Source organism: Ensifer soli, from assembly GCF_041928815.1.
GTDB lineage: Bacteria > Pseudomonadota > Alphaproteobacteria > Rhizobiales > Rhizobiaceae > JBHFEI01.
Window position 1 is genome coordinate 225,750 of the sequence record NZ_JBHFEI010000008.1, and the last position, 56,691, is coordinate 282,440.

At 66.0% G+C, this 56,691-nt stretch carries 53 protein-coding genes and 1 tRNA gene (2 of these 54 running past the window's edge); 16 read left to right on the forward strand and 38 right to left on the reverse strand.

Features of this window, described 5'->3' with window-relative positions; genetic code table 11:
- The 11 genes from ACEVQ6_RS14265 to ACEVQ6_RS14315 form a co-directional block, all read right to left on the reverse strand.
- On the reverse strand, positions 1-193 hold the start of the coding sequence (locus tag ACEVQ6_RS14265) for a DUF2155 domain-containing protein (RefSeq protein ID WP_374889668.1). It extends 269 nt beyond the left edge of the window; only the first 193 of its 462 coding nucleotides appear in the window; the start codon lies at positions 191-193; the stop codon falls past the left edge of the window.
- Between the two features lie 112 nt (positions 194-305).
- Complete coding sequence (locus tag ACEVQ6_RS14270) at positions 306-701, reverse strand: NADH:ubiquinone oxidoreductase subunit NDUFA12 (RefSeq protein ID WP_374889669.1); 396 nt, start codon at positions 699-701, stop codon at positions 306-308.
- Positions 702-810: 109 nt separating this feature from the next.
- Positions 811-1,278 carry a GNAT family N-acetyltransferase gene (locus tag ACEVQ6_RS14275; protein ID WP_374889735.1) on the reverse strand — a complete coding sequence of 156 codons (468 nt, stop codon included), beginning with the start codon at positions 1,276-1,278 and terminating at the stop codon, positions 811-813.
- 76 nt (positions 1,279-1,354) lie between these two features.
- Positions 1,355-1,777: a GNAT family N-acetyltransferase gene (locus ACEVQ6_RS14280; RefSeq protein ID WP_374889670.1), complete on the reverse strand. Its 423-nt coding sequence runs from the start codon at positions 1,775-1,777 to the stop codon at positions 1,355-1,357.
- A gap of 4 nt (positions 1,778-1,781) precedes the next feature.
- Positions 1,782-3,284 carry an Asp-tRNA(Asn)/Glu-tRNA(Gln) amidotransferase subunit GatB gene (gatB, locus tag ACEVQ6_RS14285; RefSeq protein ID WP_374889671.1) on the reverse strand — a complete coding sequence of 501 codons (1,503 nt, stop codon included), beginning with the start codon at positions 3,282-3,284 and terminating at the stop codon, positions 1,782-1,784.
- Between the two features lie 138 nt (positions 3,285-3,422).
- The gene (locus tag ACEVQ6_RS14290; RefSeq protein ID WP_374889672.1) at positions 3,423-3,935 is read right to left on the reverse strand and encodes a GNAT family N-acetyltransferase; all 513 of its coding nucleotides are present in this window, start codon (positions 3,933-3,935) and stop codon (positions 3,423-3,425) included.
- A 90-nt stretch (positions 3,936-4,025) separates the two neighbouring features.
- Positions 4,026-5,174, reverse strand: coding sequence for a slipin family protein (locus ACEVQ6_RS14295; protein WP_374889674.1), 1,149 nt, complete (start codon positions 5,172-5,174; stop codon positions 4,026-4,028).
- A gap of 448 nt (positions 5,175-5,622) precedes the next feature.
- Positions 5,623-5,696: transfer RNA gene (locus tag ACEVQ6_RS14300), tRNA-OTHER, on the reverse strand.
- Positions 5,697-5,905: 209 nt separating this feature from the next.
- Positions 5,906-7,387, reverse strand: a complete 1,482-nt coding sequence (gene gatA / locus ACEVQ6_RS14305) for an Asp-tRNA(Asn)/Glu-tRNA(Gln) amidotransferase subunit GatA (protein ID WP_374889675.1) — start codon at positions 7,385-7,387, stop codon at positions 5,906-5,908.
- Between the two features lie 57 nt (positions 7,388-7,444).
- Positions 7,445-7,732, reverse strand: a complete 288-nt coding sequence (gene gatC / locus ACEVQ6_RS14310) for an Asp-tRNA(Asn)/Glu-tRNA(Gln) amidotransferase subunit GatC (protein ID WP_374889676.1) — start codon at positions 7,730-7,732, stop codon at positions 7,445-7,447.
- 107 nt (positions 7,733-7,839) lie between these two features.
- Positions 7,840-8,544: a metal-dependent hydrolase gene (locus ACEVQ6_RS14315; protein ID WP_374889677.1), complete on the reverse strand. Its 705-nt coding sequence runs from the start codon at positions 8,542-8,544 to the stop codon at positions 7,840-7,842.
- A gap of 74 nt (positions 8,545-8,618) precedes the next feature.
- Between ACEVQ6_RS14315 and ruvX the strand changes: the two genes are divergently transcribed.
- Complete coding sequence (ruvX, locus tag ACEVQ6_RS14320) at positions 8,619-9,095, forward strand: Holliday junction resolvase RuvX (protein ID WP_374889678.1); 477 nt, start codon at positions 8,619-8,621, stop codon at positions 9,093-9,095.
- On the opposite strand, the gene ACEVQ6_RS14325 is transcribed toward ruvX, so the two are convergent.
- Positions 9,050-9,385 (reverse strand): DUF6105 family protein, encoded by a 336-nt coding sequence (locus ACEVQ6_RS14325; protein WP_374889679.1) that lies wholly within the window; start codon positions 9,383-9,385, stop codon positions 9,050-9,052. The two genes, ruvX and ACEVQ6_RS14325, sit on opposite strands and share 46 nt — an antisense overlap.
- Positions 9,382-9,510 (reverse strand): hypothetical protein, encoded by a 129-nt coding sequence (locus tag ACEVQ6_RS14330; RefSeq protein ID WP_374889680.1) that lies wholly within the window; start codon positions 9,508-9,510, stop codon positions 9,382-9,384. The genes ACEVQ6_RS14325 and ACEVQ6_RS14330 overlap by 4 nt, the downstream gene beginning before the upstream one ends.
- 405 nt (positions 9,511-9,915) lie before the next feature.
- Here ACEVQ6_RS14330 and ACEVQ6_RS14335 point away from each other — a divergent pair, with 405 nt between their 5' ends.
- Positions 9,916-10,851 (forward strand): AEC family transporter, encoded by a 936-nt coding sequence (locus ACEVQ6_RS14335; RefSeq protein ID WP_374889681.1) that lies wholly within the window; start codon positions 9,916-9,918, stop codon positions 10,849-10,851.
- Here ACEVQ6_RS14335 and ACEVQ6_RS14340 read toward each other — a convergent pair.
- Positions 10,833-12,485 (reverse strand): acyl-CoA dehydrogenase family protein, encoded by a 1,653-nt coding sequence (locus ACEVQ6_RS14340; RefSeq protein ID WP_374889682.1) that lies wholly within the window; start codon positions 12,483-12,485, stop codon positions 10,833-10,835. The genes ACEVQ6_RS14335 and ACEVQ6_RS14340 overlap by 19 nt on opposite strands.
- 160 nt (positions 12,486-12,645) lie before the next feature.
- On the opposite strand from ACEVQ6_RS14340, the gene ACEVQ6_RS14345 reads away from it, so the two are divergent.
- The 4 genes from ACEVQ6_RS14345 to dprA are packed head-to-tail and all read left to right on the forward strand — an operon-like array spanning position 12,646 to position 16,667.
- Positions 12,646-13,578, forward strand: coding sequence for an aspartate carbamoyltransferase catalytic subunit (locus ACEVQ6_RS14345; RefSeq protein WP_374889683.1), 933 nt, complete (start codon positions 12,646-12,648; stop codon positions 13,576-13,578).
- A gap of 4 nt (positions 13,579-13,582) precedes the next feature.
- Entirely contained in the window at positions 13,583-14,872 is a 1,290-nt protein-coding gene (locus ACEVQ6_RS14350) for a dihydroorotase (RefSeq protein WP_374889684.1), read from the forward strand.
- Positions 14,873-14,899: 27 nt separating this feature from the next.
- Positions 14,900-15,511 (forward strand): glycerol-3-phosphate 1-O-acyltransferase PlsY, encoded by a 612-nt coding sequence (plsY, locus tag ACEVQ6_RS14355; protein ID WP_374889685.1) that lies wholly within the window; start codon positions 14,900-14,902, stop codon positions 15,509-15,511.
- Between the two features lie 4 nt (positions 15,512-15,515).
- Positions 15,516-16,667 (forward strand): DNA-processing protein DprA, encoded by a 1,152-nt coding sequence (gene dprA / locus ACEVQ6_RS14360; RefSeq protein WP_374889686.1) that lies wholly within the window; start codon positions 15,516-15,518, stop codon positions 16,665-16,667.
- Here dprA and ACEVQ6_RS14365 read toward each other — a convergent pair.
- Entirely contained in the window at positions 16,632-16,853 is a 222-nt protein-coding gene (locus ACEVQ6_RS14365) for a hypothetical protein (RefSeq protein WP_374889687.1), read from the reverse strand. The two genes, dprA and ACEVQ6_RS14365, sit on opposite strands and share 36 nt — an antisense overlap.
- Positions 16,854-17,149: 296 nt before the next feature.
- Here ACEVQ6_RS14365 and topA point away from each other — a divergent pair, with 296 nt between their 5' ends.
- The 6 genes from topA to rpmG all read left to right on the forward strand — a co-directional run bounded on the left by topA (position 17,150) and on the right by rpmG (position 24,840).
- Entirely contained in the window at positions 17,150-19,864 is a 2,715-nt protein-coding gene (topA, locus tag ACEVQ6_RS14370) for a type I DNA topoisomerase (RefSeq protein WP_374889688.1), read from the forward strand.
- Positions 19,865-19,923: 59 nt separating this feature from the next.
- Positions 19,924-22,206, forward strand: a complete 2,283-nt coding sequence (gene rnr, locus ACEVQ6_RS14375; protein WP_374889736.1) for a ribonuclease R — start codon at positions 19,924-19,926, stop codon at positions 22,204-22,206.
- Between the two features lie 25 nt (positions 22,207-22,231).
- Positions 22,232-22,693 carry a DUF983 domain-containing protein gene (locus ACEVQ6_RS14380; protein ID WP_374889689.1) on the forward strand — a complete coding sequence of 154 codons (462 nt, stop codon included), beginning with the start codon at positions 22,232-22,234 and terminating at the stop codon, positions 22,691-22,693.
- Between the two features lie 4 nt (positions 22,694-22,697).
- A complete protein-coding gene (locus ACEVQ6_RS14385) occupies positions 22,698-23,387 on the forward strand; it encodes an NUDIX hydrolase (RefSeq protein ID WP_374889690.1) in 690 nt (229 codons plus the stop codon).
- A gap of 12 nt (positions 23,388-23,399) precedes the next feature.
- Complete coding sequence (locus tag ACEVQ6_RS14390) at positions 23,400-24,584, forward strand: MFS transporter (RefSeq protein WP_374889691.1); 1,185 nt, start codon at positions 23,400-23,402, stop codon at positions 24,582-24,584.
- Between the two features lie 88 nt (positions 24,585-24,672).
- A complete protein-coding gene (gene rpmG, locus ACEVQ6_RS14395) occupies positions 24,673-24,840 on the forward strand; it encodes a 50S ribosomal protein L33 (RefSeq protein ID WP_374889692.1) in 168 nt (55 codons plus the stop codon).
- Between the two features lie 1,006 nt (positions 24,841-25,846).
- On the opposite strand, the gene ACEVQ6_RS14400 is transcribed toward rpmG, so the two are convergent.
- Positions 25,847-27,214, reverse strand: a complete 1,368-nt coding sequence (locus ACEVQ6_RS14400) for a PleD family two-component system response regulator (protein ID WP_374889693.1) — start codon at positions 27,212-27,214, stop codon at positions 25,847-25,849.
- A gap of 17 nt (positions 27,215-27,231) precedes the next feature.
- Complete coding sequence (locus ACEVQ6_RS14405) at positions 27,232-27,603, reverse strand: response regulator (protein ID WP_003537642.1); 372 nt, start codon at positions 27,601-27,603, stop codon at positions 27,232-27,234.
- A 161-nt stretch (positions 27,604-27,764) separates the two neighbouring features.
- Between ACEVQ6_RS14405 and ACEVQ6_RS14410 the strand changes: the two genes are divergently transcribed.
- The 4 genes from ACEVQ6_RS14410 (at position 27,765) to ACEVQ6_RS14425 (ending at position 31,481) form a co-directional block, all read left to right on the forward strand.
- Positions 27,765-28,097, forward strand: coding sequence for a DUF3572 domain-containing protein (locus tag ACEVQ6_RS14410; protein ID WP_374889694.1), 333 nt, complete (start codon positions 27,765-27,767; stop codon positions 28,095-28,097).
- The gene (locus ACEVQ6_RS14415; protein WP_374889695.1) at positions 28,094-28,756 is read left to right on the forward strand and encodes a hypothetical protein; all 663 of its coding nucleotides are present in this window, start codon (positions 28,094-28,096) and stop codon (positions 28,754-28,756) included. The genes ACEVQ6_RS14410 and ACEVQ6_RS14415 overlap by 4 nt, the downstream gene beginning before the upstream one ends.
- Positions 28,757-28,795: 39 nt before the next feature.
- A complete protein-coding gene (locus ACEVQ6_RS14420) occupies positions 28,796-30,085 on the forward strand; it encodes a DNA polymerase IV (protein ID WP_374889696.1) in 1,290 nt (429 codons plus the stop codon).
- Positions 30,086-30,251: 166 nt separating this feature from the next.
- The gene (locus ACEVQ6_RS14425; RefSeq protein ID WP_374889697.1) at positions 30,252-31,481 is read left to right on the forward strand and encodes a L,D-transpeptidase family protein; all 1,230 of its coding nucleotides are present in this window, start codon (positions 30,252-30,254) and stop codon (positions 31,479-31,481) included.
- Positions 31,482-31,865: 384 nt separating this feature from the next.
- On the opposite strand, the gene dnaE is transcribed toward ACEVQ6_RS14425, so the two are convergent.
- From dnaE to ACEVQ6_RS14530, 21 genes are all read right to left on the reverse strand, one after another.
- On the reverse strand, positions 31,866-35,363 hold the full coding sequence (gene dnaE, locus ACEVQ6_RS14430) for a DNA polymerase III subunit alpha (protein WP_374889698.1): 3,498 nt from the start codon (positions 35,361-35,363) through the stop codon (positions 31,866-31,868).
- 372 nt (positions 35,364-35,735) lie between these two features.
- Complete coding sequence (locus ACEVQ6_RS14435; protein WP_374889699.1) at positions 35,736-36,419, reverse strand: ABC transporter ATP-binding protein; 684 nt, start codon at positions 36,417-36,419, stop codon at positions 35,736-35,738.
- Between the two features lie 17 nt (positions 36,420-36,436).
- Positions 36,437-37,738: a lipoprotein-releasing ABC transporter permease subunit gene (locus ACEVQ6_RS14440; RefSeq protein ID WP_374889700.1), complete on the reverse strand. Its 1,302-nt coding sequence runs from the start codon at positions 37,736-37,738 to the stop codon at positions 36,437-36,439.
- A 10-nt stretch (positions 37,739-37,748) separates the two neighbouring features.
- Complete coding sequence (gene proS / locus ACEVQ6_RS14445) at positions 37,749-39,077, reverse strand: proline--tRNA ligase (RefSeq protein ID WP_374889701.1); 1,329 nt, start codon at positions 39,075-39,077, stop codon at positions 37,749-37,751.
- A 603-nt stretch (positions 39,078-39,680) separates the two neighbouring features.
- Positions 39,681-39,950: a DUF1467 family protein gene (locus ACEVQ6_RS14450; RefSeq protein WP_374889702.1), complete on the reverse strand. Its 270-nt coding sequence runs from the start codon at positions 39,948-39,950 to the stop codon at positions 39,681-39,683.
- A 153-nt stretch (positions 39,951-40,103) separates the two neighbouring features.
- Entirely contained in the window at positions 40,104-40,508 is a 405-nt protein-coding gene (gene mce / locus ACEVQ6_RS14455; protein WP_374889703.1) for a methylmalonyl-CoA epimerase, read from the reverse strand.
- 119 nt (positions 40,509-40,627) lie between these two features.
- A complete protein-coding gene (locus ACEVQ6_RS14460; protein WP_374889704.1) occupies positions 40,628-42,295 on the reverse strand; it encodes a ribonuclease J in 1,668 nt (555 codons plus the stop codon).
- 162 nt (positions 42,296-42,457) lie between these two features.
- Positions 42,458-43,225: a biotin--[acetyl-CoA-carboxylase] ligase gene (locus ACEVQ6_RS14465; RefSeq protein WP_374889706.1), complete on the reverse strand. Its 768-nt coding sequence runs from the start codon at positions 43,223-43,225 to the stop codon at positions 42,458-42,460.
- Positions 43,222-44,664: an NADH-quinone oxidoreductase subunit NuoN gene (nuoN, locus tag ACEVQ6_RS14470; RefSeq protein ID WP_374889708.1), complete on the reverse strand. Its 1,443-nt coding sequence runs from the start codon at positions 44,662-44,664 to the stop codon at positions 43,222-43,224. Before nuoN ends, ACEVQ6_RS14465 begins: the two co-directional genes overlap by 4 nt.
- Positions 44,665-44,683: 19 nt before the next feature.
- Positions 44,684-46,195, reverse strand: a complete 1,512-nt coding sequence (locus tag ACEVQ6_RS14475) for an NADH-quinone oxidoreductase subunit M (RefSeq protein ID WP_374889710.1) — start codon at positions 46,193-46,195, stop codon at positions 44,684-44,686.
- Positions 46,195-48,192 (reverse strand): NADH-quinone oxidoreductase subunit L, encoded by a 1,998-nt coding sequence (gene nuoL, locus ACEVQ6_RS14480; RefSeq protein WP_374889712.1) that lies wholly within the window; start codon positions 48,190-48,192, stop codon positions 46,195-46,197. The genes ACEVQ6_RS14475 and nuoL overlap by 1 nt, the downstream gene beginning before the upstream one ends.
- A 7-nt stretch (positions 48,193-48,199) precedes the next feature.
- Positions 48,200-48,508: an NADH-quinone oxidoreductase subunit NuoK gene (gene nuoK / locus ACEVQ6_RS14485; RefSeq protein ID WP_374889713.1), complete on the reverse strand. Its 309-nt coding sequence runs from the start codon at positions 48,506-48,508 to the stop codon at positions 48,200-48,202.
- A 28-nt stretch (positions 48,509-48,536) separates the two neighbouring features.
- Complete coding sequence (locus ACEVQ6_RS14490) at positions 48,537-49,151, reverse strand: NADH-quinone oxidoreductase subunit J (protein ID WP_374889714.1); 615 nt, start codon at positions 49,149-49,151, stop codon at positions 48,537-48,539.
- Positions 49,152-49,288: 137 nt separating this feature from the next.
- Complete coding sequence (nuoI, locus tag ACEVQ6_RS14495) at positions 49,289-49,780, reverse strand: NADH-quinone oxidoreductase subunit NuoI (RefSeq protein ID WP_374889715.1); 492 nt, start codon at positions 49,778-49,780, stop codon at positions 49,289-49,291.
- Between the two features lie 49 nt (positions 49,781-49,829).
- Positions 49,830-50,873, reverse strand: coding sequence for an NADH-quinone oxidoreductase subunit NuoH (gene nuoH / locus ACEVQ6_RS14500; RefSeq protein WP_374889716.1), 1,044 nt, complete (start codon positions 50,871-50,873; stop codon positions 49,830-49,832).
- A 20-nt stretch (positions 50,874-50,893) separates the two neighbouring features.
- Positions 50,894-52,969: an NADH-quinone oxidoreductase subunit NuoG gene (gene nuoG, locus ACEVQ6_RS14505; protein WP_374889717.1), complete on the reverse strand. Its 2,076-nt coding sequence runs from the start codon at positions 52,967-52,969 to the stop codon at positions 50,894-50,896.
- A gap of 118 nt (positions 52,970-53,087) precedes the next feature.
- The gene (locus ACEVQ6_RS14510) at positions 53,088-53,777 is read right to left on the reverse strand and encodes an NADH:ubiquinone oxidoreductase (RefSeq protein WP_454952164.1); all 690 of its coding nucleotides are present in this window, start codon (positions 53,775-53,777) and stop codon (positions 53,088-53,090) included.
- On the reverse strand, positions 53,774-55,078 hold the full coding sequence (gene nuoF, locus ACEVQ6_RS14515) for an NADH-quinone oxidoreductase subunit NuoF (protein WP_374889719.1): 1,305 nt from the start codon (positions 55,076-55,078) through the stop codon (positions 53,774-53,776). The genes ACEVQ6_RS14510 and nuoF overlap by 4 nt, the downstream gene beginning before the upstream one ends.
- Before the next feature lie 77 nt (positions 55,079-55,155).
- The gene (locus ACEVQ6_RS14520; protein WP_374889720.1) at positions 55,156-56,283 is read right to left on the reverse strand and encodes an NADH-quinone oxidoreductase subunit E; all 1,128 of its coding nucleotides are present in this window, start codon (positions 56,281-56,283) and stop codon (positions 55,156-55,158) included.
- Between the two features lie 14 nt (positions 56,284-56,297).
- A complete protein-coding gene (locus tag ACEVQ6_RS14525) occupies positions 56,298-56,546 on the reverse strand; it encodes a hypothetical protein (RefSeq protein WP_374889721.1) in 249 nt (82 codons plus the stop codon).
- On the reverse strand, positions 56,543-56,691 hold the 3' portion of the coding sequence (locus tag ACEVQ6_RS14530) for an NADH-quinone oxidoreductase subunit D (protein WP_374889722.1). It continues 1,042 nt past the right edge of the window; 149 of the gene's 1,191 nt are visible here — the last part of the coding sequence; the start codon falls outside the window, past its right edge; the stop codon is at positions 56,543-56,545. The genes ACEVQ6_RS14525 and ACEVQ6_RS14530 overlap by 4 nt, the downstream gene beginning before the upstream one ends.

Below are 56,691 nucleotides of genomic sequence, written 5' to 3' on the forward strand. Positions count from 1 at the left end.
AGACGTCGAAGGTTGTGATGCGGCCGGTGATCTTGTCGATGCCGGAGAAGACGGCGACGGGATTGGCGATCCGCGCGGCCGAAACCGGTTGCGCCAGCACGCCCGCACCGGCGGCGAGGAGACACGCCAGAACGCGTCCGCAGGCCCGCTTCTGGAACTGGAAAAGGCCCTTCGGGGCCCTGAAGAAGGTCATGCGTCACCCGTCATCTGCGGTGCGCTGCCGCCTGCCGGCCGCAGTCTTTTGCAATCCGGCGCAGCCATGCGCGCCCGCCTGCTTGCTATCGGCCGATTGTGGCGATTCCGGTTCAGGAGCGCGGCGTCCAGGCGTCATAGTCGCCGGTCACGCGCGGGCGCTCGCCGGCGCGGGCGATCGAGCCCTTGGGGCGATAGGCGCCGGCGGTTCCGGTCCGGTTCGGCTGGTGCGGCGCCTGCCATTCGCGCGGCGTATAGCTCTCGTCCGCCGGAGAAATGTCGGTGCGGTGATGCATCCAGCCGTGCCAGCCGGCCGGAATGGCCGAGGCATCGGCATAGCCGTTATAGATCACCCAGCGGCGGGTGCGCCCCTCGGAATCGGTGCCGCCCTGATAATAGACATTGCCGAACTCGTCCTCGCCGACACGGGTTCCAAAGCGCCAGGTGTGGAAGCGCGTTCCGATCGTCTGTCCGTTCCACCAGGTGAAAATCTGCGCCAGCAAAGACATGAAGCACTCGCTTTCGGCCGGTGCGCCCCAAGGCGTCCGGAGGGGTTGGCTTTCCGTCGCTTATGCCGCGCAAGGCCCGGGTTGTCCAGCGGTTCTGCGGTCGCAGGTTCTATTTCAACGCAAGCTTGAAGCCGCGATGGGAGGGGGCGAAACCGAGGCGTTGGTAGAATCGGTGCGCGTCCGCCCGCTTCACGTTCGACGTCAGCCGGATCGACGCCATCCCTTGCGCCCTCGCCGCATTAATCGCGACGCGGACCATGGCCTCGCCGATTCCCCGGCCACGCCGGTCGGCCCGGACCTGCACGGCTTCGAGGATCATATGGGCGGCTCCCCTGTCCGTCAGCGACACCGTCACCAGCGTCTGGAACGTGCCGACCACGGCCCCGTCCAGTTCGGCGACGTAGAGCGTCTCGCTCGAGGACGCGGCGATGCGGTCGAAGGCGGCGCGATAGGCGGGAAAGGCCGCCGGATCGGTCGTGTCTCCATGGCCGCCGATCGTATCGTCGGCGAAAAGCGCGATCAGCGCCGGCAGGTCGTCAGGCGTCGCCTGCCGGATGATCAGGGAAGCGTTCGGCATCATGCGTCAGGGTCCGGAAGAAAGACTCGGTCCCACAGCATGTCGGGCACCGACGACGAACGCATGACGGCAGCGGTCAGGCGAGCGCTTTTTCGAAGAGGACGGTCGCCGTGCCGGCATGCTCGACGATCTTGGCGAAGCCATGCGCATCGAAGAAGGCGATCGCAGCCGCATTGCCCGGCGCCACCTCGACCCGCATGCGCCGTGCGTCGGGAAAACACGTTTCGAGCTCGGCGAAGAGATCGCGCGCGATCCCCCGACGCCGGAAGCGGGCATCGACGCAGAGCATGTGGAGCTGCACCGTTTCCTTCAGCGCCATCGCGGCATAGCCGAAGCCGGCGATCGTCTTTCCGTCATCGGCGACGACGCATTCGGCGTCCGGGCGCGCGAGCCACGCCGTCAGTGTCGCGGAAGGAACCGGCGGCACCGGGCCCACCGCCGACAGGAGCGCCGCGACCTTCTCGATATCGCGCGCGGACGCGCTGCGCACGAAGAACAAGGGATCAGTCCTCGAGGCCGAGCTTCGCCTTGACCAGCGCCTGCACGGCCTGCGGATTGGCCTTGCCGCCGGTCGCCTTCATCACCTGGCCGACGAACCAGCCGGCAAGCGACGGCTTCGCCTTGACCTTGGCGACCTGGTCGGGATTGGCGGCGATGATGTCGTCGACGGCCTTTTCGATCGCGCCCGTGTCCGTCACCTGCTTCAGGCCGCGCGCCTCGACGATATCGGCCGGCTCGCCGCCCTCGGTCCAGACGATCTCGAAAAGGTCCTTGGCGATCTTGCCGGAGATGGTGCCGTCCTTGATGAGATCGATGATGCCGCCGAGCTGGAGGGGCGAAACCGGAGTCTCCTCAATGGCTTTGCCGGCCTTGTTCAAGGCGCCGAGCAGGTCGTTGATCACCCAGTTCGCTGCGATCTTGCCGTCGCGCCCGGCGGCCACCGCCTCGTAATAATCGGCGATCGCCTTCTCCGAGACGAGCACCGAGGCGTCATAGACCGAGAGGCCGAGATCGCGGACGAAGCGCTCCTTTTTGTCGTCGGGAAGCTCCGGAAGGTCGGCGAGGAGCGCGCCGACGAAGGCGTTGTCGAATTCCAGCGGCAGGAGGTCGGGATCGGGGAAATAGCGGTAGTCGTGCGCGTCTTCCTTCGAGCGCATCGAGCGCGTCTCGCCCTTGTTCGGGTCGAAAAGACGGGTCTCCTGGTCGATGACGCCGCCATCCTCGAGGATGCCGATCTGGCGGCGTGCCTCGTATTCGATCGCCTGGCCGATGAAGCGGATCGAGTTGACGTTCTTGATCTCGCAGCGCGTGCCGAACCCCTCGCCCGGACGGCGGACGGAGACGTTGACGTCGGCGCGCATCGAGCCCTCGTCCATGTTGCCGTCGCAGGTACCGAGATAGCGCACGATCGAGCGCAGCTTCGTCATGTAGGCTTTGGCCTCGTCGGAGGAGCGCATGTCCGGCTTGGAGACGATCTCCATCAGCGCCACGCCCGAACGGTTGAGGTCGACATAGGACATGGTCGGATGCTGGTCATGCATCGACTTGCCGGCGTCCTGCTCCAGGTGCAGGCGTTCGATGCCGATCTCGATATCCTCGAAATTGCCCTGCCGGTCGGGTCCGAGCGAGATGACGATCCTTCCCTCGCCGACGATCGGATCCTTGTACTGGGAGATCTGGTAGCCCTGCGGCAGGTCGGGGTAGAAATAGTTCTTCCTGTCGAAGACGGAGCGATGGTTGATCGTGGCCTTCAGCCCGAGCCCGGTGCGCACGGCCTGGCGCACGCATTCCTCGTTGATGACGGGCAGCATGCCGGGCATGGCGGCGTCGACCAGCGAGACGTTCGCATTGGGCGCATTGCCGAAGGTGGTCGAGGCGCCGGAGAAAAGCTTCGACTCGCTTGAGACCTGCGCATGCACCTCCATGCCGATGATCACCTCCCAGTCGCCCGTGGCGCCCGGGATATAACGTTTCGGGTCGGATTCGCGCATGTCGACGATCGTCATGGTCTGCCCTTGGAACTCATAGATTTGAACCGTCTCGGTAGAACATATGGTGAGGCGGCGCAAGGCATCGGGACCGGCGGCGGACCGATCGGGATCACCGCCTCGGTGTCCAGGGCGTAGGCGGAACAGTGCGGAGGGTCAGAACCCGTCCGGCCCATAGCCCGATGCGACATCCTCGACGAGCATGCGCCTGAGGCCGACCGATTCGACGTCGCGGTCGAGCTTGGTCGAATGGGCGATGGAGAGCCAGGAGACCGCATAGCCGCGATTGGTGAAGAAGGAGATCGCGGCCCTGTTGCGGGCATGGGTTTGCAGGCACACCTGCGGCTGGCCGGCAGCGGCGACCTCCGCCTCCATCGCCGCGAGCAGCGCCGAGCCGGCACCGCGCTTCTGCGCCGCCGGCCGCACCCAGAGGTCGGTGATCTCGTCGTCCCCTCGCTCGCGGGCGGCCCAGCCGAGCGGTTCGCCGCCCTCCTCCGCGACGCGCACGACAGGCCATGAGGCCGCGAGGAACCGAATGAAAGCCTCGGCCGCATTGTCCCGCAGCCGCTCCAGATCCGCCACGCCGGCGATCGCCTGTCCCCAGGCCGCAAGCCCAATCGCGGCCAGCGCGGGCACATCCTCTTTCCGGGCGTGGCGGATGGCGATCATGGGCTCTCCGTGACGAAAACGCCATCAAACCATCGCAACCGCCGTCTGGCGAGGGGTGAGCCGCCGCTTCCTGCGAAGCGGCGGCTCCTGTCACGTGCCGTGGTCGCGCAACTGCACCAGCTCGTTCATCAGGCCGGAGGTTCCGTTGTGGATCGTCAGGCGCTCGACCTTGCCGGCGATCGCCTCCAAGGCCTCCAGTTCCTTCAACCGCAGCATGACCGGGTTCTCGGCCATCACCTTCGCCGTGTTGAGCAGCGCGCGCGTGGCGTTGGTTTCCTCGCGGCGGCGGATGACGTTGGCTTCCGCCTGCTTCTCCGCCGCGACGACCTGGTTGAGGATGTCGCGCATCTCACCCGGAAGGATCACGTCCTTCAGCACGATGGTGCCGACCTCCAGCCCGACCGCCGCCATGTCGGCGCGCACGCGCTCCGCCACCTCCAGATCGACCGTTCCCTTGCGTTCGAGGATCTGGTCGAGCGTCAGCGCGCCGAGCGCCCGGCGGAAGGCGACCTGCAGCGCGCGGTACAGCGTGTCGGAAAAATCCTTCACCACCGTTACCGCGCTCAGCGGATCGACGACGCGGAACTCGGCCGAGACGTTGACGCGGATCGTCACCCGGTCGCGGGTCAGCAGTTCCTGTCCGGTAACGTCGAGCGACTGCCGCTTGAGGTCGACCACGCGCACCTGCACCGTCTTGCCGACGTTCCAGAAGGCGTGCTGGCCCGGCGGCAACGTGCGCTCGTGGACGCCGTCGACGAAAAGCAGGCCGACCTGGCCTTCGTTGACGACAAAGGCTGTGACGAGCTCGGTGCGCCGCGCCCGCGTCAGCCGGCGCATCAGGTCCGGCGCGATGTCGAGCGAGGCGGACACGTCGATCCGCGTTTCCGACCATGGCCCCGCATCCTGCCAGACCACGAGCTTCTGGTTCGGCGCGAAGACGCTGTAGATCAACTGGTCGCGCTCCAGCACCAGCACCTCGCTGGCATGGGTGCGGAACACCTTCAGGTGCCGCTCGGCGATTGCCGGGAGCCTGTCGAACAACGCCTTCTCGTAGACCGACGAGAAGGCCGGCGCGCTGAGGTCGAAACGCACGGTCTCCAGCATGCCCTGCCGGTTCGGCAGCATGTGCACGCCCGGCCCGAACAGACCGAGGATCTCTCCTCTGTAGAGGGCGAGCAACCGTTCGTTTTCCTTCACCAGGACGCGCGAGCGCCCCAGAATCGCTTCGAGAAATGTCATCGTTTCCACTCCTTCGGCATGGCTACGGCATGAACCGATCGTCCTTTCGTCTGGACCCTTGCCGGTCCGGCGGCTGTTCCCGGGGAAACCCTGTTGGCCGTCGGGGAACGTTCGAGGCCGGGCAGGAGAAAAGTCCGGGGACCGCTGGCAGTCCGGCGAGACGGGCCCATGGGAGAGGGTGTTGCGGCGGGACGGCGGGCGCCGGGAAAACCCTTTGCCGGCCGTCCCGCGGCGTGACCTTCACCAAAGGCCGGGCCTTGCCCGACCGGCCTCGGAAGGCGCCGCCGACACCTTTCGGCCCGGCATCGTCACCCTCGGCATTGCAGTCTCCGGACCCATCGTTTTTCAACACCTTAACAGGGTGCTGCTGGGGGGATCCAGCATGGAGAAGGATTCGAACCTTCGACTTCAGACCTTAATCTGACGCTCTAAACCGCAGAGCTATCCTTGGAGCAGACAACGGGACTCGAACCCGCGACCTCCGGACGGCCGTCCGGCGCTCTTCCGCTGAGCTAGGTCCGCGATAGATGGTGCACATGCCCGTACACGGTGGCGGCAGGGCCGCCCCGCGCGGGAGGAGTTTGGACCTCCGTCCTTGCGACATCCGCAGCGCATATACGCTGCGGAACGGCAGAATATTCAAGGCGTCTTGGAAAAATTTCGCGAATATGAAAACGGCGGCCCGCAAGAGCCGCCGTTTGGATGGAAAAACCGGTTCGGCCGTGCCGCCGCTACCACCACTTCGCCGGCGCGAAGCGGCCGGCGGCCTGCTCGATTACATGGGCGGTGCGGAACAGCGTCTCCTCCTCGAAGGGGCGGCCGATAAGTTGCAGGCCGAGCGGCAGGCCCTTGTGGTCGAGGCCGGCGGGAACGGAGAGACCGGGCAGGCCCGCCATGTTCACCGTCACGGTGAAGATATCGTTCAGATACATCTTCACCGGATCGGCGGCCAGATCCTCGTCGGCGATGCCGAAGGCGGAGGACGGTGTCGCCGGCGTCAGGATGGCGTCGACGCCGGCGTCGAAGGCCAGTTCGAAATCGCGCTTGATCAGCGTGCGCACCTTCTGCGCCCGGAGATAATAGGCATCGTAATAGCCGGCCGAGAGCACATAGGTGCCGATCATGATGCGGCGCTTGACCTCGGAGCCGAAGCCGGCGGCGCGCGTCTTCTCGTAGAGATCGACGATGTCGCGGCCGTCGACGCGCAGGCCGTAGCGCACGCCGTCATAGCGGGCGAGGTTCGAGGACGCCTCGGCGGGCGCGACGATATAATAGGCCGGCAGCGCGTATTTCGTGTGCGGCAGGGAGATGTCGACGATCTCGGCGCCGGCATCCTTCAGCCAGGCGATGCCCTGCTGCCACAGCGCCTCGATCTCGTCAGGCATGCCGTCGACGCGGTACTCCTTCGGGATGCCGATGCGCATGCCCTTGACGGAGCCGCCGATCGCGGCCTCGTAGTCCGGCACAGGGATATCGACCGAGGTCGTATCCTTCGCATCCGTGCTCGCCATCGAGCCGAGCAGGATCGCGGCATCGCGCACGTCGCGGGCGATCGGCCCGGCCTGGTCCAGCGAGGAGGCGAAGGCGACGATGCCCCACCGCGAGCAGCGCCCATAGGTCGGCTTGATGCCGACCGTGCCGGTGAAGGCCGCGGGCTGGCGGATCGAGCCGCCGGTGTCGGTCGCCGTCGCCCCGGCACAGAGGAAGGCGGCGACGGCCGCGGCCGAGCCGCCCGACGAGCCACCCGGCACGAGGTCGAGGTTGGAGCCCTGCGCCCGCCACGGGTTCTTCACCGGCCCGTACCAGGAGCTTTCATTCGACGAGCCCATGGCGAATTCGTCCATGTTGAGCTTGCCGAGCATGACGGCGCCGTCGTTCCACAGGTTCTGCGTCACGGTCGATTCGTAGCGCGGCTCGAAACCGTCGAGAATGTGGCTGCAGGCCTGGGTGTGGACGCCTTCGGTCGCGAAGAGGTCCTTGATGCCGAGCGGAATGCCTTCGAGCGCCCCCGCGTTTCCACCGGCGATGCGGCCGTCCGAGGCCTTCGCCATGGCGCGCGCCTTCTCCGGCGTCACCGCGACATAGGCATTCAGCGCGCCGTTGGCGGCCTCGATCGCGGCGAGGTAGGCATCGGTGAGTTCGACGGCCGTGATCTCCTTCGCCGTGAGCTTGGCGCGGGCTTCGGCGATGGTCAGGCGGGTGAGGTCGGTCATGGTCGGCAGTCTTTCGCGGGACGGGAGAAGGAGCGCGGCGGATCGGAGGCCGGCGGCCTATTCGACGACTTTCGGCACGAGGAAGAAGTTGCGGTCCGACAGCGGCGCGTTGGCGACGATATCGTCCGCCTTGTTGCCGTCGGTGACGACGTCCTCGCGCTTCTTCATCGCCATCGGCGTCACCGAGGTCATCGGCTCGACGCCGGAGACGTCCACCTCGGAAAGCTGTTCGACGAAGCCGAGGATGCCGTTCAGCTGACCCGTCATCGTTTCGGCCTCCTCCGCGCTCACGGCGATGCGGGCAAGGCGCGCGACGCGCTTGACGGTGGCGAGGTCGACGGACATGGGCGGCTCCGGAAGGTCAGAAGGTCTGGCTTCGCTATACTGGCCCGCAACTGCGCGCGCAACCCGCGCGAAGGGGCGATCGGCCGAGAGGATCGCCCCTTCGACGGTCAGAACGAGACCGTGCCGCCGATCTCCGGCACGGCGACCCGCGTCTTCACGCCCTCCATGCCGGCGATGAAGGTCTCGGCGGTCGGCGCGACGAGGGGGAAGGTGGCGTAATGGCAGGGGATCGCCGTTTCGAACTTGAAGTAGCGCTGGCAGGCGAGCGCCGCGACCGCGCCGCCCATGGTGAAGCGGTCCCCGACCGGAACGAGGCCGATATCGGGCTGGTGCAGCTCGTGGATCAGCGCCATGTCGGAGAAGATGTCGGTATCGCCCATGTGGTAGAGCGTCGGCTCGGCGTCGAAATGCAGGACGAGGCCGTTGGCGTTGCCGAGCGAATGGGAGACGCCGTCCTCGGTGATCTGGGCCGAGGAATGCAGTGCGTTGACGAAGGTGGCGCTGAAGCCGGACAGCTGGATCGTGCCGCCGGTATTGCCCATTTCCAGCGCGCTCACACCCTTGGAGCCGAGCCAGGCGGCGAGATCGGCATTGGCGACGACGGTGGCGCCGGTCTCCTTCGCCAGCGCCACCGTGTCACCGACATGGTCGCCATGGCCGTGGCTGAGCAGGATGTGGGTGAGCCCCTTCGCCGCGTCCTTGCGGCCCTCCTCGCGGAAGACCGGATTGCCGGTGAAGAAGGGGTCGACGAGGATCGTCGCCGTGCCGGTCTCGATGCGGAAAGCGGAATGGCCGAGCCAGGTGATCTTCATGATAGGTTTCCTCGCGGTTTGCGTCTAAGGATCTCGAACGGCGTTTACGGAAGGCGGGGCAGCGCGGTTCATCGATGACGGTATTGACGATAGAAGACCTCGCGGCGACGCTTCAACCCCGCCACGCCATAGCCGGGATCGATCTCGGCACCAAGACGATCGGCCTGTCGATGTCCGATCTCGGCCGGCGTTTCGCCTCGCCGCGGCCGGTCCTGAAGCGGGTGAAATTCGCCGCCGATGCGCAGGCGCTCCTCGCATTCGCGCAAAAGGAAGCCGTCGCGGCCTTCGTCATCGGCCTGCCGCTCAACATGGACGGCTCGCAGGGCCCGCGCGCCCAGGCGACGCGCGCCTTCGTTCGCAACATGGAGGGAAAAACGGAGATTCCCTTCGTCTACTGGGACGAGCGGCTGTCGACGGTGGCGGCCGAGCGGGTGCTGATCGAGATGGACGTGTCCCGCGGCAAGCGCAAGGAGCGGATCGATTCGGCCGCGGCCGCCTTCATCCTTCAGGGCGCGCTCGACAGGCTCGTGTCCTTGGAAAGGGCGGCCTGAGCCGCCTCGCGCGCGGCCTTGCGCCGCAGCCACCAGGCGCGGATCTCGCGGCGCTTGCGGAAGAGCACGATGCCGAAAACGATCAGCGTATCGAAGGCGATCGCCCGCGCGACCAGCGGCGGGATCGTCTCCGGCGGAATGCCGAGGATCTTGCCGTAGATGGCAAAGACCAGGTCATGGGCCTGGCGCGTCAGCATGAAGATGCCGAAGCTCATGTCGTTCAGCGACAGGTAGTACCAGCCGCCGAGCAGAAGGACGGGGCAAGCCCAGAGTATGAGGAACCACTTCATGTCGCCCTCCGCGCGCCGAGCCCCGGCCCGATCAGCGGAAAGGCGATGCGGTCGAGGAAGACGACGCCGGTCAGCACCAGCGCCGGAACGGCAATATCGACCGCCACTCCGGAAAAGAACGTCATCATCATTACCAACATGCCTGTCCGCATGGGCCCTGCCCTGTCCCTGCGGACCTCATGCCCGCATGCTTATTCATGTGGCGCGTTAACCCTCTTCGGGCAACGTAAACCTTTCATTAAGGTTAATATCCACCGTCGGGGACCGTGCCGACGCGCGCATCCCGAGTCCGGAAATCGCTCCAAGAAACTGTTTTTTATCGTCTTTTCATCATTCTCACAGTTTGAATCAGGAAGACCGCGACGTTTCACCCCGAAAGTGAGACATCGGCCATGCGGCAGCGATGGTAAACGGGACGCGCCGGATTCTCGCCGCAAAACGCCCGCACGCATTGCGGCACAGGCGGCGCGCCTGTAACCGGACGGCGCCAGCCCTCGCGCCATGCCGCCAGACACACGACGAGATCCGCCTTGACCGCCATTTTCGAAAGCATCCTGCCGGTCTTTCTCCTCGTCGCGCTCGGCTGCGGCCTCAAGCGCTCGACCCGCATCGACGGCACGCTCTGGAACGGGCTCGAGCAGTTCGGCTACTTCGTGCTCTTCCCGGCGCTGCTGTTTTCCACCCTCGCCCAGGCGGATTTTTCCGGCATGCGGGCGGATGCGACCGGCATCGCCACCATCGGCAGCATCACCCTGATGGCGCTCGCCGTGCTCTGCCTCTGGCCGCCGATGCGCCGTCGCGGCGTCTCTCCAGCCGCCTTCACCTCGGTCTTCCAGACCGCGACGCGCTGGAACGGCTTCATGGCGCTGGCGATCGCCGCCAAGCTCTATGGCAGCCTCGGCCTCAGCCTGACGGCGCTGACGATGACGCTGGTGATCGTGCCGATCAATTTCTACAATATCGGCGTGCTCGTCTGGTTCGGCGGCGGCACGCGCAGCCTCCGCTTCTTCGCCGTGAAGATCCTCACCAATCCGCTGATCGTCGCCTCGCTCGCCGGCATCGTGCTGAACGTCGCCGGCATCACCGTCTACGCGCCGGTGATGACGGCGATCGAGATGCTCGGCAACGCCTCGCTCAGCCTCGGCCTGGTGATGGTCGGCGCCGGGCTGAAAATCGCCGACGCGCTCAAGCCCCGGCCGGTTGCGCTTCTCTCGGTGGCGCTGAAACTTCTGCTGATGCCCGTCTTCATGGTGGCGGCCAGCCATCTCCTCGGCATCCGCGGCGATGCGCTGCTCGTCATCGCGCTGGGGGCCGCCGTCCCGACGGCGATGAACGGCTATCTGCTGGCCAAGCAGATGGGCGGCGACGCGCCCCTCTACGCCGCGGTCGCGACGCTGCAGACCGTCGCCTCCTTCTTCACGATCCCGCTGGTGCTGTGGCTGACCGGCTATCTCGCCGCCGGATAGAGCAGGTCGACGATCTGCGCCGAATCGAAGCGCGAATCGAGCATGCCGTAGGTCGCGCGCCAGCCGCCGGCGAGGCGCGATTCGAGGAAGGCGTCGGCGAGCCGCCCGGCGCCGAGACGGTAGAGTTCGGCGGCGGCACCGGCGAGCGCCAGCTGCTCGACGAGAAGCCGCGTCGAGCCCTCGTCGCGCTCGCAGAGCGACATGGCGGCGCGCAGCACGTCGAAGGTCTTGCGACCGGCAGGGCCGAGATCGCGGCCGATCACGGCGAAGAGCTGCTCGAACAGGTCCTTGCCGCGCGCGACCACCTTCAGCACGTCGAGCGCCAGGACGTTGCCGCCGCCTTCCCCGAGGGCGGCGGCGGGTGCTGCGCGATAGTGCCGGGCGATCGCCCAGTCCTCGACATAAGAATTGCCACCCATCGCCTCCATCGCCTCGGCGATCAGCATCGGGGCGATCTTGGCGCACCAGTATTTCGCCACCGGCGTCATCAGCCGGGCATAGGCGGCGTCCTCGGCACTCTCGCCGGCCCGGTCGAAGGCGGCGGCGACACGCAGCGCCAGTGCCGTCGCGGCGGCGACGTCGAGCGCCATGTCGGCGACGACCCGCGTCATCAGCGGCTGGGCGATCAGGGCGCGGCCGCCGACCTGGCGCCCGCGCAGGTGGTGCACGGTCTCGGCCAGAGCCGCGCGCATCGTGCCTGCTGCGGCGAGCGCACCATCGAGCCGCGTGAGCGTCACCATGTCGAGGATGGTGCGCTGACCGGCATCGGGCGCGCCGAGCGCGAAGCCGAAGGTCTCGGAGAACTCCACCTCGGCCGTCGCGTTCGAGCGATTGCCGAGCGTGTCCTTCAGCCGCTGGAAGCGCAGCCCGTTCGCCGAACCATCCTCCAGAAGGCGCGGCACGAGGAAGCAGCCGAGCCCCTCGCGTGTCTGGGCGAGCATGATGAAGGCGTCGCTCATCGGCGCGGAGAGATACCATTTGTGGCCGCCGAGCCGGTAGATCCCCTCGCCGACGCGTTCCGCGCGCGTGACCGTCGCGCGCAGGTCCGATCCGGCCTGCTTTTCGGTCAGTCCCATGCCGATGGTGACGGCGGATTTCTGCATCCAGGGGCGATTGGTCGAATCATACTTGCGGGCAAGGATCTTCGCCGCCCACTCCTTCTGCACGACGGGCGCCGCCGCCATGGCGGCGACGGAGGCGCTCGTCATCGTCATCGGCGCGAGGTGACCAGCCTCGAGCTGCGCCGTCAGGTAATAGCGCACCGCCCGGGCCCGATGCGACTGGCCGCGTTCGCCCTCGATCGTTTCCCAGGCGGAAGAATGCAGGCCGGCGCCCATCGACCGCCGCATCAGCGCATGCCAGGCCGGATGGAACTCGACGACGTCGAGCCTTTCGCCGCGAGGCCCGTGCGAGCGCAGCTGCGGCGCGCCGTGGTCGGCCATGCGCGCCAGCTCCTGCGCCTCGGCCGAGGTGACGAAGCGCCCGATCGCCTCGAAATCCTCCTTCAGCGCCCGCGGCAGCCCCGCCGTCGCATCGACCACCAGCGGATCGGACCGGTAGGCGTTGATGCCGGAATAGGGCGCCGGCTGGTTGAGCTCGGCCTGGATCTTGTCGGTGCGCGGCGCTTGGGTCATGGCCCGCTTCTAGCCGATGTTTGCCCCCCGTGAAACGGGTCCTCCGCGCCGCCGCTTGCGGTTCCTCAACTTTTCTCGCGGCCCTGCCCCCGCCAACTTGCCGCAGGCCCGGCAAGGCACTAAGAGAACGCGACATTCACAAGGACAGCAGGCGGCGCTCATGGCATCGTTTCCGCACCGGCATCTCCTCGGCATCAAGGATCTGAGCGAACAGGACATCACCCTGCTCCTCGACCGCGCCGACGAGGCCGTGAAGATCTCCCGCCAGCGCGAGAAGAAAACCTCGACATTGCGCGGCCTGACGCAGATCAACCTCTTCTTCGAGGCCTCCACCCGCACCCAGGCCTCCTTCGAGCTTGCCGGCAAACGGCTCGGCGCCGACGTGATGAACATGTCGGTCGGCAACTCCTCGGTGAAGAAGGGCGAGACGCTGATCGACACGGCGATGACGCTGAACGCGATGCATCCGGACGTGCTCATCGTGCGCCATTCCTCCGCCGGGGCCGCCGCGCTTCTGGCGCAGAAGGTCTCCTGCGCCGTCGTCAATGCCGGCGACGGGCAGCACGAGCACCCGACGCAGGCGCTGCTCGACGCGCTGACCATCCGCCGCGCGCGCGGCAAGCTCGCCCGCATCATCGTGGCGATCTGCGGCGACGTGCTGCATTCGCGCGTCGCCCGCTCCAATATCATTCTCCTGAACCGCATGGGCGCGCGGGTGCGCGTCGTCGCGCCGGCAACGCTGCTTCCCTCGGGGATCGCCGAGATGGGCGCCGAGGTCTACCATTCGATGGAGGAGGGACTGAAGGGCGCCGACGTGGTCATGATGCTGCGGCTGCAGCGCGAGCGCATGTCGGGCGCCTTCGTGCCGTCGGTGCGCGAGTATTTCCGTTATTTCGGCCTCGACGCCGAGAAGCTGAAGGCGGCGAAGGACGATGCGCTCGTGATGCATCCCGGCCCCATGAACCGGGGCGTCGAGATCGCCTCCGAGATCGCCGACGGTCCGCAGAGCGTGATCGAGGCACAGGTGGAAATGGGGGTCGCGGTGCGCATGGCCGTGATGGAAACGCTGCTCCTGTCGCAGTCGGAGGCATGACGCGATGACGAAGCCGCTTGTCCTCACCCATCTGCGCATCCTCGACCCCTCGCGCGACCTCGACGAGACCGGCGCGATCATCGTCGTCGACGGGCGCATCGCCGCCGCCGGCGCCGGAGCGATGAACCAGGGCGTGCCCGACGGGGCGGAGGTGCGCGACTGCCGCGACCTCGTCGCCGTGCCCGGCCTCGTCGACGCGCGCGTCCACACCGGCGAGCCGGGCGCGGAACACCGCGAGACGATCGAATCGGCGGCGAGGGCGGCGGCGGCCGGCGGCGTCACCTCGATCATCACCATGCCGGACAGCGAACCGGTCATCGACGACATCGCCCTTGTCGAGTTCGTGCTCAAATCCGCCCGCGACCGCGCCGTCGTCAACGTCCATCCGGCAGCGGCGCTGACCAAGGGGCTGGCCGGCACGGAGATGACCGAGTTCGGTCTCCTGCTCGAGGCCGGCGCCGTCTGCCTGACGAACGGCCGCCAGCCGCTGCACGACACGCAGGTGCTGCGCCGGGCGATGACCTATGCGCGGGAATTCGGCGCGGTCATTTCGCTGGAGACCCGCGACCGCTATCTCGGCGCGAACGGCGTGATGAACGAGGGGCTGCTCGCAAGCTGGCTCGGGCTTTCCGGCATTCCGCGCGAGGCGGAACTGATCCCGCTCGAACGCGACCTGCGCATCGCGGCGCTGACGCGTGGCGCCTATCATGCGGCAAAGCTCTCCGTTCCCGAATCGGTCGCGGCCGTCACCGACGCACGCAGCCGCGGCGTCAACGCCACCTGCGCCGCCTCGATCAACAATCTGACGCTGAACGAGAACGACATCGGCGAATACCGCACCTTCTTCAAGCTGTCGCCGCCGCTGCGCGGCGAGGACGATCGCAGCGCGATGGCCGACGCACTGGCGAAGGGCGAGATCGACATCATCGTCTCCTCGCACGATCCGCAGGACGTCGACACCAAGCGCCTGCCCTTCGCCGATGCCGCCGACGGCGCCGTCGGCCTCGAAACCCTGCTCCCGTCGGCGCTGCGCCTGCACCACAGCGGCTCTGTGCCGTTGATGCGGCTGATCGATGCGCTCTCCACCCGGCCGGCGCGGATCTTCGGTCTCGATGCGGGAACGCTGGCGCCCGGCGCGCGCGCCGACATCACCCTCATCGACCTCGACGAGCCGTGGATCCTGTCGCGCGACGCGCTCTTGTCGCGCTCGAAAAACACGCCCTTCGAAAATGCCCGCTTTACCGGCCGCGCCGTTCGCACCTATGTTTCGGGACGCTGCGTCCATTCCGTCTGACGGCGGCCGATCGGGGGAGGATCTCTGGTGAACGACGTCTTCTGGGAACCCGGCCTGCTGCCGACGCTCGCGAGCCTCGTCTTCGGCTACCTGCTCGGCACCATCCCCTTCGGCTTGATCCTGACGCGGGCGGCGGGCCTCGGGGACGTGCGCAAGATCGGCTCCGGCAATATCGGCGCCACCAACGTGCTGCGCACCGGCAACAAGAAGCTGGCGGCCGCGACCCTTCTGCTCGACGCGCTGAAGGGAACGGCGGCGGCGGCGCTGGCCGGCCTCGTCTCGCCGGATCTGGCGCTTTCTGCCGGTTTTGCCGCCTTTCTCGGCCATCTCTTCCCGGTCTGGCTCGGCTTCAAGGGCGGCAAGGGTGTCGCGACCTATATCGGCGTTCTGCTCGGCGTGGCGCCGCCGATGATGCTCGTCTTCGCCGTGGTCTGGCTCGCCTCGGCGAAGATCACCCGCTATTCCTCGCTTTCGGCGCTGATCGCGACGCTGGTCGTGCCCGTCGTCACCTATGCGTTCGACCACGAGAAGATGGCGATCCTCTTCGCGGTGATGACCGCCATCACCTGGATCAAGCACCGCGCCAACATCGCAAGGCTCCTGAACGGAACGGAAAGCAGGATCGGTTCGAAGGGTTAGGCCCATGCCGGCATACGGGGCGGAGCGGAAAGGCACGGCGCTGACCGACCGGCAGCGCCTCGCCTGGCTGCGGCTGATCCGCAGCGACAATGTCGGTCCCGTCACCTTCCGCCACCTGATCAATCATTTCGGCACGGCGCAGGCGGCGATCGAGGCGCTGCCGGAGCTCTCCCGCCGCGGCGGCTCGCCCCGGCCGATCCGCATCGCGAGTCTGAGCGAGGCCGAGCGCGAAATGGAGACGGCCGCGCGGGCCGGCGCCCGCTTCATCGGGCTCGGCGAGCCGGATTATCCGCCGGCGCTGCGCCAGATCGACGGCGCGCCGCCGCTCCTTGCCGCGAAAGGACGGCTCGACGCCGCGACGACGCCCTCGCTCGGCATCGTCGGCGCCCGCAATGCGTCTGCGAACGGCATGAAGTTCGCGGCGATGATCGCCCGCGAGGCGGGCCGCGCCGGCTATGTCGTGACCTCCGGCCTGGCCCGCGGCATCGACACGGCCGCCCACCGCGCCACGCTTGCAACCGGCACCATCGCCGCGATGGCCGGCGGCCTGGACAAGCCCTATCCACCGGAAAACATCGGCCTTCTCGACGAGATCACCGAGGGCCAGGGCCTCGCGATCAGCGAGATGCCCTTCGGCTGGGAGCCACGCGCGCGTGACTTCCCGCGGCGCAACCGGCTGATCGCCGGTATCGCGCTCGGCGTCGTCGTGGTCGAGGCGGCGGTCCGGTCCGGATCGCTGATCACCGCGCGGCTCGCCGCCGATTTCGGCCGGCTGGTCTTCGCGACGCCCGGCTCCCCCTTCGACCCGCGCTCGGAGGGCACCAACAACCTCCTGAAACAGGGCGCCACGGTGACGACGGCCGCCTCCGACGTGCTCGATGCGCTGGCGCCGCTCAGCCGCTTCGATCTCTTTTCACCGCACGAGATCGACGAACCGCCGCGCGAACAGGCGGAGACCCGCCCCGATGCACCCTCGGACCGGGACCGCGCGACGCTGATCGAGGCCCTGTCCTTCTCGCCGACGGATGTCGACGACATCGTCCGCCATACCGGCCTTTCCGCCGCCGCCGTCCATCTCGCCCTTCTGGAACTGGACCTGGCGGGCCGGCTGCAGCGCCACTCAGGCGGACGGGTCTCGCTTGTTGAGCGGACGTGACAGCGGCCGGTGGCCGGCAAGGATGTCGGAGGCCTCGACATAGGCCATTTCGATCAGGTAGGCGAGCATGTCCGCCCCCTGCCCCTCGGTCACGGTGCGCAACTCGCCGAGGATCTGCCGCACATACTGGATGGTAGAATGGGAATCATTTCCTTTTAAACTGTTTCTCGCTGAATTCGCTACCATATCAGACTCCCATAAATTACTACAGCCACAACCCGGCCCGGAAAAGCGCACAATCTGGCGGAAAAAATAGGTTGTATTCTCTGATTTCATGCTATTTCAACGATAGTTGATGCTACCATAGATTACAATAGGAATTTAGTCTTTATCACCTTTCGAAGGCGTTTTAGACCGGCCGGCACCGAAAGCCCCTTGACCCGGCCGGATTCGCCCTCCATGTCGGGAGGTGACGAATATGCGGGCGTGCCGCGTCAGCGAGGCCGGGCACGCGATCCGCTGACTGCCTCTGAGTATGACGCATGAATCTGGTCGTCGTGGAATCGCCCGCGAAAGCAAAGACAATCAACAAGTATCTCGGCTCCGGCTACAAGGTGCTCGCCTCCTTCGGCCATGTGCGCGACCTGCCGGCGAAGGACGGCTCCGTGCTGCCGGACCAGGACTTCGAGATGCTGTGGGAGGTGGATGCCGCCTCCGCCAAGAGGGTCAAGGACATCGCCGACGCGGTGAAGACCTCGGATGCCGTCTATCTCGCGACCGACCCCGACCGCGAGGGCGAGGCGATCTCCTGGCATGTGCTCGACCTCCTGAAGAAGAAGAAGGTGATCGGCGCCAAGCCGGTGAAGCGCGTCGTCTTCAACGCCATCACCAAGAAGGCCGTGCTCGATGCCATGGCCCATCCCCGCGACATCGACGAGCCGCTGGTCGATGCCTATCTCGCCCGCCGCGCCCTCGACTATCTCGTCGGCTTCAACCTCTCGCCGGTGCTCTGGCGCAAGCTGCCGGGCGCGCGCTCGGCCGGGCGCGTGCAGTCGGTCGCCCTCCGGCTCGTCTGCGACCGGGAGTCCGAGATCGAGCGTTTCGTCTCGGAGGAGTACTGGAACATCTCGGCGCTCCTGAAGACGCCGCGCGGCGATGTCTTCGAGGCACGGCTTGCGTCTGCCGACGGCAAGCGGCTGGCGGCACGCGCCATCGGCGACGGGGACAGGGCGGGCCGGCTGAAGGACCTGCTCGAGGGCGCTTCCTATGTCGTCGACAGCGTCGAGGCCAAGCCGACAAAACGCAACCCGTCGCCCCCCTTCACCACCTCGACCCTGCAGCAGGCCGCCTCGTCCAAGCTCGGCTTCTCCGCCTCGCGCACGATGCAGGTGGCGCAGAAGCTCTACGAGGGCATCGATCTCGGCGGAGAGACGGTCGGCCTGATCACCTATATGCGAACCGACGGCGTGCAGATGGCCGGAGAGGCGATCGACGCGGCGCGGCGCGCCATCGGCCACCAGTTCGGCGAGCGCTACGTGCCGGAAAAGCCGCGCTTCTATGCGACCAAGGCGAAGAACGCCCAGGAAGCGCATGAGGCGATCCGCCCTACGGACTTCACCCGCACGCCCGAACAGATGCGCCGCTTCCTCGACGGCGACATGCTGAAGCTCTACGACCTCGTCTGGAAGCGCGGCATCGCCAGCCAGATGGCCTCGGCGGAGCTCGAACGCACCACGGTCGAGATCACCGCGAAGAACGGCGGCGAGACGGCGGGCCTGCGCGCCACCGGTTCCGTCATCCGCTTCGACGGCTTCATCGCCGCCTACACCGACCAGAAGGAGGATGGCGACGCCCCGGACGAGGATGACGAGGACGGCCGGCTGCCGGAGATCAATGCTCGCGAAAGCCTCGGCAAGGAGAAGGTGAACGCGACCCAGCACTTCACCGAGCCGCCGCCGCGCTATTCCGAAGCCTCGCTGATCAAGAAGATGGAGGAGCTCGGCATCGGCCGGCCCTCGACCTATGCCGCGACGCTCGCGACGCTGCGCGACCGCGAATACGTGGTGATCGACAAGCGCAAGCTGATCCCGGAGCCGAAGGGCCGGCTGGTGACGGCCTTCCTGGAAAGCTTCTTCACCCGCTACGTCGAGTACGACTTCACGGCCTCGCTCGAGGAGAAGCTCGACCAGATCTCGGCCGGCGATCTCAACTGGAAGGACGTGCTGCGCGAGTTCTGGACGAATTTCTTCGCCCAGATCGAGGACACGAAGGAACTGCGCGTCACCAACGTGCTCGACGCGCTGAACGAGATCCTGGCGCCGCTCGTCTTCCCGAAGCGCGAGGACGGCAGCGATCCGCGGATCTGCCAGGTCTGCGGCACGGGAAAACTGTCGCTGAAGCTCGGCAAGTACGGCGCCTTCGTCGGCTGCTCGAACTATCCGGACTGCAATTTCACCCGGCAATTGTCGAGCGACGGCAACGATGCCGAGGCGGCCGCCTCGAACGAACCGCAATCGCTCGGCCGCGATCCGATGACGGGCGAGGAGATTACGCTGCGTTCCGGCCGTTTCGGTCCTTACGTCCAGCGTGGCGACGGCAAGGAGGCGAAGCGCTCCAGCCTGCCGAAGGGCTGGACGCCGGCGACGATCGATCACGAGAAGGCGGTGGCGCTTCTCTCCCTGCCGCGCGACATCGGCCAGCATCCGGAAACCGGCAAGATGATCTCGTCCGGCCTCGGCCGCTACGGGCCGTTCCTGCTGCATGACGGGAAATACGCCAATCTCGAATCGATCGAGGACGTGTTCTCGGTCGGCCTCAACCGCGCCGTGGCCGTGCTCGCCGACAAGGCGGCCGGCGGCGGCAAGGGACGCGGCCGCACCGCGGCGGCGGCGCTGAAGGAACTCGGCAACCATCCTGAAGGCGGTGCCGTGACCGTGCGCGACGGGCGTTACGGACCCTATGTCAACTGGGGCAAGGTGAACGCCACCCTCCCCAAGGGCAAGGATCCGCAGGCGATCACCCTCGAGGAGGCGATCCCGCTGCTTGCCGAACGCGCCGGCAAGGTCTCGACCAAGCCCGCCAAGGCGGCGCCGAAGGCCAAGGCGAAGGCGGCAGCCGCCGACGGCGAGGCCGACGCCGCGCCCGCGGCCCGCCGCAAGGCGGCGGCGAAGCCCGCCGGCGCCAAGGCGACAGCCGCCAAGACAGCAGGGGCCAAGGCGAAACCGGCGGCGAAAGCGAAGAAGAAGGACGCATCTTGAGCAAGGCGCCCCGCGATTCCGCCGCCGGAAAGCCGCCGCGCAAGGGCGGGCGCGGCGGGTTGCCCGACCTTCAGGCGCATCCGCCGATCATCCAGGGCGTGGTGCCGCCGCGCGACGTGCTGCTGCGCTTCATCAGCGAGAACCCCGACCGGGCCTCCAAGCGCGAGATTTCCAAGGCTTTCGGCCTCAAGGGTGACACCCGCGTCGAGCTGAAGACGCTGCTGCGCGACCTTGAGGCCGACGGCATGGTCGAGAAGAAGCGCAAGTCGCTGGTCCGGCCCGGCGCGCTGCCGCCGATGACCGTGCTCGACATCACGTCCCGCGACAAGGACGGCGAGCTGATCGGCCGGCCGGCCGAGTGGCCGGACGACGGCTCGGTCGCGCCCGCCGTACTGATCCGCCAGTCGGCGTCGGGCGCCTCGAAGACGAAGGCGCCGGTCGGCGGCCTCGGCGACCGGGTGCTGGCGAAGATCTTCCCGGCGAAGGAACGCGGCGGACCGGCCTACACGGCCAGGATCGTCAAGGTGCTCGACCGGCGCCAGAACGCCGCCCTCGGCGTGCTGCGCCTCAATCCGGACGGCAGCGGCCGGATCATGCCGATCGAAAGGCGCGGCGAGGAACTGGTCGTCGAGGCCGAGGATCGCGGCGCGGCCGCCGACGGCGACCTCGTCTCGGCCGAGGTGATCCGCAGCGGCCGCTTCGGCCTGCCGCGCGCGCGCGTCGCCTCGGTCATCGGTTCCGTCGCCTCGGAAAAGGCGATCTCGATGATCGCCATCCATGCCCATGGCATCCCCTATATCTTCCCGGATGCGGTGCTGAAGGAGGCCGAAGACGCCGGCCCGGCGACGGTGGCGAAGCGCGAGGACTGGCGTTCCCTGCCGCTCGTCACCATCGACCCGGCCGATGCCAAGGATCACGACGACGCCGTCCACGCCGAGCCCGACCCCTCGCCCGACAATCCCGACGGCGTGATCGTCACGGTCGCCATCGCCGACGTCTCCTGGTATGTCCGGCCGAGATCGGCGCTCGACCGCGAGGCGCTGAAGCGCGGCAACTCCGTCTATTTCCCCGATCGCGTCGTGCCGATGCTGCCCGAGCGCATCTCCAACGACCTCTGCTCGCTGAAGGAAGGCGTCGACCGCCCGGCGCTCGCCGTGCGCATGCGCTTCTCGAAGGAGGGCCGCAAGGCGGGCCACACCTTCCACCGGATCATGATGCGCAGCGCGGCGAAGCTCTCCTACCAGCAGGCTCAGGCCGCGATCGACGGAAGCCCGGACGACAAAACCGGCCCGATCCTCGAGGCGATCCTGAAGCCGCTCTGGCACGCCTATGGTCTCCTGTCGCGCGGCCGCGAACGGCGCCAGCCGCTCGAGCTCAACATGCCGGAGCGCAAGATCCTGCTGAAGCCGGACGGCACCGTCGACCGGGTCCTGGTGCCCGACCGCCTCGACGCCCACCGGCTGATCGAGGAGATGATGATCCAGGCAAACGTCGCCGCCGCCGAGACGCTGGAGCAGAAGCGCCAGCCGCTGATCTACCGCGTGCACGATACGCCGTCGCTCGCCAAGCAGGAGACGCTGCGCGAATTCCTCGCGACACTCGACATTTCGCTGGTGAAGGGCGGCAACCTGCGCTCGAACCATTTCAACGGGATCCTGTCGAAGGCCGAGGGCAAGCCCTACGAGACCATGGTCAACGAGATGGTGCTGCGCTCGCAGAGCCAGGCCGTCTACGCGCCGGAGAATATCGGCCATTTCGGCCTCAACCTGATGAAATACGCCCATTTTACCTCGCCGATCCGCCGTTATGCCGATCTCATCGTGCACCGGGCGCTGGTCGGCAGCCTCGGGCTCGGCGAGGGCGGCATCACGCCGGACGAGGAGAAGGATCTCGAGGATATCGCCGCCGAGATTTCCGCCTTCGAACGCCGCGCCATGGTGGCCGAGCGGGAGACCGTGGACCGCCTGATCGCCCACCATCTCGCCGGCCGTGTCAACGAGGAGTTCGAGGGCCGGGTCTCGGGTGTCACCAAGGCAGGCCTCTTCGTCGTGCTGCCCGCCTATGGCGCCGACGGCTTCGTGCCGATCTCGACGCTCGGGCGCGACTATTTCATCTTCGACGAGGCGCGCCAGGCCCTCGTCGGCGAGAAGACCGGGCTCGGCTACCGGCTCGGCGACACGGTCCGGGTCAAACTGGCCGAGGCGATACCGCTCGCGGGTGCGCTGCGCTTCGAGATGGAAAGCGAAGGGCGCAAGATGCCGGTGGCGACGCGCTCGTTCCACAAGAGCGGACGGCGTGCGCAGCGGCAGCCGGGTATCCGGCCGCCGCGTGGCCGGCGCTGACCGGAAGGAAAGGGAGAGAACCGCCATGACGGGCCAGAGCGGCGAACACGAGACACTGCGGCTTTCCGGCGACGCGCAGGAAGAGCGCCCAACCGGGCTGGCGATCCGTCGCGGCCTGTCGAACCGCTGCCCGGCCTGCGGAGAGGGCCGGCTCTTCCGTGCCTTCCTCAAGACGGTCGAGCGTTGCGACCGCTGCGGCGAGCGCATGGACCATCACCGCGCCGATGACTTTCCGCCCTATATCACCGTCACCATCATGGGCCATCTCGTGCTTGCCGGCTACATGGCGACCGATCTCGTCAGCTCGCTGAACAGCTGGCAGCATCTCGCCATCTGGGTGCCGGTGACGATCGTCGGCTCGCTGCTGCTGATGCAGCCGGTGAAGGGCGGCGTCGTCGGGCTGCAATGGGCGCTTCGCATGCACGGCTTCAGCGGCGAGGAGGACGGACCGGCGGACGCGTTGCGCCCGGACGGATCGGCGCGCTGACGCCGTGAGCGCCCGCGTGCCGGCGACCGGGCCGCACCCGACCGAACGCCGACCTGCCATCGCCGCGAGCCTCGTGCTGCTCGACCGGTCGCAGCGTCATATCCGCGTGCTGCTCGGGCGGCGCAGCCAGGCTCATGCGTTCATGCCGGGATACCATGTCTTTCCCGGCGGGCGGCGGGATCCCGGTGATCACCGCCTCCCGCATGAGGGCGCATTGCCGCCGGCGGATGCCGCGCGGCTGAAGCGGGCGTTGCGGACCGCCTCGCCTCTCGCGGCGGCCGCGGTGGCGATCGCGGCCTGGCGCGAACTCCACGAGGAAACCGGCCTCTGCCCCGTCGGCGAAAACATCACACCCGGTCCCCGCCTTCCCTTTCTTCCCGATCTCACAAACATGCGGTATATGGCGCGGGCCATCACGCCGCCCGGCCATGTGCGGCGCTACGACACGCATTTCTTCGTCCTGTTCGCCGACGCCGCGAACATCGACATCACCCGCGCGAGGAGCGGACCGGAGCTTGAGGACATCGGCTGGCATGCGCTCGATACATTGTCCGGCCTCAGCCTCGCCGGTATCACGCAGTGCATTCTCGAGGAGGTGCGCGCCCGCCTGCGCGCCGATCCGTCCCTCACCGCGAACCTGCCCGTTCCCGTCTACCGAAGCGTCCGGCAAAGCCTCGTCCGCGACCTTCTTTGAGGAATCACCTGCATGAACCAGCCCGCGCCTTGCGCGCCGAGCGCGGACGAACGCATCCGCTGGCCGTCCTTGATCGCCGCCGTCGCGGCCATCAGTGCCGTCGGCATCGCCATCGGCCTCGGCCTGCCGCTTCTCAGCATCATCATGGAGAAGCGCGGCATCTCCTCGACGATGATCGGGCTCAATTCGGCGATGGCCGGCCTCGCCTCGATGGCGGCGGCGCCCTTCACCACCAAGCTCGCCCACCGCTTCGGCACGGCCAACACCATGCTCTGGGCCGTGATGTTCGCGGCGATCAGCGCCATGGGCTTCTACTACATAGAAAACTTCCTCCTCTGGTTTCCGCTGCGGGTCGTCTTCCACGGCGCCATCACCGTGCTGTTCATCCTGTCGGAATTCTGGATCAACGCCACCGCGCCGCCCGGCAAGCGCGGTCTCGTGCTCGGCATCTACGGGACGGTGCTCTCGCTCGGCTTCGCGACCGGCCCCCTGCTCTTCTCGCTACTCGGCAGCGAGGGCGTGGCGCCCTTTGCCGTCGGCGCCGGCGTCATCCTGCTCGCCGCCATTCCCGTCTTTCTGGCACGGGCGGAAAGCCCGATCCTCGACGAGAAGCCGGAACTGCATTTCTTGCGCTACATCTTCCTCGTGCCGACGGCGACGGCGGCGGTCTTCGTCTTCGGCGCGGTCGAATCGGGCGGCCTGTCGCTGTTTCCGATCTTCGGCACACGAACCGGGTTCACCGAATCGCAGGCCGCCCTGCTTCTCACCGTGATGGGAATCGGCAACGTCATCTTCCAGATCCCGCTCGGCCTCCTCTCCGACCGCATCTCCGACCGGCGCAACCTTCTCGCCGGCATGACGATCATCGGCATGGTCGGCGCCATCTGCCTGCCGGTTCTCGCGGAAAACTGGATGCTGATGGCCGTCGTCCTCCTGTTCTGGGGCGGCTGCGTCTCCGGCCTCTACACGGTCGGCCTCAGCCATCTCGGCTCGCGGCTGAGCGGCGCCGATCTCGCAGCGGCGAATGCCGCCTTCATCTTCTGCTATGCGGTCGGCACGGTCGCAGGCCCCCAGGCGATCGGCGCGGCGATGGATCTGACGGGCAACAACGGCTTTGCCTGGGCGATCGCCGGCTTCTTCGGGCTTTATGTGCTGCTTTCGGTCGTCCGCATCATCGTCAAACCAAAACGGGCTTGACTTTTCAGGCGCGATTTGTAGTTTCGCGCCAGTTCAACCGTGGCGATTCCGGCTGTCCACGGCATCATTTTTTAAAGGCAAGACGACCATGGCAAAAGCAACCACCATCAAGATCAAGCTGTTGTCGACGGCCGACACGGGTTTCTTCTACGTGACGACGAAGAACAGCCGCACGATGACCGACAAGATGAAGAAGACCAAGTACGATCCGATCGCGCGCAAGCACGTCGAATTCAAGGAAACGAAGATCAAGTAAGCCGCACGTTACGGCAGAACCTTCTGTTCGAAGACAGGGCGCCCGCAGAGATGCGAGGCGCCCTTTTGTTGTCGGGATCATTTCAGGCGTGGAGGATGGATGCGCTCAGGCGCGCTTGCTTGAGGGAAAACAGAGGATCACACCCCAAAGCCTGTCGCGATCTTTCAGTTTCGCTGGTCCGCTTTAGGCTTTTGCTTTTACGCATGTTTTTCGCAAAACCGCTGCACACTTTTGCGAAACATGTTTAGGGACGGAGAGCCGCTGTTCCGTTCCCCGGCAGCGACAAGGCCGGTCCCGGCGCGTGCCGCGATCGTTGAGAGTCGCGCATATGCTTTCGATCTTGTTTTCACGCGCGACGCCGTTGCGGCGCCCGCCTCTTCACCAACGAAAAAAGCCACCTCAAGGAGGTGGCTTTTTGAATTGGGGGCCGGTCAGGACAGGAAGACGGCACGAGGAACCGCAAACAACCCGCTGACCGGCCAACCCCACGACCCAGGAGATGCGGCGGACCTGAGCATCATGGGGTAAGCAAAATTGTTGTCCCACAGGGTGGGCTGTTTTTCGTCTGAAGCGACAATCGCGCAATCTGTGTAAAAAATCAACGTAATCTTAAGAAGGAACCGATTTTTCGTTCAACCGTGGTTAATTTTGGAGCACCGGAGAAGGAATTGACCTCCGGCAGACTCCGCTCCGGCTCCGGTCGACTCGAAACGGATCAGGTGGAAAAGCAACGCGTCATTTGCCGGACATCCCTGGCAATTTCCCGCAGTCACGGCGCTCCAGATTCAACCCATTGAAAACAATTATCTATTTTTAATCTTCCGCAACCGATGACGGATGTGTGCCACGCCGGAGCACCCAAAGAATCCGGTGCATTGTTTTAGGCAATACTCAAAATGTGCTTGCGAGTCGTTCGATGCCCGCGCGGGCGTCGGTCGGGCGCTGAACCGCGCCGCCTGTGGAAAAAGACGCGGACCGGCCTTCCCTACCCGCCCCTCACGGCGAATCAGGCGGCGATCGCCACCACCTGGTTGCGGCCGTTGCGCTTGGCCTGGTAGAGCGCCGTGTCGGCGCGCTTCAGCACCGCCTCCGGCGTGTCTTCCGCCAGATTGAACGAAGCGATGCCGAGCGAGGCGGTGATCGAGAGCGACGGCGCGTCGCCGGGCAGCGCGAAGGGTTTCGTCTCGACGGACAGGCGCAGCCGTTCGGCGACCACGGCCGCGACCTCTGCGGTCGTATCCGGCATCACGACGACGAACTCCTCGCCGCCGAACCGGCAGGCGAGATCCGCGCCCCGCACCGCCGAACGGACGCGATGGGCGAACTCGCGCAAAACCTCGTCGCCGGCATCGTGGCCATAGGTATCGTTGACCGACTTGAACCGGTCGATGTCGGTGATGAAGAGAGACAGCGGCTTGCCCCGCGCCGCCGCGCGGTCTGCGAGAAGCTTCAGATGGCTGTCGAGATAACGGCGGTTGTGCAGGCCGGTCAGCGGATCGGTCACGGCGAGCTCGATCGTGTGCTGGACGCTGGCGCGCAGGCGATCGTTGAAATGCTTGCGGCGGATCTGCGTCAGGCTGCGCGCCAGGAGTTCGTTCGGATCGACGGGGCGGACGATGTAGTCTGTGACGCCGAGTTCCAGCGCGCGCACCACCATGTCGTCCTGGCCCTGTTCGATGACGAGCAGGATCGGGATGAAGCGCGTCCGCTCCAGCGAGCGGAGCTGCGAGCAGAGGCGCAGCGGATCGTAGTCGGGGAAGTTCGAATTGACGATGACGAGGTCGAACGGGTTTTCCGCCGCCTCGAAGAGCGCCGCCTGCGGGTCGGAAATGCCGGTCACCTGCGCGACCGGCTTCAGTGCCCGCGCGATTCGCTCCTGCGAACTGGCGCGGCCGTCGACGATCAGCACGTTGCCCGGTTCCGTCAGCGTGTCGTAGCGCCCGAGATCCTGGAGTCCGATCGAATGGGCGGTCTCGGCGCGCAGACGCAGCTCGTCGCTGACATTCTTCAGCCGGACGAGGCTCTTCACCCGCGAGATGAGCTGGAGATCGTTGACCGGCTTGGTCAGGAAATCGTCGGCGCCGGCCTTCAGGCCGCGGACGCGGTCGGAGGGCTGGTCGAGCGCCGTCACCATGACCACGGGGATATGGGCGGTGCGCGGATTGGCCTTCAGCCGCTCGCAAACCTCGAACCCGTCGATGCCCGGCATCATGATGTCGAGCAGGATGAGATCGACCTGGGTACGGTCGCAGATGTCGAGCGCGGTGTGACCGTCCGGCGCGGTCAGCACGTCGAAATACTCGGCGAGAAGCCGCGCCTCGAGCAGTTTGACGTTGGCTGGAATATCGTCGACGACAAGGATACGCGCGGTCATTCGAACTGTCCTGCCATTCAGGCATCGCCCAGATAGGTTTTGATCGTCTCGATGAATTTCGGCACCGAGATCGGCTTGGAGACATAGGCCTCGCAACCGCCCTGACGGATGCGCTCCTCGTCGCCCTTCATCGCGAAGGCGGTGACGGCGATCACGGGGATCACATGCAGTTCATCGTCTTCCTTCAGCCATTTCGTCACCTCGAGGCCGGAGACCTCGGGCAACTGGATGTCCATCAGGATGAGGTCCGGCCGGTGCTTGCGGGCAAGTTCCAGCGCCTCCATGCCGTTGCGGGTCTGGATCGTCGCATAGCCCGACGCCTCGATCAGGTCGCGGAAGAGCTTCATGTTCAGCTCGTTGTCTTCGACGATCATGACCTGCTTGGGCATTGCGATACCTTCATCTTTCCCTGCCGTCCGTCAGCCGGTATAAACGATCGAGCACAGGCGAAGGGTCTTGTCCGTTCCCGTGTCCACACGCCGTCGTAAACGCATGGCCAACCCTCGGCCCGAGGGCGTTGCGGCCGCTCCGGTATTGAGGCTAGACCGATTTGGTTGAAAAAGACGTAACTTACCGGGGAAAAACGAAGCCGGCGGCGAAATCCGCGCGGGCGGGCACGGATCCCTCGACGATCGCCGCCGCCCTGCTGGTCTGGCTCGCCTCGGAACCGGATCTGCTTGGCCGCTTTCTTGCGCTCTCCGGGCTCGACGCGCAGTCGCTGCGCGCGGCCGCCACCGAAGACGGATTCCAGGCGGGACTGATCGACTTCGTCATGGGCAACGAGGCCGATCTCCTCGCCTTCTGCCAGGCAAGCGGCATCGCGCCGGAAGATGTCGTCCACGCCCATGCCGCCCTTTCGGGCGCGGGGGAGAGCTGGCCATGAGCGAGGAGCTCTGCTTCGACCACATCCGCCTTTCGGACCGCCCCCTCCTCGTCTGCGACATCGACGAGGTGGTGCTCGAATTCCTGACGCCTTTCGAGAACTTTCTCGGTGCGCGCGGCCTTCAGCTGCTGCCCCGCTCGTTCCGTCTCCACGGCAACATCCTGCCCGTGGCGGGCGGCGAACCCGCGGGGAAGGACGAGGTCGACCGGCTGCTCGAGGGCTTCTTCTGCGAGCAGGAGCAATGGCAGGGGCCGGCGGCGTGCGCGGTGGAGACGCTCGCGGCACTGTCGCGGGAAGCCGATCTCGTCTTCCTCACCGCCATGCCGCCGCGCCATGCGCTTGCCCGCCGCCGGCTGCTCGACCGTTTCGGGCTCGATTATCCGCTGCTCGCCACCGAGGACGCCAAGGGGCCGGTCGTGCGCCGGCTGCATGCGGGGCGGCCGCTGCCCGTCGCCTTTCTCGACGACATCGACCGGAACCTCCTGTCGGTGTTCGACCATGTGCCGGACTGCCTCCTGATCCGCATCATGGCCCATGAAGGCTTCCGCAAGCTCGCCCCCGCCCCCGGCCGTGGCGTGCTGGTCGCCGAGGACTGGCCGTCCGCCGCCGGCCATATCCGCCAGCATTTCGGGCTTGAGGCGGAGGCGCATCCGGCCTAATCTCCTAAACGTTCAAGTTTTGTTCCCGTCGGTGTCCCCATGGATCAGGAAGCGCATGCCGGTGCGGGTTTCTGCCGGGACTGTCTGACGCCGGACGTCCGGACGATGCCGCGTTGCGCGGCCTGCGGCAGCCCGCGCGTTCTCCGCCATCCCGAACTTCATCGGCTGACCATCGCCCATATCGATTGCGACGCCTTCTACGCCTCCGTCGAGAAGCGCGACAGGCCGGAGCTTGCCGATGTTCCCGTGATCATCGGCGGCGGCAAACGCGGCGTCGTCTCGACCGCGTGCTACATCGCCCGCATCCACGGGGTGCGCTCCGCCATGCCGATGTTCAAGGCGCTGGAGGCCTGCCCGCAGGCCGTCGTCATCAAGCCCGACATGGAGAAATATGTCGCCGTCGGTCGGCAGATTCGCGCGATGATGCGCGCGCTGACGCCGCTGGTGCAGCCGCTCTCGATCGACGAGGCCTTTCTCGACCTCGGCGGGACCGAGCGCCTGCATCGCGACAGCGCGGCGCGAACACTGGCGAAACTCGCGCGGCAGGTCGAGCGCGAGATCGGCGTCACCGTCTCCGTCGGCCTCTCCTACTGCAAGTTCCTGGCGAAGGTCGCCTCCGACCTGCAGAAACCGCGCGGCTTTTCCGTGATCGGCGAGGCCGAGGCGCTCGCCTTTCTTCGCGACCGGCCGGTGACGCTGATCTGGGGGGTCGGCAAGGCCTTCGCCGAGACGCTCGCGCGCGACGGCATCCGCACCATCGGCCAGTTGCAGCAGATGGACGAGAGCGACCTGATGCGCCGCTACGGCACGATGGGCAAGCGGCTCTCCCAGTTGTCGCGCGGGAGGGACAGCCGCGCTGTGGATCCGGAGGGCGAGGCCAAAAGCGTATCCTCCGAAACCACTTTTCACGACGACATCCACGACCGCGACGCGCTTGCCGCGCACCTGCGGCGCCTGTCGGAGAAGGTGGCGCTCCGGCTGCGTAGTTCCGGCATCGCCGGCCAGACGGTGGTGCTGAAGCTGAAGACGGCGGATTTCCGCAGCCGCACCCGCAACCGCCGGCTGGACAGTCCGACGCGGCTTGCCGACCGGATCTTTCGCACCGGGCTTTCGCTTCTCGACCGGGAAGCCGACGGAACGGCCTTCCGCCTCATCGGCATCGGCGTCAGCGATCTTTCCGGCGACGCCCCTTCCGATCCGCCCGATCTCCTCGATCCGCAGGCCGAGCGGCGCGCCCGGGCCGAGGCGGCGATGGACAGCGTCCGCGATCGTTTCGGCCGCGGGAGCGTCGAGACCGGCTACACCTTCAGCCTCGACCGCAAGCGCTGAGGCCTTCGACCGGGGATGCGCACATGTCGCATCCCCGGTCGGAGGGCCTCACGGATCACGATGGCGTGAAGATCGGACGGCGCGCCGCCCTGGGCTGCGTGGTCAAAGTTTCCTTAAGCCTCGATGGCTATCCTGTCCGGGTTTTGTATTGCGTCGGATGTTTGTCATGCGTTTGTATCGGGTCCTTGCCACAGCCTCCGCCACGCTCCTGCTCGCCGCCGCTCCGGGGCTTGCAGCGGATGCGCCCTACCAGATCGTCGTCTCGCGCGACCAGCAGTCGCTCGTCGTCTATGACGGCGACACCGTTGTCGCGACCTCGCGCGTCTCGACGGGAAAGAAGGGGCACACGACGCCGACCGGGATCTTCTCGATCCTGGAAAAGCGCCGGCACCACCGCTCCAACATCTATTCCAACGCGCCGATGCCGTTCATGCAGCGCCTGACCTGGTCGGGGATCGCGCTGCATGCCTCGAACCATGTGCCGAACCATCCGGCCTCCCATGGCTGCATCCGCATGCCGAACAGCTTCGCCGAGACGCTCTACAGGATGACCGATCGCGGCCTGCATGTCATCGTCTCCGGCCGGCAGGTGACGCCGCAGGAGGTGGTGCATCCGCTGCTGTTCCAGCCGCATGTCGCGCCGCCGCCGCTCCTGTCCGACGCGCAGCTGCGTCCGGCCATGTCGAGCGGCGCCGCGGGCCTCGTCGAGGTGGCGATGACCGAGCCCGCTCCCGGCACCAGCGCAAATCCGCGTGCCGACGCACCGCCGATCCGGATCCTGATCACCCGCAGGGATGCCGCCGACGGCATCCGCGACCTGCAAGGCGCGCTGGCCGGCCTCGGCTACCTTCCCGGTCCGATCGACGGCCATGCCGGCCCACAGACGATCGACGCGGTGAAGGCGTTCCAGACAGCAGACGGACAGGAGGCCGACGGGCGTATCTCACCCGAGCTGGTGGCCGCAGTTTACGCGAAGGCCGGAAAGGGATTGCCGCCGAACGGAAGGCTGCTCGTGCGCCGGAATTTCAAACCGCTTTTCGAAGCCGACGTCACCATCGACCGGCCGGACATGGCGCTCGGCACCCTTTTCCTGCAATTCCAGGATGTCGATACGGCCGGCACGCGCGGCAAATGGTTTGCGGTCGCGCTCGAGAACACGCTGTCGGCCGCGACGAAGGCGAGGCTCGGCATCACCACCGACAGCGACCCGACTGCTTTCAACGCCGTGCAGAGGACGCTCGGCCGCATCACCATCGCCGAGGACGTGCGAAGGAAGGTCGAGGAGGCGCTGGTCGAGGGCTCGTCGCTGACCGTTTCCGACGCCGGCACGACGGCGGAAACCGGACTCGGGACGGATTTCATCACCGTGACCCAGGTCGCGCCGCGCGGCAGGTAAGGGGTGTCGGAGACCCCTCACAGAGTGAGTCGAGGGACGGCCACAAACCGTTGCCTTCGTTTGACAATCCTCCCCGAACCCCGCCGCGCCGGCGTGCACCGCACCAGGATGCGCCTGTTCCGGGATGCTGGAGTCTTTTCAGGCTCTTGCGTCGCGCCGCGCAGAAAACGATTCATGCGGGTGGCTGGCGCTGAAAGCGTGTCCCAGGAGAGCCTGCCGCGTCCTTGCGAAAGACATCTGTAAAAACAGCGGCCTGAAGCGCAGGACCGTCTCCGATGAAACGCGATGCGCTTCAGACGATGAATCCGCCGGCCCGGCCAAGCCTTTGACATTCCTGCCCTGCCAGGGTCGCACGGCAGGTGCGCCCATCCCTCCCTCTTCCGCTCAGACGAGCTCGACGTCGATGACGCCCGGAGCGCTGCGCAGCGCAGCGGCGATCTCCGGCGAGATCCGGTAGCGATCGTTCAGTTCGACCTCGATTTCCCGCTGGCCGTTCTCCTTGATCACGACGAAGGAGACGATGCCCTCACCCTTGGCGTTCAGATGGGCGGCGATCGAGCGGAGCGGACCGGAATCGCGCACATAGACCCGAAGCGCCTTCTGCATCGCCAGCGAGCGTTCCTCCAGCGACTGCACAGTCTGGATCCGCATGCCGATGCCCTCCGGCCGTTCTTCCGCCTGTACGGTCAGGACAACGGAGGTCGCCGGCTCGAGCAGATCGCGATACTGCGCCAGCATTTCCGAAAACAGCACTGCCTCGTATTGTCCCGACGCATCGGAAAAGGCGACGATGCCCATCTTGTTGCCGGTGCGGGTCTTGCGCTCCTGCCGCGAGATGACGGTGCCGGCAAGGCGGCCCGCCGTCGCCCCCTGCTTCACGGCGGCGGCGAAATCGCCATAGTTCTGCACGCGCATCTTGCCGAGAAGATCCGCATAGGCATCGAGCGGGTGGGCGGAAAGGTAGAAGCCGAGGACCTGGAATTCGCGGTGAAGCTTTTCCGACGGCAGCCAGGGCGGCGTGTCGGGCAGGCCGATCCGCTCGGGCCCGGTCGCCGCGCCGAGGCCGAACATGTCGCTCTGGCCGCTGACCTTGTTTTCCTGCGCCCGGCCGGCGAAGCCGATGATGCGGTCGAGGCCGGCGACCAGCGCCGCCCGGTCGTGACCGAAACCATCAAAGGCCCCGGCCGCAATCAGGCTTTCGAAGACGCGGCGGTTGAGCAGCTTCGGATCGATCCGCAGGCAGAAATCCTCAAGGCTGGCAAAGGGCCTGTCGCCCCGCATCGCGACAACATGCTCTACCGCCGCCTCGCCCACCCCTTTCAGCGCGCAGAGCGAATAAAGGATCTTTCCCTCGCCCGGCTCGAAGTGGCGGAACGAGGTCTGCACCGAGGGCGGTACGATGGCGATGCCGTGCCGCATCGCGTCGAGGCGGAAATCGTTGATCTTGTCGGAATTCGCCATGTCGAGCGTCATCGACGCGGCGAGGAACTCGACCGGGAAATGCGCCTTCACATAGGCGGTCTGGTAGGAGACGATCGCATAGGCGGCGGCGTGGGACTTGTTGAAGCCGTAATTGGCGAATTTCGCCAGGAGGTCGAAGATCATGTCGGCCTGCGCCTTTGCGACGCCGTTCTTCACCGCGCCGTCGACGAAGCGCTCGCGCTGCTTGTCCATCTCGGCCTTGATCTTCTTGCCCATGGCGCGGCGCAACAGATCCGCCTCGCCGAGCGAATAGCCGGACAGGACCTGGGCGATCTGCATCACCTGTTCCTGGTAGACGATGACGCCCTGGGTCTCCTTCAGGAGATGATCGATCATCGGATGGATCGATTCGATCTCCTCCTCGCCATGCTTGCGGGCATTGTAGACGGGGATGTTCTCCATCGGGCCGGGGCGGTAGAGGGCGACCAGCGCGATGATGTCCTCGATACAGTCCGGCCGCATGCCGATCAGCGCCTTGCGCATGCCGGCACTTTCCACCTGGAACACGCCGACCGTGTCGCCGGCGGAAAGCATGTCGTAGGTCTTCTTGTCGTCGAGCGGGAGGGCCTCCAGATTGAGGGAGATGCCGCGCCGGGCGATGAAGTCGACGGCGGTCTTCAGCACCGTCAGCGTCTTCAGCCCGAGAAAGTCGAACTTGACGAGGCCCGCCTGCTCCACCCACTTCATGTTGAACTGGGTGACCGGCATGTCCGAGCGCGGATCGCGATACATCGGCAGCAGTTCGGCGAGCGGCCGGTCGCCGATGACGATGCCGGCGGCATGGGTCGAGGCGTGGCGGTAAAGGCCCTCGATCTTCTGGGCGATGTCGAGCAGGCGGGCGACGACCGGCTCCTTCTCCGCCTCCTCGCGCAGCCGCGGCTCCTCCTCGATCGCCTTCGACAGAGGTGTCGGATTGGCGGGGTTGTTCGGGACCAGCTTGCAGATCTTGTCGACCTGGCCATAGGGCATTTCGAGCACGCGGCCGACGTCGCGCAGCGCCGCCCGCGCCTGCAGCGAGCCGAAGGTGATGATCTGCGCCACTTGGTCGCGGCCATACTTCTCCTGGACGTAGCGGATCACTTCCTCGCGCCGGTCCTGGCAGAAGTCGATGTCGAAGTCCGGCATCGACACGCGCTCGGGATTGAGGAAGCGCTCGAAGAGCAGCGAGAAGCGCAGAGGATCGACATCGGTGATCGTCAGGGCGTAGGCGACGAGCGATCCCGCGCCCGAACCGCGGCCAGGACCGACCGGGATCGCGTGCTGCTTCGCCCACTTGATGAAGTCGGAAACGATCAGGAAATAGCCTGGAAACTTCATCCGCTCGATGACGCCGAGCTCGAATTCCAGTCTCTCGCGATAGTCGGCCTCGCTGTAGCCCGGCGTCATGCCGAGCGTCGCCAGCCGCTCGGTCAGCCCTTCGTTCGCCTGGTCGCGCAGTTCCCGCGCCTCCGCCGCATCGGCTGCGGCCGGATCGTTCGACGCGCCGGTGAAGCGCGGCAGGATCGGCGCGCGCGTTTCCAGAACGAAGGCGCATCGCCGCGCGATCTCGACGCTGTTTTCCAGCGCCTCCGGCAGATCGGCAAAGAGCGCGGCCATCTCCTTGCGCGACTTCAGGTAGTGGTCGGGGGTAAGCCGGAAACGGCGGTCATCCGAAACCATCGCATTATGGGCCACCGCCATCAGCGCGTCATGGGCATCATAGTCGGCCGGCGTCGGAAAGAAGGCCTCGTTGGTCGCGACGATCGGCAGGCGCGCGCGATAGGCAAGGTCGAGCATGCGCCCCTCGTGCCGTCGGTCGAACTGGCCCTGGCGCTGCAGTTCGACATACAGCCGGTCGCCGAAAAGGGCGGAGAGGACCGTCAGCCGCGCCGTCGCCTGCGGCCCCTGACCGGCGCGCAACGCCATATCGACCGGCCCGCCGCCTGCTCCCGTCAGGCAGATCAGGCCTTCCGTGCCGATGTCGCGCAGCATCGTCGGCGAGATGCGGGTCGCCTGGCTGCCCTCGCCGCCGAGATAGGCCCGGCTGATCAGCGCGACGAGCCGGCGATAGCCCTCGCCCGTCGCCGCAATCAGCACGATCGCCGGCAGTTTGACGAGATGCTGTGCCCCGCGGCGCTCCCCCTCGCCCTCGTCCTCCATGTCGATCGAGAGCTGGCAGCCGATGATCGGCTGCAAACCGTCACCGATGGCCTTCTGGGCGAATTCCAGTGCGGCGAACAGGTTGTTCGTGTCGGCGATGCCGATCGCCGGCTGCGCGTCGGCGACCGCCTTCGAAATGATCTTCTTGACCGGCAGCGCCCCTTCGAGGAGCGAGAAGGCGGAATGCACGCGCAGGTGCACGAACTGCGGCAGGGTACCCTCGATCGCCGGTCCATCCCCCTGTCCTGCTGCCCCAGCCATGCGCGCGCCTCCGATTCCAGACCGACACAGGGTAGCGCGTCACGGCCAGGCTGTATGCGGGTTCGCGCGTCTGCACACAGGGAAATCGGCAGTCGCCGCAAGGGCTCCGTCAAAAAGCGAGGGCGACGAGGGAGATGCTGCAGACAAAGAGGGCAATGCTGGCAAGCGCGGCGACGTCGCGGATGAAACCCGTCATGACCTGATCCTCTCCTGATATGTTTTTATTTTGTTCTATTTTTGTTCTATCGTCAAGCACAAAACGCGAGACGTGCAAGAACAGCCTCGCCGCATGGTGGCGCAGGTTGCCGGAGAGGAAAGAGGGGACATCAGGGATGCCCGGCGTCCTCCGGGCTCAAATCTGCCGGCGACAGGTCAGAGTTCGACGACCTTGCCGTCCTCGATCGTCACGCGCCGGTCCATCAGGTTGGCCAGATGAAGATTGTGGGTGGCGATGAGCGCGGCGAGGCCCGACTGCCGCACCAGCGCCTTCAAGGCCTCGAAGACGTAGCCGGCCGTGTCCGGGTCGAGGTTTCCGGTCGGCTCGTCCGCCAGCAGCGCGAGCGGCGCATTGGCCACCGCGCGGGCGATGGCGACACGCTGCTGCTCGCCGCCGGAAAGTTCGGAGGGGCGGTGATCGGCGCGATGGGCGATGCGCATATAGTCGAGCAGCGCCGCCGCCCGCTCGCGCGCCTCCGCCTTGCCGAGGCCGGCGATGAGCTGCGGCATCATCACATTCTCCAGCGCGCTGAACTCCGGCAGGAGATGGTGGAACTGGTAGACGAAGCCGATCTCGCTGCGGCGGATCGCCGTGCGGCGATCGTCGGAGAGATCGGCGCAGGAGACGCCATTGACCTTGACGTCGCCGCCATCCGGCCGTTCCAGGAGGCCGGCAATGTGCAGAAGCGTCGACTTGCCCGTGCCGGACGGCGCAACCAGCGCAACGGTCTCGCCGCCATGCAGGCTGAAGTCGGCGCCCGTCAGGATCTTCAGGGCACTGTCGCCCTGGCTGTAATGCCGCTCGACGCCGATGAGCTCTAATGCAACGCGCGCAATCATGGGGAGGTCGTTCCTGGCTATTCGTAACGGAGGGCCTGGACCGGATCGAGCCGCGAAGCGCGCCAGGCCGGGAAGATGGTGGCGAGGAAGGACAGAGCCAGCGCCATGACGACGACGGCGACGGTCTCGCCGGCATTCATGTCGGCCGGGAGTTGGCTGAGAAAGTAGAGCTCTGGATTGAACAGCGTCGTTCCCGAAATATAGGAAAAGAACTGCCGGATCGATTCGACGTTGAGACAGACGATCACGCCGAGGATGACGCCGGCGAAGGTGCCGACGATGCCGATCGCCGCTCCCGTCATGAAGAAGATGCGCATCACCGCGCCCGATGTCGCCCCCATCGTCCTCAGGATGGCGATGTCGCTGCCCTTGTCCTTGACCAGCATGATCAGGCCGGAGACGATGTTCAGCGCCGCGACCAGCACGATCAGCGTCAGGATCATGAACATCACGTTGCGCTCGACCTGAAGGGCGGAGAAGAACGTCTTGTTGCGGTCGCGCCAGTCGGTGATCAGCACCTGCCGGCCGGCAGCATCCTCCACCGGCTTGCGCAGCGCATCGACGGCGTCGGGATCCGACACGAAGAGCTCGATCGACTGCGCGATCCCCTCGGCATTGAAATAGAGCTGCGCCTCCTCGAGCGGCATGAAGATAATCGAGGCGTCGTATTCCGACATGCCGATCTCGAAGATGGCCGAGACGGTGTAGGATTTGACCCGGGGATTGACGCCGAGCGGGGTCACGTCGCCTTCGGGCGCGACGAGCGTGATCGTCGCGCCAGCCGTCAGGCCGAGCTGGTCGGCCATGCGCGAGCCGATGGCGACGCCGGTGCCGGCGGCATAGCCGACGAGATCGCCGGAGGTGATGTGGTCGGAGATCGACTTCATCTTCGACAGGTCGTCGGCGCGAACCCCGCGCACCAGCGCCCCAGTGCCGGCGCCGCCCGGACCGGAGGCGAGCGTCTGCCCCTCGATCATCGGGATCGCCATGGTGACGCCCGAAACGCCGGCGATCCGGCCGGCGAGATCGGAATAGTCGTTCATCGGTCCGTCGAGCGTCTGCACGATCATGTGGCCGTTGATGCCGAGGATGCGCGAGATGAGTTCCGTGCGAAAGCCGTTCATCACCGCCATGACGATGATCAGCGTCGCGACGCCGAGCATGATGCCGATGAAGGAGAAGCCGGCGATGATGGAGATGAACGCCTCCTTCCGGCGCGAACGCAGGTAGCGCCAGGCCACCATGCGTTCGAATGTCGAGAAGGGCCGGCTCTTCGGCGCCACGGGCGCCGCCGTTTGGTCTTCCGTCGCGGCGCTCATCGGCGGCCCCTTATCGTGCCGAGGTCAGCTTGTTGATCGCCGCCTCCAGCGTCAGCGTTTCACGCGCACCGGTCCTGCGGTCCTTGAGCTCGACCTCGCCATTGGCGGCCGAACGCGGGCCGGCGATCACCTGGACCGGCACGCCGATCAGGTCGGCGGTGGCGAATTTCGCACCGGCGCGGTCGTCGGTATCGTCGAGAAGCGGGTCGAGGCCGGCCGCGCGCAGCGCCGCGTAAAGGCGGTCGCAGGTGGAATCGCAGGCCGCGTCACCCGGCTTCATGTTGATCAGCACGGCATCGAACGGCGCGACCGAGGCCGGCCAGATGATGCCCGTCTCGTCATGGGAGGCCTCGATGATCGCCGGCACGAGGCGCGTCGGGCCGATGCCGTAGGAACCCATGTGGACGATGTGTTCCTTGCCGTCGGGACCGAGCACCTTGGCGCCCATCGGCTCGGAATATTTGGTGCCGAAATAGAAGATATGGCCGACCTCGATGCCGCGGGCAGAGAGGCGGTCGCCTTCGGGAATCGCGTCGAAGGCGGCCGCGTCGTGCATTTCGGAGGTCGCGGCATAGACCGAGGTCCATCGGTCGAAGATCGACTGCAGGCCGGCGACGTCGTCGAAATCGGTATCGGCGGCGGGGATGTCGAAATGGACGAAATCCTTGTGGCAGAACACTTCCGATTCGCCGGTGTCGGCGAAGATGATGAATTCGTGGCTGTGGTTGCCGCCGATCGGGCCGGTATCGGCGCGCATCGGGATGGCGCGCAGGCCGAGGCGGTGGAAGGTGCGCAGATAGGCGGCGAACATCTTGTTGTAGGAGTGGATCGCTCCCTCGCGCGTCAGGTCGAAGGAATAGGCATCCTTCATCAGGAATTCACGCGAGCGCATCGTGCCGAAACGCGGGCGGACCTCGTCACGGAACTTCCACTGGATGTGGTAGAGGTTGAGCGGCAGGTTCTTGTAGGACTTCACATAGCCGCGGAAGATGTCGGTGACCATCTCCTCGTTGGTCGGGCCGAACAGCATCGGCCGCTCCTGCCGGTCGCGGATGCGCAGCATCTCTTTGCCGTAGTCGTTGTAGCGGCCGCTTTCCATCCAGAGGTCGGCCGACTGGATGGTCGGCATCAGGATCTCGTTGGCGCCGGAGCGGTCCTGCTCCTCGCGGATGATGGCGTTCACCTTGTCGAGCACCCGCTTGCCGAGCGGCAGCCAGCTGTAGATGCCGGCCGACTGCTGGCGGATCATCCCGGCGCGCAGCATCAGCCGGTGCGAGACGATCTCGGCCTCCTTGGGATTTTCCTTGAGGATCGGCATGAAGAAGCGGGAAAGGCGCATGGGGAATCCAGATGTTGATGACCGCCGGGTAAGGACGGATTCGGGCGAAATCACGTTTCTGACACGGCGATGCGCTGTGGATGCGGCCACCGTTCATATCTGCTTCGATGAGGGAAGAAAACCCGTCCGCGCGATCCTGCTCCACAACGTCGCGGCAAGGATCACATCGTCGCGGAATGCCTTGGAAAGGCGGGATGTAACAAAATGCGGGGGCAATGTGTCAATGGAAAAATTTTGCGTGACTGTAGCAAAAATGCAAAAATAGCGGATGACAACGCCCATTCTTTGAGCTAGTTTCGGCTCAGAAAAAGGGCAGGAAGGTTAAATTCTTGCCCGGCTTTCGCGGTCAAGTCTTGGGAGGATCAGATCTTAGGCGCGCTCGTTCGCTGCCGCCGGAAACGGATACGGATCACGCGACACTTGAAAAACAAGGCTTTCAGCCTTGTTTTTTTTTGACATCTCACAGGGCTTTCCCGCGATACGGTCCGTTCACGCAGGTGCGAAACGAGACGTCCCTATCCGCTCGCGATTGGCACCCGGGACGACAGCCGTCGTCCGTTTCGAACTCCTCGTTGTCACCCGCCCTCTCGTCCGCCACCGGCCTCAGTAGAACTGCGGCGCAAAGCGCGGGATACTGTCGATGCCGATGCCGAATTCGACCGAGGCGACATACCAGCAGCCATGGATGAGCGCGGCGATCAGCGTCGTCCACGCCACCACCTTGAGCGGACGGAAGCGCGCGGGCGCGCTCTCGACGGTGCCCGGCACGATCTCGTTCGCCTCGCCTTGGGTTTTCAATCCGAACGGCAGCACGAGAAACAGCGTCAGCCACCAGATGATGAAATAGACGGCCACGATCGAGAGTAACGGCATCACGTCCTCGGCACGGGGTTCGAGCAGCGTCTTCAGGCACAGGCTTTCCCGCTGCTCCGGGAGACGACAGCCTTATAGCGTCGAAGGCGCGGACGCACAAATGCCGCCTTGCCGCAGGGGATGAAGCCGGTCCGCCAGGGACAGGGCGCCAGATCAGACCTCTTCGAGTTCGATCAGCGTGCCGAAGAAATCCTTGGGGTGAAGAAACAGCACCGGCTTGCCATGGGCGCCGGTCTTCGGCTCTCCATCGCCGAGGACCCGTGCACCGCCCTCGACCAGCCGGTCGCGCGCCGCGCGGATGTCGCCCACCTCGTAGCAGAGATGGTGCATGCCGCCGCCTGGATTGCGCTGAAGAAACGGCGCGATCGGCGAGGCCTCGCCGAGCGGCTCGAGCAGTTCGACCTTGGTGTTCTCCAGCGTCACGAAGACGACCGTGACGCCATGCTCGGGCAGGGCCAGCGGCGCGGAGAGCTGAGCACCGAGCATGTCGCGATAGGTGGAGACGGCGGCCGAGAGATCCGGAACGGCGAGCGCGACATGGTTCAGGCGTCCGAGCATGGTTTTCCCCTACACACCACGATCCCCAGCCGAGGCCCAGCCTCGACGGACCGCCGGACCACGGGATGGAGAAGGCCGGCGTCACCCGACGGTTTACCCGGCTGCGCCGGCCGGCGCCATCAGACTTTGGTAATGAACACGGTCGCGACGGGCTTCTTGCCCCAGGCGTGGTTCGCGGCGCTGCGCGCCGCGCGTCGCACCGCCTCCTCGACCATCGCCAGGTCCTTGCGTTTCGCCCGGGGAATGCTCTCGATCGCGCCGACCACGGCGTCGTAAAGCGTATCCTCCATGTCCTCGCCTTCCTCGTCGAACTCCGGCAGGCCGATCGCCACGATGACCGGATCGCCGGCGATGTCGTAGCGGCTGTCGAGCACGACGTTGACGGCGACATGGCCGGCAAAGGACAGCTTGCGCCGCTCGCCGATGCCCATCTCGTCGAAATCGCCGAGCAGGTTGCCGTCCTTGTAGATCCGGCCATGGGCAACGGTGTCGATCACTTCCGGATCGCCGGGAGCGAGCCTCAGCATGTTGCCGTTGCGCACCTTCGGCACGAGCGCGATGCCCGACTGCACCGCCAGTTCCGCCTGCGCCGTCAGATGCGCCGCCTCGCCATGCACGGGCACGAGGATGCGGGGCCGGATCCACTCATACATCTGCCGCAGCTCGTTGCGGCGCGGATGGCCAGAAACATGGACCAGCGCCTCGTTGTCGGTGACGATGTGGATGCCCTGTTCGATCAGGCCGTTCTTGATGTCGTTGATCGCCTTCTCGTTGCCGGGAATGGCGCGCGAGGAAAAGACGATCGTGTCGCCGGCGGAAAAGGCGACGTTGCGCATCTCGTCGCGGGCGATCTTGGCGAGCGCCGCGCGCGGCTCGCCCTGGCTGCCGGTCAGGATGACGACGACCTTGTCGCGCGGGATGAAGCCGAACTCGTCCTCGCCGATGAAGGGCCTCACCCCCTCCATCAGGCCGGCGTCGCGGGCGACGTTGACGACACGCTTCATCGAACTGCCGAGCAGCAGCACCTCGCGCCCGGCCTGCTCCGCCGCCGCCGCGACCGAGCGGATGCGCCCGACATTCGAGGAGAAGGTGGTGATCGCCACGCGGCCTTCCGCATTGGCGATGATCTTCGCGAGGCTGTCGGCCACCTCCTGCTCGGAAGGCGAGACGCCGTCGCGCACGGCATTGGTCGAATCGCACATCAGCGCCAGCACGCCCTCGTCGCCAATCTGGCGGAAGCGGGCCTCGTCGGTGAACGGCCCGAGCGACGGCGCATGGTCGATCTTCCAGTCGCCGGTGTGGACGACGCGGCCAAGCGGCGTGCCGATGACGAGCGCCATCGGCTCCGGGATCGAATGGTTGACGCCGACGGCCTCAATCTCGAACGGACCGAGGTTGATCCGGTCGCCCTGCTTGAAGATCGTCACGGGCACCTGGTTGCGGCCGCGCTCGTAGTCGCGCTTGGCCTCCAGCATGCCGGCGGTAAACGGCGAGGCATAGACCGGCACGTTCAGCCCCGGCCAGAGCTCGGAGAGGCCGCCGTAATGGTCCTCATGCGCATGGGTGATGATGATGCCCTTGAGGTTCTTGCGCTCCTCGGCAAGGAAACTGACATCCGGCAGCACCAGGTCAACGCCCGGCAGGTCGGGTCCCGGGAAGGTCACCCCGCAATCGACCATGATCCAGGCGCGCTGCCCCGGCCGGCCATAGCCATAGAGCGCGAGGTTCATGCCGATCTCGCCGACGCCCCCGAGGGGAAGGAAAACCAGTTCGTCCGTCTGGGCCATGCCGTGTCCCGTGCCTTTTCTTTCGGACCGGTCCCCTGAACCGGCCTCTCGTTCTACCCTATCACCGATCGCCCATGGCCCGCTTGCGCAAAACGGCCTGCGACGCGCCGAATGCACGCCTGTCCCGCGCTTTTCCGCTCCCGAACAGACACGCGTCCGCCCTCAGCCAAAGAAGACGTCGCCGGCCGCGATGTGGATCGGTGCGCCCTCGTCGGGGATGAGAATCAGCCTGCCCTCATGGTCGAGGCCGGCGAAACGGCCCGGAAGCGACCGGTCGGGGAGGTTGACGGTGATGCGCTCGCCGATGCCGGCCGCAACTGCGGTCCATTCGGCGATCACCCTGCCGATGCCCCGCCCCTCGTCCCAGAGGTCGAGCACCTCGGCCATGGCCACGAACAGATGCGCGAAAAGCTCGTCGGGAGACACGGCCCCGCCCTCGGCGCCAAGGCTCGTCACCGTGTAGAGCCCGTTATCCGGCGCATGGGCGATGTTGACGCCGCAGCCGATGACGAGCGCATAGCGGCCGTCAACGAGCTTCTCGCCCTCAAGCAAGATGCCGCTGGTCTTGGCGCCGCCGATCAGCACGTCGTTCGGCCATTTGAGCCGCACCGGCGCCCCCTCGGCCGGCAGCACGGCACTGACCGCGCGATGCAGCGCCACGGCCACGGCGAGCGGAAGCGAGTGAAGCCGCTCGACCGGCGCGGGGTCGATCAGCAAAAGGGAGGCGTAGAGATTGCCGCGCTCCGACACCCAGGCCCGTCCGCGCCGACCGCGACCGCCCGTCTGGCGGCCGGCCGTAATCCACAGTCCGCCAGCCTCGCCAGCCCGCGCCCGCGTAAGCGCGGCGCTGTTGGTCGAATCGATCTCGTCGATTGCCTCATGACGATAGGCATCGAACAGCCGCAACCGGCGGCCGTCAGACCCGGTCAAAAGAAGGACCGGGCCGCGACCTCGGCCGCCGTGCCGATCGGCCCGCCGATCAGGACATAGGCGAGCACGAACAGGCCGGACACGCCATAGACGAGCCGCAGGACCGCCGGCGACGGCTGGAACGTGGCCTTCGCCTCGTCGAACCACATCAGCTTGATGACGCGGAGATAGTAGTAGGCGCCGACGACCGAGGCGAGAACGCCGATGACGGCGAGCGCATAGAGTTTTGCCTCGACGGCGGCAACGAAGACGAAATACTTGGCGAAGAACCCCGCGAGCGGCGGAATGCCCGCCAGCGAGAACATCATGATCGTCAGAACCGTCGCCATGAAGGGATTGGTCTGCGACAGGCCGGCGAGGTCATCGACGGATTCGGTCACCTTGCCGTCCGCCTGACGCATCGACATGACGATGGCGAAGGTGCCGAGCGTCATCACCATGTAGATCAGCATGTAGAGGATGACGCCAGTGACACCGGCGGCGGAGCCGGCGGCAAGGCCGACCAGCGCATAGCCCATGTGGCCGATCGAGGAATAGGCCATCAGCCGCTTGATGTTCGACTGGCCGATCGCCGCGAAGGCGCCGAGCAGCATCGAGGCGATGGCGATGAAGACGATGACCTGCTGCCAGTCGGGCAGCACCGGCTCGAAGGCGGTGATGACGATGCGCACCAGCATCGCCATCGCCGCGACCTTCGGCGCGGCGGCGAAGAAGGCGGTCACCGGCGTCGGTGCGCCCTCGTAGACGTCGGGCGTCCACATGTGGAACGGAACGGCCGAGATCTTGAAGGCGATGCCGGCGAGCACGAAGACGAGGCCGAAGACGAGGCCGAGCGAGCGCTCGTCGGCAGTCAGCGCGGCGGCGATCTCGGGGAAGCCGGTATGGCCGGTAAAACCGTAGACCAGCGACATGCCGTAGAGCAGCATGCCCGAGGACAGAGCGCCGAGGACGAAATATTTCAGGCCCGCTTCCGTCGCCTTCAGATTGTCGCGGTTGATCGCCGCGACGACGTAGAGCGCCAGCGACTGCAGCTCCAGCGCCAGGTAGAGCGCGATCAGGTCGTTCGCCGAGATCATCAGCATCATGCCGAGCGTCGACAGCACCACAAGGACCGGGAACTCGAACTGGTCGATGCCCGCCTCCTTGCGCTGGCCGGCAGTCATGGCCAGCGCCACGACGGACCCGATCAGGGCGAGGATCTTCATGAAGCGGGCGAAGGGATCGGCGGCGAAGACGCCGCCATAGGCATCGCCGCTGCCGCCGGCAAAGGCGAGCCACAGGCCGGCGAAGGCGAGCAGCAGCGTCGCGAGGATCGTGACGAGCCGCGAGGACTTCGCACCCGCATAGACGCCGACCATGAGCAGGGCGAGCGCACCGAGGGCCAGAATGACCTCGGCGGCCGACAGCGACAGGCTAGCGAGAATGGTATCAGCGGTCATTGTCCGTCCCGTCCTGTCGTCAGTTCATCGTGAGCGCGAGAGACTGCGCGCTCTGGAGTGCAGCGGTGTAGCTGTTGAGCAGCGCGTCGACGGAGGCCGCCGTCGCATCGAAGACCGGCGCCGGATAGACGCCGAAGAAGATGGTCAGCGCGACCAGCGGATAGAGCAGAACGCGCTCGCGCGGCGACAGGTCGAGGAGCTTCTTCAGCTTTTCCTTGTCCAGTTCGCCGAAGATCACCCGGCGATAGAGCCAGAGGGCATAGGCTGCCGACAGGATCACGCCCGTCGTCGCGAAGATGCCGACCCAGCTGTTGGCGCGGAAGGCGCCAAGCAGCGTCATCACCTCGCCGACGAAGCCGGATGTGCCGGGCAGGCCGACATTGGCCATGGTGAAGACCATGAAGGCAACGGCATATTTCGGCATGTTGTTGACGAGGCCGCCATAGGCCGCGATCTCGCGGGTATGGGTGCGGTCGTAGACGACGCCGACGCAGAGGAAGAGCGCGCCGGAGACGATGCCGTGCGACAGCATCTGGTAGATCGCGCCCTGCACGCCCTGCTCGTTGGCCGCGAAGATGCCCATGGTGACATAGCCCATATGGGCGACGGACGAGTAAGCGATCAGCTTCTTGATGTCGGTCTGCATCATCGCCACCAGCGAAGTGTAGATGATGGCGATGACCGACAGCGCGAAGACGAAGGGGGCGAAATAGTCGGACGCCAGCGGGAACATCGGCAGCGAGAAGCGTAAGAAACCGTAGCCGCCGAGCTTCAGCAGCACGCCCGCCAGGATGACCGAACCGGCGGTCGGCGCCTGGACGTGCGCGTCCGGAAGCCAGGTGTGCACCGGCCACATCGGCATCTTCACCGCAAAAGAGGCGAAGAAGGCGAGCCAGAGCCAGGTCTGCATCTGCGGCGGGAAATCATGCTTCAGCAGTTCGGCGATGTCGGTCGTGCCGGCCTGCCAGTACATCGCCATGATGGCGACGAGCATCAGCACCGAGCCGAGCAGCGTATAGAGGAAGAACTTGTAGCTGGCATAGACCCGGTCCTTGCCGCCCCAGACGCCGATGATGATGAACATCGGGATCAGGCCCGCCTCGAAGAAGACGTAGAACAGCACGATGTCGAGCGACACGAACACGCCGATCATCAGCGTCTCGAGCAGCAGGAAGGCGATCATGTACTGCTTCAGGCGCTTTTCGACCGAGTACCAGCTCGCCAGCACGCAGAAGGGCATCAGGAAGGCGGAGAGCACGACGAAGAGCACCGAGATGCCGTCGATGCCGAGATGGTAGGAGATGCCGGTGCCGAGCCAGGCATGCTTCTCCACCATCTGGAAACCGGCATTGCTGTTGTCGAAGCCGGCCCAGACGATCAGCGACAGGACGAAGGTCGCAACCGTCGTCGCCAGCGCGATGTTCAGGATGTTGCGGCGGCCGTCGGGGCTGCCCTCCTGCAACAGAAGGAGCAGCGCCACGCCGACCAGCGGCAGGAAGGTGACCGCTGAAAGAATGGGCCAATCGGTCATCAGTGAGCACTCCCGAGCATCATCCAGGTGACCAGGGCAGCAATGCCGATCAGCATGGCGAAGGCATAATGATAGAGGTAGCCGGTCTGCAGCCGCACAACGCGGCCGGTGACGTCCAGGACGCGCGCGGCGACCGCGTTCGGCCCGTAGCCGTCGATCACCGTCACGTCACCCTTCTGCCAGAGGAAGGTGCCGATGCGCTTGGCGGTGCGGACGAACAGGAAGTCGTAGAGTTCGTCGAAGTACCACTTGTTCAGCAGGAACTGGTACAGGCCGCGATGCTGCGCCGCCAGTTCACGCGGGGTCGAGGGCGACTTGATGTACATGTACCAGGCGGTGCCGAGGCCGAGGAGCATGGCGATGAAGGGGCTGAGCTTCACCCACGCAGGAACGTGGTGGAATTCCTCCAGGATCTCGTTTTCCGGACCGGTGAACAGCGCGCCCTGCCAGAATTCAGCATAGTGGTGACCGAAGAAGTCGCCCTGGAAGATCACGCCGGCAAACACCGCGCCGAAGGCGAGAAGGTAAAGCGGAATGAGCATGACGTTCGGTGATTCATGCACGTGGTGCATGACCTCGTGCGAGGCACGCGGCTTGCCGAAGAAGGTCATGAAAATCAGCCGCCAGGAATAGAAGCTGGTGAACATGGCCGCGATGACGAGCAGCGTGAAGGCGAAGCCGCCCGCCGCCGAATGCGAGGCGAAGGCCGATTCGATGATGAAGTCCTTGGAGAAGAAGCCGGCGAAGCCGATCGGCGTGAAGGGGATGCCGACGCCGGTGATCGCCAGCGTGCCGATGATCATCATCGCGAACGTCTTCGGGATATGGGTGCGCAGGCCGCCCATGTAGCGCATGTCCTGCTCGCCATCGACGGCGTGGATGACCGAGCCGGCGCAGAGGAAAAGCAGCGCCTTGAAGAAGGCGTGCGTGAACAGGTGGAAGACCGCCGCGCCATAGGCGCCGACGCCGAGCGCCACGAACATGTAGCCGAGCTGCGAGCAGGTCGAATAGGCGATGACGCGCTTGATGTCGTTCTGCACAAGGCCGACGGTCGCGGCGAAGAAGGCGGTGATCGCGCCGATGATCGTCACGACGAGAAGCGCCGTGTGCGACAGTTCGAAGATCGGCGACATGCGGGCGACGAGGAAGACGCCGGCGGTGACCATCGTCGCGGCATGGATGAGGGCCGAGACCGGGGTCGGGCCTTCCATCGCGTCCGGCAGCCAGGTGTGCAGCAGGAACTGCGCCGACTTGCCCATGGCGCCGACGAAGAGCAGCAGGCAGGCGCCGGTGATCGCATGGGCCTTGTCGAGATGCAGGCCGAACAGCGTCAGCACGGCCTCGCCGCCCTCCGCCGCCCCTTCGGCCGGCAGATAGCTCTGCGCCGCGGCGAAGATCGTCTCGAAATTGACCGAGCCGAACAGGACGAAGACGGAGAAGATGCCGAGCGCGAAGCCGAAGTCGCCGACGCGGTTGACGATGAAGGCCTTCATCGCCGCGGCACTCGCCGACGGCTTCTTGTACCAGAAGCCGATCAGCAGGTAGGAGGCAAGACCGACGCCCTCCCAGCCGAAGAACATCTGCAGCAGATTGTCCGACGTGATCAGCATCAGCATCGCGAAGGTGAACAGCGACAGATAGGAGAAGAAGCGCGGCCGATGCGGATCATGATGCATGTAGCCGACGGAATAGACGTGAACGAGGGTCGAGACCGAATTGACCACGACGAACATCACCGCCGTCAGCGTATCGACGCGGAAGGCCCATTCGACATCGAGGCCGCCGGACTGGATCCAGCGCAGCACCGACACCTTGACCATCTCCGTCTCGCCGAGCGCGACGGTGAAGAAGGTGACCCAGGACAGAAGGGCGACGACCAGCATCAGCCCGGTGGTGACGTATTCGGACGCCCTTGCGCCGATGGCACGGCCGCCGAGACCGGCGATCAGCGCGCCGATCAGCGGCAGGAACACGATGGCCTTGATGATCGTATCCATCTGCGGTTCAGCCCTTCATCATGTTGACGTCTTCGACCGCGATCGAGCCGCGGTTGCGATAGAAGACGACGAGAATTGCAAGGCCGATCGCGGCTTCGGCAGCCGCCACCGTCAGGATGAACAGCGCGAAGATCTGGCCGGTGATGTCGTTGAGGAAGGCCGAGAAGGCCACCATGTTGATGTTGACCGCAAGCAGGATCAGTTCGACCGACATCAGGATGACGATGACGTTCCGGCGGTTGAGGAAGATGCCGAAAATGCCAAAGGTGAACAGGATGGCGCTGACGGTCAGATAATGGGAAATGCCGATTTCCATGGGTGTAAGTCCTTGACCTTGCGCTGCCCTAGACGCCCTGACCCGGCTTGACCTTGACCACCTCGACGGCGGTCGCGGGCGTGCGGGCGACCTGGTTTGAAATGTTCTGCCGCTTGATGTTCTCGCGGTGGCGCAGCGTCAGCACGATGGCGCCGATCATCGCCACGAGCAGCACGAGGCCGGCGATCTGGAAGAAGTAGACGTAGTGGGTGTAGAGCACGTCGCCGAGGGCGGCCGTGTTGGTGCGCTCGCTGACCGGCGGGATCGGCATCGACACGCTGCTGGCGATTTCCGGCGAGATCACGCTGCCGCCGACGACGATCACCAGTTCCGCCGCAAGCACGATGCCGATCAGCGCGCCGACCGGCGCGTAGTCCAGCGCCTTCGAGCGCAGTTCCGCGAAGTCGATGTCGAGCATCATGACGACGAAGAGGAAGAGCACCGCCACCGCGCCGACATAGACGACAAGCAGGATCATCGCCAGGAACTCGGCGCCGGTCAGCAGGAACAGGCCGGCGGAGTTGAAGAAGGTGAGGATCAGGAACAGGACCGAATAGACCGGGTTCCGCGACGCGATCACCATGAAGGCCGACGCCACGGCGACGAAGGCGAAAAGATAGAAGAAGAAGACCTGCAGACCCATGATCGGTGCCTTTTCATTCCCTGGGCGAAGCCGGCGGCGCAGCTCGCCGCCAACCCCGCCAAAATCCGGCGGAGCCGATCCGCCGGCGACGTGTCCTGTCTTGCATGCATCCGCGCCTCCAAGGGCGGGAAAGCGTCTCAGCGGTGGGGCGAGTCGATCGCGATGTTGCGCGCGATCTCGCGCTCCCACCGGTCACCGTTCGCGAGCAGCTTGTCCTTGTCGTAATAGAGTTCCTCGCGCGTCTCGACGGAGAACTCGAAGTTCGGCCCCTCGACGATGGCGTCGACCGGGCAGGCCTCCTGGCAGAAGCCGCAATAGATGCACTTCACCATGTCGATGTCGTAGCGCACCGTGCGGCGCGTGCCGTCGTTGCGGCGCGGGCCGGCCTCGATGGTGATCGCCTGCGCGGGACAGATCGCCTCGCACAGCTTGCAGGCGATGCAGCGTTCCTCGCCGTTCGGATAGCGGCGCAGCGCATGCTCGCCGCGGAAGCGCGGGCTGACCGGCCCCTTCTCGAAGGGATAGTTCACCGTCGCCTTCGGCTTGAAGAAATAGCGCATCGACAGGAAGAAGGCGCCGACGAACTCCTTGAGGAACAGCGAGCTGACGGCCTGGGAAAGGCTAGCCATGTTCAGACTCCAGACTTTTCTGCGATGTGGCGAAGCGGGACGGCCGGCATCATGCCCACCCCGTCAGCTTCAGCACGAAGGCGACGATGACGACCATGGCGAGCGACAGCGGCAGGAACACCTTCCAGCCGAGACGCATCAACTGGTCGTAGCGGTAGCGCGGCACGAAGGCCTTCACCATGGCGAACATGAAGAACACCAGCGACGCCTTCAGCACGAACCAGACGATGCCCGGGATCCAGTTGATCACCGGCACGTCGAGCGGCGGCAGCCATCCGCCGAGGAACAGGATCGTCGTCAGCGAGCACATCAGCACGATCGCCGCATATTCGCCGAGCATGAACATCATATACGGCGTCGAGCCGTATTCGACCATGAAGCCGGCGACGAGTTCCGATTCGGCCTCCGGCAGGTCGAAGGGCGGGCGGTTCGTCTCGGCCAGCGCCGAGATGAAGAAGATGACGAACATCGGGAACAGCGCCAGCCAGTGCCAGTCGAGGAAGGAGGCCGGCAGGCCGATCATCGTGCCGAGGCCGTCGGACTGGGCGTTGACGATGTCGGTGAGGTTCAGCGACCCGACGCAGAGCAGGACGGTGACGATGACGAAGCCGATCGAGACTTCGTAGGAGACCATCTGCGCCGCCGAGCGCAGCGCGCCGAGGAACGGATATTTCGAGTTCGACGCCCAGCCGCCCATGATGATGCCATAGACCTCGAGCGAGGAGATGGCGAAGACGTAGAGGATGCCGACATTGATGTCGGCGATCACCCAGTTCTGGTTGAGCGGGATGACCGCCCAGGCGGCGAGCGCCAGCGTCACCGAGACGAGCGGCGCGAGCAGGAAGATCGCCTTGTTGGCGCCGGCCGGGATGATCGGCTCCTTGAAGACGAACTTCAAAAGATCGGCGAAGGACTGGAAAAGGCCCCAGGGTCCCACCACATTCGGTCCACGGCGCAATTGCACGGCGGCCCAGATCTTGCGGTCTGCGAGCAGGATATAGGCGATGAACAGCAGAAGCGCGACCAGCAGCAGGAGCGACTGGCCGACCATGATGATCAGGGGCCACAGAATGGTCGAAAGGAAGTTGTCCATCGTGCCTCAGAGCCCCGCTTTCATTCCGCCGCAGCTTTGAAATTGTTGCGCGCCAGCGCGGAACATTCGGCCATGACGGCGGATGCGCGCGCTATCGGGTTCGTCAAATAGAAGTCTTTGACCGGCGACGCAAACACGGATTTCGTCATCGCACCGGCTTTTTGTGCAAGTGCGGCAATTTCAGCGCTTTCGGCCGGAACGATCTCGTCGAGCGCGGCGAAATGCGGATGGGCCGCATAGAGCGCCGCACGCAATTGCGCCAGCGAATCAAAGGGAAGCCGCTTTCCGACGACATCGGAGAGGGCGCGCAGGATCGCCCAGTCCTCCCGGGCCTCGCCCGGCGCGAAACCGGCGCGATTGCCCATCTGCACCCGGCCTTCCGTGTTGACCCAGGTGCCCGATTTCTCGGTATAGGCCGCGCCCGGCAGGATGACGTCGGCACTCTGCGCGCCGTTGTCGCCATGCGAGCCGATATAGGCGGTGAGCCCGGCATTCTTCGCGGAAAGATCGATCTCGTCGGCGCCGAGCAGGAACAGAACGTCGAGCCCGCCCGTAACCATCCCGGTGGCGTTGAGACCGCCCTCCCCCGGCACGAAGCCGAGGTCGAGCCCGCCGACGCGCGAGGCCGCGGTGTGCAGAACGGCAAAGCCGTTCCACTCGTCCGTCACCGCGCCGACAGCCCCGGCAAGCGCCGCCGCCGTTGCCGCCACACCGGGCACCGCAAGCGCGCCCTGGCCGATCAGGATCAGCGGCCGCTGCGCCTCGGAAAGCCTGGCGAAGAAGCTGCCGTTGCCGGCGGCGAGATCGGCGAGCGTATCGGTGCCGGCGCCAAGATGCTCATAGCCGTAGCGCAGTTCGCCCGCCTCGCCGATGACGCCGACCGGGAATTTTCCGGCGCGCCAGCGCTTGCGGATCCGGGCGTTGAGCACGGCCGCCTCGTAGCGCGGATTGGCGCCGATGATCAGCAGCGCATCGGCCGTCTCGATGCCCTGGATCGTCGGGTTGAACAGGTAGCTGGCGCGGCCGGCGGAGCCGTCCAGGAGGGAACCATCCTGCCGGCAGTCGACATTGACCGAGCCGAGCGACGCCATCAGCGTCTTCAGCGCGAACATTTCCTCGACGGAGGCGAGGTCGCCGGCGATCGCGCCGATTTTCTTGCCGTTCGACGCGGCGACGGCGGCCTTGACGACGCCGAAGGCTTCGGCCCAGGTCGCGGGCTGCAGCCGGCCATCCTTGCGGACGTAAGGCCGGTCGAGGCGCTGCGTCTTCAGGCCGTCCCAGATGAAGCGGGTCTTGTCCGAGATCCACTCCTCGTTGATCTCCTCGTTGAGGCGCGGCATGATGCGCATCACCTCACGGCCGCGCGTGTCGACTCGGATGGCGCTGCCCAGCGCATCCATGACGTCGATCGATTCGGTCTTGCCGAGTTCCCACGGACGGGCATGGAACGCATAGGGCTTCGAGGTCAGCGCGCCGACCGGGCAAAGGTCGACGACATTGCCCTGCAGCTCGGAGGTCATCGCCTGCTCGAGATAGGTGGTGATCTCGGCGTCCTCGCCGCGGCCGATCAGGCCGAGCTCGGCGATCCCGGCCACTTCCGTGGTGAAGCGGACGCAGCGCGTGCAGTGGATGCAGCGGTTCATCACCGTCTTGACCAGCGGGCCGATATACTTGTCCTCGACGGCGCGCTTGTTCTCGCGATAGCGGGTCGAATCGATGCCGAAGGCCATCGCCTGGTCCTGCAGGTCGCATTCGCCGCCCTGGTCGCAGATCGGGCAGTCGAGCGGATGGTTGATCAGCAGGAATTCCATCACGCCTTCGCGGGCCTTCTTGACCATCGGCGTGGTGGTGAAGACCTCCGGCGCCTCGCCGTTCGGGCCGGGGCGCAGGTCGCGCACGCCCATGGCGCAGGAGGCGGCCGGCTTCGGCGGCCCGCCCTTCACCTCGATCAGACACATGCGGCAGTTGCCGGCGACCGAGAGCCGCTCGTGGAAACAGAAACGCGGAACCTCGGCGCCGGCTTCCTCGCATGCCTGCAGCAGCGTGAAATGATCCGGGACCTCGATTTCTCTTCCGTCGACCTTCAGCTTCGCCATGTTCGTACTCGATCCTGTCTGTCGTCCGGCCCTGACAGAAGCCGGCTGTCCATCGTCCGTCGCGCCGCGAGACTGAAGGCCCCGCCAACAGCAGGCCGCAGTGCTTCGCTTCGAGACATCACCTGCCGGTCAGCGCCTTCGCCTGACCGATCCAGTCGTCCTTCACTACCCGTCCGGCCAGGCCGAGCCTTTCGTCGACCGCCGCGGCGTCCGCAGCGCTCCAGCCGGCGATCGTCGCCAGATCGGCGATGCCGATCCCCTTCAGCACCTGCTCGAGCTTCGGCCCGATGCCGCCGATCCGCTTCAGATCCGCCGCCGCCTTGGACGGCGCCCGAGGAGGCCGCGCCTTGGCGACCGGCTTCTCCGGCGCGTCCGCGGCCTTTGTTGCCGCATCCGGCGCCGTCCGAACCGGGACCACCTTCGCCACCGGCATCGGCACCACCACCGCCGCGGCGACCGCCGCCTGGGTGGCGATCTCGACTTCGGCCAGTTCCTCGACGATCTCCTCGACCGTCTCGGCGACCTCGACCGAGGCCTCCGCCGCGCTCTTGCGCATCGTCTCGACCGCGCCCTGAAGGGCGCCGAACAGGCTGCCGGCGATGTGGGACCCGACGCCGAGACCTACGGCCGCCGTGGCGGCGACGAGCGCCGCCGGATGCGCCATCAGCGGGTGGATCGGCATCGCGCCGGACATCCAGGCCCGGATGCCGAAGGGATCGTCCGCCGCCGCGTCAGCCGTCCCGGTCGTGCCGGACGGAAATGCCGAACCTGCCGTCTCCTGCGCTGACGCCGTCATCGCCTCTCCTATTCCGCCGCTTCGAGAACGGCTCCTTCCGAGGTGGAATTGCGTGTGTATTCGTCGATCCGCTTTTCCATCTCGGGGCGGAAATTGCGGATCAGGCCCTGGATCGGCCAGGCGGCCGCGTCGCCGAGCGCGCAGATCGTGTGGCCCTCGATCTGCTTGCTGACGTCGAACAGCATGTCGATCTCGCGCTTCTGCGCCTTGCCGACGACCATGCGCTCCATCACGCGCATCATCCAGCCCGTGCCCTCGCGGCAGGGCGTGCACTGGCCGCAGCTCTCATGTTTGTAGAAAGCCGCGAGACGCCAGATCGCCTTGATGATGTCGGTGGAGCGGTCCATGACGATGACGGCTGCCGTGCCGAAGGACGACTTCACGTCGCGCATGCCGTCGAAGTCCATCGGCGCGTCGAGGATCAGTTCGCCCTTGACCACCGGACAGGACGAGCCGCCCGGAATGACGGCGAGCAGGTTGTCGAAGCCGCCGCGCACGCCGCCGCAATGCTTCTCGATCAGTTCGCGGAAGGGAATGCCCATCGCCTCCTCGACCGTGCAGGGCCGGTTGACGTGGCCGGAGACCATGAACAGCTTGGTGCCGACATTGTTGGGACGGCCGATCGAGGAGAACCAGGCAGCGCCGCGGCGCAGGATGGTCGGGGCGACGGCGATCGACTCGACGTTGTTGACCGTGGTCGGGCAGCCATAAAGGCCCATATTCGCCGGGAACGGCGGCTTCAGGCGCGGCTGACCTTTCTTGCCCTCGAGGCTTTCGAGCAGCGCCGTCTCCTCGCCGCAGATATAGGCGCCGGCGCCGTGATGGACGAAGACGTCCATGTCCCAGCCATGCTTGTTGTTCTTGCCGAGAAGGCCCGCGTCATAGCACTCGTCGATCGCCGCCTGCAGCGCCTCGCGCTCGCGCATGTATTCGCCGCGCACATAGATATAGGCGGCATGCGCGCCCATGGCGAAGCTCGCGATCAGGCAGCCCTCGATCAGCGTGTGCGGATCGTGGCGCATGATGTCGCGATCCTTGCAGGTGCCCGGCTCGGACTCGTCGGCATTGACGACGAGATAGTGCGGACGCCCGTCGCTCTCCTTCGGCATGAAGGACCATTTGAGGCCGGTCGGGAAGCCGGCGCCGCCGCGGCCGCGCAGGCCCGAGGCCTTCATCTCGTTGATGATCCAGTCGCGGCCCTTTTCCAGGATCGCCTTAGTGCCGTCCCAGTGGCCGCGCGCCATGGCGCCGCGAAGGGTCTTCTCCTTCAGGCCGTAAAGGTTGGTGAAGATGCGATCCTGATCGTTCAGCATAGTCTCATTCCGCAGGTTCTTCGACGAAGTCGAAACGTTTCTCGGTGCGGGTCGGCCGCCTGTCGATTCTGTTTCGCCTAGCGCGGCTTCTTGCCGAAGACGCGGATATACTCCGCCTCCCCGCCGCGTGCCAAGGCGTCGGCCTGTCTCAGCCAGTCGTCACGCTCGATCCGGCCCTTGAAATTCAGGTAGCCGTCGACCCATTCGCGCTCGGCCGGAGACCAGCCGGCGATCTGCGCGAAGGTGAAGATGCCGAGCTCGTGCAGGATGCCCTCGATCTTCGGACCGATGCCCGAGATCAGCTTCAGGTCGTCCGGCCTGTCGGGACGGTCGATGCCGGCCGGCCGGTCCTCGTGGTCGAGGGAAGGCTTGCCTTCCGGCGTCCCGGTGACGGGCTCCCCGGCCTTGTCGGCGGTGTCGCCCGAGGCTTCCGCATTCTCGGCCGCCTCTTCCTTGTCGGTCGCCGGGGTCACGACCGCCGGGTTGGTCTCCTCGGCATGGGTGACCGGCTTGGCCGCATTCGAGGGCGGCACCTGCGCCTCGTGCGAACCGGCGGGCGAGGCCGGCGCCGGCTCCTCGACAGGATGCACGGGAAGCTCGCTCGTCAGCGTCGTCAGGCCGCCTTCCGGCGCCGAGACGATCCGGTCGATCTGCGGGCCGGTCTTGACGGAGGCGCCGTTGCCGGCCTCGAACGCATCGATGATCCCGCCCAGCGTATCGACCGTCAGGTCTTCATAGGTGTCCTTGAAGATCACCACCATCGGCGCGTTGACGCAGGCGCCCTGACACTCCACCTCTTCCCAGGAGAGCGTGCCGGCCGCGTTCGGCGTCAGCGGCTCCGCATGGATGCGGCTCTTGCACAGGCGGATCAGATCCTCGGAGCCGCGCAGCATGCAAGGGGTCGTGCCGCAGACCTGCACATGGGCGCGGGTTCCGACCGGCTTCAACTGGAACTGGGTGTAGAAGGTCGCGACCTCGAGGACGCGGATATAGGGCATGTCGAGCATGACCGCGACCGCCTCGATCGCCGCCTTGGTGACCCAGCCGTCCTGTTCCTGCGCCCGCATCAACAGCGGAATGACGGCGGACTGCTGGCGGCCTTCCGGATATTTGCGGATCGTCGCCTCGGCCCACGTCGCATTGTCGTTGCTGAAGGCGAACTTTTCTGGCTGGACGCTGTCATCGGCTAGTCGGCGGACGGACATTCGCTCGTACCCTATCAGTTAATCTTGCCGCAGCGCGACCGCGTCACAGTGACGAACTCGCAGGCATAGGCAGACTTTTCTTTCTGCAGAAACAGGATGGTGTTGGTGCCGTTGGCGCTGGCGGCGCGGATCTCGTAGCCGTCCGACAGCACGTCGCGCAGCGTCCGGCCGCTCGACGACGACTGCGCCGTCACGGTGTCCTGCGCCAGCGCGGGAACGGCCGAGAGGAAAACGGTCGCGGCAAGGACCAGGGCGCGGCTCATCGGTCGACCTCGCCGAAAACGATGTCGAGCGAGCCGAGAATCGCCGAGACGTCGGCGAGCTGGTAGCCGCGACAGATGAAATCCATCGCCTGGAGATGGGCATAGCCCGGTGCGCGGATCTTGCAGCGGTAGGGCTTGTTGGTGC

Bases quoted from the DNA above. Each gene is read 5' to 3' on its own strand.
- ACEVQ6_RS14270 (WP_374889669.1), bottom strand. From the start codon at position 701: ATGTCTTTGCTGGCGCAGATTTTCACCTGGTGGAACGGACAGACGATC.
- ACEVQ6_RS14275 (WP_374889735.1), bottom strand. From the start codon at position 1,278: ATGCCGAACGCTTCCCTGATCATCCGGCAGGCGACGCCTGACGACCTG.
- gatB (WP_374889671.1), bottom strand. From the start codon at position 3,284: ATGACGATCGTCGACATGCGCGAATCCGACCCGAAACGTTATATCCCG.
- ACEVQ6_RS14290 (WP_374889672.1), bottom strand. From the start codon at position 3,935: ATGATCGCCATCCGCCACGCCCGGAAAGAGGATGTGCCCGCGCTGGCC.
- ACEVQ6_RS14295 (WP_374889674.1), bottom strand. From the start codon at position 5,174: ATGACATTTCTCGAAGCGATTCTGGGGCGCTCGCGCGTCCTGGTGAAG.
- gatA (WP_374889675.1), bottom strand. From the start codon at position 7,387: ATGACCGACCTCACCCGCCTGACCATCGCCGAAGCCCGCGCCAAGCTC.
- gatC (WP_374889676.1), bottom strand. From the start codon at position 7,732: ATGTCCGTCGACCTCGCCACCGTCAAGCGCGTCGCGCGCCTTGCCCGC.
- ACEVQ6_RS14315 (WP_374889677.1), bottom strand. From the start codon at position 8,544: ATGAAGATCACCTGGCTCGGCCATTCCGCTTTCCGCATCGAGACCGGC.
- ruvX (WP_374889678.1), top strand. From the start codon at position 8,619: ATGACGGTATTGACGATAGAAGACCTCGCGGCGACGCTTCAACCCCGC.
- ACEVQ6_RS14325 (WP_374889679.1), bottom strand. From the start codon at position 9,385: ATGAAGTGGTTCCTCATACTCTGGGCTTGCCCCGTCCTTCTGCTCGGC.
- ACEVQ6_RS14330 (WP_374889680.1), bottom strand. From the start codon at position 9,510: ATGACGTTCTTTTCCGGAGTGGCGGTCGATATTGCCGTTCCGGCGCTG.
- ACEVQ6_RS14340 (WP_374889682.1), bottom strand. From the start codon at position 12,485: ATGACCCAAGCGCCGCGCACCGACAAGATCCAGGCCGAGCTCAACCAG.
- ACEVQ6_RS14345 (WP_374889683.1), top strand. From the start codon at position 12,646: ATGGCATCGTTTCCGCACCGGCATCTCCTCGGCATCAAGGATCTGAGC.
- ACEVQ6_RS14350 (WP_374889684.1), top strand. From the start codon at position 13,583: ATGACGAAGCCGCTTGTCCTCACCCATCTGCGCATCCTCGACCCCTCG.
- dprA (WP_374889686.1), top strand. From the start codon at position 15,516: ATGCCGGCATACGGGGCGGAGCGGAAAGGCACGGCGCTGACCGACCGG.
- ACEVQ6_RS14365 (WP_374889687.1), bottom strand. From the start codon at position 16,853: ATGGTAGCGAATTCAGCGAGAAACAGTTTAAAAGGAAATGATTCCCAT.
- topA (WP_374889688.1), top strand. From the start codon at position 17,150: ATGAATCTGGTCGTCGTGGAATCGCCCGCGAAAGCAAAGACAATCAAC.
- ACEVQ6_RS14380 (WP_374889689.1), top strand. From the start codon at position 22,232: ATGACGGGCCAGAGCGGCGAACACGAGACACTGCGGCTTTCCGGCGAC.
- ACEVQ6_RS14390 (WP_374889691.1), top strand. From the start codon at position 23,400: ATGAACCAGCCCGCGCCTTGCGCGCCGAGCGCGGACGAACGCATCCGC.
- rpmG (WP_374889692.1), top strand. From the start codon at position 24,673: ATGGCAAAAGCAACCACCATCAAGATCAAGCTGTTGTCGACGGCCGAC.
- ACEVQ6_RS14400 (WP_374889693.1), bottom strand. From the start codon at position 27,214: ATGACCGCGCGTATCCTTGTCGTCGACGATATTCCAGCCAACGTCAAA.
- ACEVQ6_RS14405 (WP_003537642.1), bottom strand. From the start codon at position 27,603: ATGCCCAAGCAGGTCATGATCGTCGAAGACAACGAGCTGAACATGAAG.
- ACEVQ6_RS14415 (WP_374889695.1), top strand. From the start codon at position 28,094: ATGAGCGAGGAGCTCTGCTTCGACCACATCCGCCTTTCGGACCGCCCC.
- ACEVQ6_RS14420 (WP_374889696.1), top strand. From the start codon at position 28,796: ATGGATCAGGAAGCGCATGCCGGTGCGGGTTTCTGCCGGGACTGTCTG.
- ACEVQ6_RS14425 (WP_374889697.1), top strand. From the start codon at position 30,252: ATGCGTTTGTATCGGGTCCTTGCCACAGCCTCCGCCACGCTCCTGCTC.
- dnaE (WP_374889698.1), bottom strand. From the start codon at position 35,363: ATGGCTGGGGCAGCAGGACAGGGGGATGGACCGGCGATCGAGGGTACC.
- ACEVQ6_RS14435 (WP_374889699.1), bottom strand. From the start codon at position 36,419: ATGATTGCGCGCGTTGCATTAGAGCTCATCGGCGTCGAGCGGCATTAC.
- ACEVQ6_RS14440 (WP_374889700.1), bottom strand. From the start codon at position 37,738: ATGAGCGCCGCGACGGAAGACCAAACGGCGGCGCCCGTGGCGCCGAAG.
- proS (WP_374889701.1), bottom strand. From the start codon at position 39,077: ATGCGCCTTTCCCGCTTCTTCATGCCGATCCTCAAGGAAAATCCCAAG.
- ACEVQ6_RS14450 (WP_374889702.1), bottom strand. From the start codon at position 39,950: ATGCCGTTACTCTCGATCGTGGCCGTCTATTTCATCATCTGGTGGCTG.
- mce (WP_374889703.1), bottom strand. From the start codon at position 40,508: ATGCTCGGACGCCTGAACCATGTCGCGCTCGCCGTTCCGGATCTCTCG.
- ACEVQ6_RS14460 (WP_374889704.1), bottom strand. From the start codon at position 42,295: ATGGCCCAGACGGACGAACTGGTTTTCCTTCCCCTCGGGGGCGTCGGC.
- nuoN (WP_374889708.1), bottom strand. From the start codon at position 44,664: ATGACCGCTGATACCATTCTCGCTAGCCTGTCGCTGTCGGCCGCCGAG.
- ACEVQ6_RS14475 (WP_374889710.1), bottom strand. From the start codon at position 46,195: ATGACCGATTGGCCCATTCTTTCAGCGGTCACCTTCCTGCCGCTGGTC.
- nuoL (WP_374889712.1), bottom strand. From the start codon at position 48,192: ATGGATACGATCATCAAGGCCATCGTGTTCCTGCCGCTGATCGGCGCG.
- nuoK (WP_374889713.1), bottom strand. From the start codon at position 48,508: ATGGAAATCGGCATTTCCCATTATCTGACCGTCAGCGCCATCCTGTTC.
- ACEVQ6_RS14490 (WP_374889714.1), bottom strand. From the start codon at position 49,151: ATGGGTCTGCAGGTCTTCTTCTTCTATCTTTTCGCCTTCGTCGCCGTG.
- nuoI (WP_374889715.1), bottom strand. From the start codon at position 49,780: ATGGCTAGCCTTTCCCAGGCCGTCAGCTCGCTGTTCCTCAAGGAGTTC.
- nuoH (WP_374889716.1), bottom strand. From the start codon at position 50,873: ATGGACAACTTCCTTTCGACCATTCTGTGGCCCCTGATCATCATGGTC.
- nuoG (WP_374889717.1), bottom strand. From the start codon at position 52,969: ATGGCGAAGCTGAAGGTCGACGGAAGAGAAATCGAGGTCCCGGATCAT.
- nuoF (WP_374889719.1), bottom strand. From the start codon at position 55,078: ATGCTGAACGATCAGGATCGCATCTTCACCAACCTTTACGGCCTGAAG.
- ACEVQ6_RS14520 (WP_374889720.1), bottom strand. From the start codon at position 56,283: ATGTCCGTCCGCCGACTAGCCGATGACAGCGTCCAGCCAGAAAAGTTC.
- ACEVQ6_RS14525 (WP_374889721.1), bottom strand. From the start codon at position 56,546: ATGAGCCGCGCCCTGGTCCTTGCCGCGACCGTTTTCCTCTCGGCCGTT.